General features: G+C 66.5%; 55 protein-coding genes and 2 tRNA genes (1 of these 57 cut by a window edge). 21 read left to right on the plus strand and 36 right to left on the minus strand.

All coding sequences use genetic code 11. From position 1 onward, the window contains the following. Positions 1-38: 38 nt before the first annotated feature. Positions 39-114, plus strand: a tRNA-Glu gene (locus tag AC1DIQ_RS00005). Positions 115-163: 49 nt separating this feature from the next. Here the strand turns inward: AC1DIQ_RS00005 and AC1DIQ_RS00010 are convergent. Continuing rightward, positions 164-580: a GNAT family N-acetyltransferase gene (locus AC1DIQ_RS00010; RefSeq protein ID WP_121037158.1), complete on the minus strand. Its 417-nt coding sequence runs from the start codon at positions 578-580 to the stop codon at positions 164-166. Positions 581-685: 105 nt separating this feature from the next. Here AC1DIQ_RS00010 and AC1DIQ_RS00015 point away from each other — a divergent pair, with 105 nt between their 5' ends. Beyond that, positions 686-1,642: an SOS response-associated peptidase family protein gene (locus AC1DIQ_RS00015; RefSeq protein ID WP_478049211.1), complete on the plus strand. Its 957-nt coding sequence runs from the start codon at positions 686-688 to the stop codon at positions 1,640-1,642. 7 nt (positions 1,643-1,649) lie between these two features. Here AC1DIQ_RS00015 and AC1DIQ_RS00020 read toward each other — a convergent pair whose 3' ends face one another. Next, on the minus strand, positions 1,650-2,030 hold the full coding sequence (locus AC1DIQ_RS00020) for a response regulator (protein ID WP_121037162.1): 381 nt from the start codon (positions 2,028-2,030) through the stop codon (positions 1,650-1,652). Positions 2,031-2,154: 124 nt separating this feature from the next. On the opposite strand from AC1DIQ_RS00020, the gene AC1DIQ_RS00025 reads away from it, so the two are divergent. Then, a tRNA-Leu gene (locus tag AC1DIQ_RS00025) sits at positions 2,155-2,241 on the plus strand. A 71-nt stretch (positions 2,242-2,312) separates the two neighbouring features. On the opposite strand, the gene AC1DIQ_RS00030 is transcribed toward AC1DIQ_RS00025, so the two are convergent. The 11 genes from AC1DIQ_RS00030 to AC1DIQ_RS00080 form a co-directional block, all read right to left on the minus strand. After that, entirely contained in the window at positions 2,313-2,723 is a 411-nt protein-coding gene (locus AC1DIQ_RS00030) for a DUF4189 domain-containing protein (RefSeq protein WP_226956585.1), read from the minus strand. Between the two features lie 96 nt (positions 2,724-2,819). After that, a complete protein-coding gene (locus AC1DIQ_RS00035) occupies positions 2,820-4,682 on the minus strand; it encodes a methyl-accepting chemotaxis protein (protein WP_478049212.1) in 1,863 nt (620 codons plus the stop codon). A 280-nt stretch (positions 4,683-4,962) separates the two neighbouring features. Further along, positions 4,963-7,161 carry a PAS domain S-box protein gene (locus AC1DIQ_RS00040; protein WP_478049213.1) on the minus strand — a complete coding sequence of 733 codons (2,199 nt, stop codon included), beginning with the start codon at positions 7,159-7,161 and terminating at the stop codon, positions 4,963-4,965. Positions 7,162-7,412: 251 nt separating this feature from the next. Then, entirely contained in the window at positions 7,413-9,788 is a 2,376-nt protein-coding gene (locus AC1DIQ_RS00045) for a Tex family protein (protein ID WP_152151247.1), read from the minus strand. Positions 9,789-9,995: 207 nt separating this feature from the next. After that, complete coding sequence (locus tag AC1DIQ_RS00050) at positions 9,996-10,211, minus strand: hypothetical protein (RefSeq protein ID WP_121037322.1); 216 nt, start codon at positions 10,209-10,211, stop codon at positions 9,996-9,998. A 159-nt stretch (positions 10,212-10,370) separates the two neighbouring features. Next, positions 10,371-10,829 carry a hypothetical protein gene (locus tag AC1DIQ_RS00055; protein ID WP_183073656.1) on the minus strand — a complete coding sequence of 153 codons (459 nt, stop codon included), beginning with the start codon at positions 10,827-10,829 and terminating at the stop codon, positions 10,371-10,373. Beyond that, a complete protein-coding gene (locus AC1DIQ_RS00060) occupies positions 10,826-11,029 on the minus strand; it encodes a PspC domain-containing protein (protein WP_350463229.1) in 204 nt (67 codons plus the stop codon). Before AC1DIQ_RS00060 ends, AC1DIQ_RS00055 begins: the two co-directional genes overlap by 4 nt. A 47-nt stretch (positions 11,030-11,076) precedes the next feature. Then, entirely contained in the window at positions 11,077-11,448 is a 372-nt protein-coding gene (locus AC1DIQ_RS00065) for a YfeK family protein (RefSeq protein ID WP_478049214.1), read from the minus strand. Continuing rightward, positions 11,445-12,515 carry a class III poly(R)-hydroxyalkanoic acid synthase subunit PhaC gene (gene phaC, locus AC1DIQ_RS00070; RefSeq protein WP_121037331.1) on the minus strand — a complete coding sequence of 357 codons (1,071 nt, stop codon included), beginning with the start codon at positions 12,513-12,515 and terminating at the stop codon, positions 11,445-11,447. The genes AC1DIQ_RS00065 and phaC overlap by 4 nt, the downstream gene beginning before the upstream one ends. Further along, positions 12,512-13,603 (minus strand): class III poly(R)-hydroxyalkanoic acid synthase subunit PhaE, encoded by a 1,092-nt coding sequence (phaE, locus tag AC1DIQ_RS00075; RefSeq protein ID WP_478049215.1) that lies wholly within the window; start codon positions 13,601-13,603, stop codon positions 12,512-12,514. Before phaE ends, phaC begins: the two co-directional genes overlap by 4 nt. 52 nt (positions 13,604-13,655) lie before the next feature. Next, positions 13,656-14,270: a CDP-alcohol phosphatidyltransferase family protein gene (locus AC1DIQ_RS00080; RefSeq protein ID WP_070474651.1), complete on the minus strand. Its 615-nt coding sequence runs from the start codon at positions 14,268-14,270 to the stop codon at positions 13,656-13,658. A 376-nt stretch (positions 14,271-14,646) separates the two neighbouring features. Here AC1DIQ_RS00080 and AC1DIQ_RS00085 point away from each other — a divergent pair, with 376 nt between their 5' ends. Further along, positions 14,647-15,297: a class I SAM-dependent methyltransferase gene (locus AC1DIQ_RS00085; protein WP_226956577.1), complete on the plus strand. Its 651-nt coding sequence runs from the start codon at positions 14,647-14,649 to the stop codon at positions 15,295-15,297. Between the two features lie 19 nt (positions 15,298-15,316). Here AC1DIQ_RS00085 and AC1DIQ_RS00090 read toward each other — a convergent pair whose 3' ends face one another. From AC1DIQ_RS00090 to ppsR, 3 genes are all read right to left on the minus strand, one after another. Then, positions 15,317-15,805 carry an NUDIX hydrolase gene (locus AC1DIQ_RS00090; protein ID WP_026069931.1) on the minus strand — a complete coding sequence of 163 codons (489 nt, stop codon included), beginning with the start codon at positions 15,803-15,805 and terminating at the stop codon, positions 15,317-15,319. A 57-nt stretch (positions 15,806-15,862) separates the two neighbouring features. Continuing rightward, complete coding sequence (locus AC1DIQ_RS00095) at positions 15,863-16,372, minus strand: DUF1249 domain-containing protein (protein ID WP_121037347.1); 510 nt, start codon at positions 16,370-16,372, stop codon at positions 15,863-15,865. A gap of 145 nt (positions 16,373-16,517) precedes the next feature. Beyond that, positions 16,518-17,339: a posphoenolpyruvate synthetase regulatory kinase/phosphorylase PpsR gene (ppsR, locus tag AC1DIQ_RS00100; protein WP_019184148.1), complete on the minus strand. Its 822-nt coding sequence runs from the start codon at positions 17,337-17,339 to the stop codon at positions 16,518-16,520. A gap of 143 nt (positions 17,340-17,482) precedes the next feature. On the opposite strand from ppsR, the gene ppsA reads away from it, so the two are divergent. After that, complete coding sequence (gene ppsA, locus AC1DIQ_RS00105; protein WP_478049216.1) at positions 17,483-19,861, plus strand: phosphoenolpyruvate synthase; 2,379 nt, start codon at positions 17,483-17,485, stop codon at positions 19,859-19,861. Positions 19,862-19,932: 71 nt separating this feature from the next. Here ppsA and AC1DIQ_RS00110 read toward each other — a convergent pair whose 3' ends face one another. The 5 genes from AC1DIQ_RS00110 to mntR all read right to left on the minus strand — a co-directional run bounded on the left by AC1DIQ_RS00110 (position 19,933) and on the right by mntR (position 23,793). Next, positions 19,933-21,054 (minus strand): alkene reductase, encoded by a 1,122-nt coding sequence (locus tag AC1DIQ_RS00110; protein ID WP_152151232.1) that lies wholly within the window; start codon positions 21,052-21,054, stop codon positions 19,933-19,935. Between the two features lie 118 nt (positions 21,055-21,172). Further along, a complete protein-coding gene (locus AC1DIQ_RS00115) occupies positions 21,173-22,033 on the minus strand; it encodes an EcsC family protein (RefSeq protein ID WP_121041096.1) in 861 nt (286 codons plus the stop codon). 114 nt (positions 22,034-22,147) lie between these two features. Further along, positions 22,148-22,717, minus strand: coding sequence for an oligoribonuclease (orn, locus tag AC1DIQ_RS00120; RefSeq protein ID WP_152151230.1), 570 nt, complete (start codon positions 22,715-22,717; stop codon positions 22,148-22,150). Positions 22,718-22,817: 100 nt separating this feature from the next. Continuing rightward, on the minus strand, positions 22,818-23,342 hold the full coding sequence (tadA, locus tag AC1DIQ_RS00125) for a tRNA adenosine(34) deaminase TadA (protein WP_088435395.1): 525 nt from the start codon (positions 23,340-23,342) through the stop codon (positions 22,818-22,820). Then, on the minus strand, positions 23,335-23,793 hold the full coding sequence (gene mntR, locus AC1DIQ_RS00130) for a manganese-binding transcriptional regulator MntR (protein ID WP_121037359.1): 459 nt from the start codon (positions 23,791-23,793) through the stop codon (positions 23,335-23,337). Before mntR ends, tadA begins: the two co-directional genes overlap by 8 nt. 241 nt (positions 23,794-24,034) lie before the next feature. Between mntR and AC1DIQ_RS00135 the strand changes: the two genes are divergently transcribed. From AC1DIQ_RS00135 to AC1DIQ_RS00150, 4 genes are all read left to right on the plus strand, one after another. Continuing rightward, positions 24,035-24,649, plus strand: a complete 615-nt coding sequence (locus AC1DIQ_RS00135) for a peroxiredoxin family protein (protein WP_193222740.1) — start codon at positions 24,035-24,037, stop codon at positions 24,647-24,649. A gap of 106 nt (positions 24,650-24,755) precedes the next feature. Further along, positions 24,756-24,950: a hypothetical protein gene (locus AC1DIQ_RS00140; RefSeq protein WP_121037365.1), complete on the plus strand. Its 195-nt coding sequence runs from the start codon at positions 24,756-24,758 to the stop codon at positions 24,948-24,950. 54 nt (positions 24,951-25,004) lie between these two features. Next, positions 25,005-25,184 carry a hypothetical protein gene (locus AC1DIQ_RS00145; protein WP_121037368.1) on the plus strand — a complete coding sequence of 60 codons (180 nt, stop codon included), beginning with the start codon at positions 25,005-25,007 and terminating at the stop codon, positions 25,182-25,184. A 57-nt stretch (positions 25,185-25,241) separates the two neighbouring features. Further along, positions 25,242-25,421, plus strand: a complete 180-nt coding sequence (locus AC1DIQ_RS00150) for a hypothetical protein (protein WP_121037371.1) — start codon at positions 25,242-25,244, stop codon at positions 25,419-25,421. 45 nt (positions 25,422-25,466) lie between these two features. On the opposite strand, the gene AC1DIQ_RS00155 is transcribed toward AC1DIQ_RS00150, so the two are convergent. Genes AC1DIQ_RS00155 through AC1DIQ_RS00170 form a run of 4 tightly spaced genes read right to left on the minus strand, consistent with a single transcriptional unit; the run spans position 25,467 to position 31,097 of the window. Continuing rightward, complete coding sequence (locus tag AC1DIQ_RS00155; protein ID WP_121037374.1) at positions 25,467-26,585, minus strand: hybrid sensor histidine kinase/response regulator; 1,119 nt, start codon at positions 26,583-26,585, stop codon at positions 25,467-25,469. Continuing rightward, entirely contained in the window at positions 26,582-27,166 is a 585-nt protein-coding gene (locus tag AC1DIQ_RS00160; protein WP_478049217.1) for a chemotaxis protein CheB, read from the minus strand. Before AC1DIQ_RS00160 ends, AC1DIQ_RS00155 begins: the two co-directional genes overlap by 4 nt. Beyond that, positions 27,166-28,014 carry a CheR family methyltransferase gene (locus AC1DIQ_RS00165; protein WP_183073658.1) on the minus strand — a complete coding sequence of 283 codons (849 nt, stop codon included), beginning with the start codon at positions 28,012-28,014 and terminating at the stop codon, positions 27,166-27,168. Before AC1DIQ_RS00165 ends, AC1DIQ_RS00160 begins: the two co-directional genes overlap by 1 nt. Further along, on the minus strand, positions 27,987-31,097 hold the full coding sequence (locus tag AC1DIQ_RS00170) for a response regulator (protein WP_478049218.1): 3,111 nt from the start codon (positions 31,095-31,097) through the stop codon (positions 27,987-27,989). Before AC1DIQ_RS00170 ends, AC1DIQ_RS00165 begins: the two co-directional genes overlap by 28 nt. Before the next feature lie 154 nt (positions 31,098-31,251). On the opposite strand from AC1DIQ_RS00170, the gene AC1DIQ_RS00175 reads away from it, so the two are divergent. From AC1DIQ_RS00175 to AC1DIQ_RS00190, 4 genes are all read left to right on the plus strand, one after another. Continuing rightward, positions 31,252-32,409 (plus strand): two-component system sensor histidine kinase NtrB, encoded by a 1,158-nt coding sequence (locus AC1DIQ_RS00175; RefSeq protein ID WP_478049219.1) that lies wholly within the window; start codon positions 31,252-31,254, stop codon positions 32,407-32,409. Next, positions 32,402-32,770: a response regulator gene (locus tag AC1DIQ_RS00180; RefSeq protein ID WP_121037386.1), complete on the plus strand. Its 369-nt coding sequence runs from the start codon at positions 32,402-32,404 to the stop codon at positions 32,768-32,770. The genes AC1DIQ_RS00175 and AC1DIQ_RS00180 overlap by 8 nt, the downstream gene beginning before the upstream one ends. Positions 32,771-32,910: 140 nt before the next feature. Beyond that, the gene (locus tag AC1DIQ_RS00185) at positions 32,911-34,665 is read left to right on the plus strand and encodes a putative bifunctional diguanylate cyclase/phosphodiesterase (protein WP_478049220.1); all 1,755 of its coding nucleotides are present in this window, start codon (positions 32,911-32,913) and stop codon (positions 34,663-34,665) included. A gap of 64 nt (positions 34,666-34,729) precedes the next feature. Then, positions 34,730-34,969, plus strand: coding sequence for a DUF1653 domain-containing protein (locus AC1DIQ_RS00190; protein WP_152151218.1), 240 nt, complete (start codon positions 34,730-34,732; stop codon positions 34,967-34,969). A gap of 29 nt (positions 34,970-34,998) precedes the next feature. On the opposite strand, the gene AC1DIQ_RS00195 is transcribed toward AC1DIQ_RS00190, so the two are convergent. Next, positions 34,999-35,994 carry a GAF domain-containing protein gene (locus tag AC1DIQ_RS00195; RefSeq protein ID WP_478049221.1) on the minus strand — a complete coding sequence of 332 codons (996 nt, stop codon included), beginning with the start codon at positions 35,992-35,994 and terminating at the stop codon, positions 34,999-35,001. Positions 35,995-36,063: 69 nt separating this feature from the next. Between AC1DIQ_RS00195 and AC1DIQ_RS00200 the strand changes: the two genes are divergently transcribed. From AC1DIQ_RS00200 to AC1DIQ_RS00210, 3 genes are all read left to right on the plus strand, one after another. Then, complete coding sequence (locus tag AC1DIQ_RS00200) at positions 36,064-36,348, plus strand: hypothetical protein (protein ID WP_121037392.1); 285 nt, start codon at positions 36,064-36,066, stop codon at positions 36,346-36,348. 153 nt (positions 36,349-36,501) lie between these two features. Beyond that, positions 36,502-37,716, plus strand: a complete 1,215-nt coding sequence (locus AC1DIQ_RS00205; RefSeq protein ID WP_121037395.1) for an MFS transporter — start codon at positions 36,502-36,504, stop codon at positions 37,714-37,716. 145 nt (positions 37,717-37,861) lie between these two features. Then, on the plus strand, positions 37,862-40,606 hold the full coding sequence (locus AC1DIQ_RS00210; RefSeq protein WP_478049222.1) for a UvrD-helicase domain-containing protein: 2,745 nt from the start codon (positions 37,862-37,864) through the stop codon (positions 40,604-40,606). An 8-nt stretch (positions 40,607-40,614) separates the two neighbouring features. On the opposite strand, the gene AC1DIQ_RS00215 is transcribed toward AC1DIQ_RS00210, so the two are convergent. Further along, positions 40,615-41,508, minus strand: a complete 894-nt coding sequence (locus AC1DIQ_RS00215) for a LysR family transcriptional regulator (protein ID WP_152151215.1) — start codon at positions 41,506-41,508, stop codon at positions 40,615-40,617. Positions 41,509-41,632: 124 nt separating this feature from the next. Between AC1DIQ_RS00215 and AC1DIQ_RS00220 the strand changes: the two genes are divergently transcribed. Continuing rightward, entirely contained in the window at positions 41,633-42,661 is a 1,029-nt protein-coding gene (locus tag AC1DIQ_RS00220; protein ID WP_478049223.1) for an alpha/beta hydrolase, read from the plus strand. A 20-nt stretch (positions 42,662-42,681) separates the two neighbouring features. Beyond that, the gene (locus AC1DIQ_RS00225; protein ID WP_461770006.1) at positions 42,682-43,872 is read left to right on the plus strand and encodes an MFS transporter; all 1,191 of its coding nucleotides are present in this window, start codon (positions 42,682-42,684) and stop codon (positions 43,870-43,872) included. 28 nt (positions 43,873-43,900) lie between these two features. Here the strand turns inward: AC1DIQ_RS00225 and AC1DIQ_RS00230 are convergent, their stop codons facing one another. The 9 genes from AC1DIQ_RS00230 to AC1DIQ_RS00270 form a co-directional block, all read right to left on the minus strand. Further along, positions 43,901-44,689: a CHAD domain-containing protein gene (locus tag AC1DIQ_RS00230; RefSeq protein WP_478049224.1), complete on the minus strand. Its 789-nt coding sequence runs from the start codon at positions 44,687-44,689 to the stop codon at positions 43,901-43,903. Between the two features lie 55 nt (positions 44,690-44,744). Further along, entirely contained in the window at positions 44,745-46,688 is a 1,944-nt protein-coding gene (locus tag AC1DIQ_RS00235; protein WP_461770010.1) for a response regulator, read from the minus strand. After that, complete coding sequence (locus tag AC1DIQ_RS00240; protein WP_461770012.1) at positions 46,675-47,535, minus strand: sensor histidine kinase; 861 nt, start codon at positions 47,533-47,535, stop codon at positions 46,675-46,677. The genes AC1DIQ_RS00235 and AC1DIQ_RS00240 overlap by 14 nt, the downstream gene beginning before the upstream one ends. Next, entirely contained in the window at positions 47,532-48,548 is a 1,017-nt protein-coding gene (locus AC1DIQ_RS00245) for an ATP-binding protein (protein WP_478049225.1), read from the minus strand. Before AC1DIQ_RS00245 ends, AC1DIQ_RS00240 begins: the two co-directional genes overlap by 4 nt. Next, positions 48,539-48,940 carry an anti-sigma regulatory factor gene (locus AC1DIQ_RS00250; protein WP_121037420.1) on the minus strand — a complete coding sequence of 134 codons (402 nt, stop codon included), beginning with the start codon at positions 48,938-48,940 and terminating at the stop codon, positions 48,539-48,541. Before AC1DIQ_RS00250 ends, AC1DIQ_RS00245 begins: the two co-directional genes overlap by 10 nt. After that, on the minus strand, positions 48,937-49,308 hold the full coding sequence (locus tag AC1DIQ_RS00255) for an STAS domain-containing protein (protein WP_019184175.1): 372 nt from the start codon (positions 49,306-49,308) through the stop codon (positions 48,937-48,939). Before AC1DIQ_RS00255 ends, AC1DIQ_RS00250 begins: the two co-directional genes overlap by 4 nt. 1 nt (position 49,309) lies before the next feature. Next, positions 49,310-50,170 carry an STAS domain-containing protein gene (locus AC1DIQ_RS00260; RefSeq protein WP_121037423.1) on the minus strand — a complete coding sequence of 287 codons (861 nt, stop codon included), beginning with the start codon at positions 50,168-50,170 and terminating at the stop codon, positions 49,310-49,312. 354 nt (positions 50,171-50,524) lie between these two features. Next, on the minus strand, positions 50,525-51,565 hold the full coding sequence (locus AC1DIQ_RS00265) for a hypothetical protein (RefSeq protein WP_121037426.1): 1,041 nt from the start codon (positions 51,563-51,565) through the stop codon (positions 50,525-50,527). A 115-nt stretch (positions 51,566-51,680) separates the two neighbouring features. Further along, positions 51,681-52,289, minus strand: coding sequence for a hypothetical protein (locus AC1DIQ_RS00270; RefSeq protein ID WP_461770014.1), 609 nt, complete (start codon positions 52,287-52,289; stop codon positions 51,681-51,683). A 309-nt stretch (positions 52,290-52,598) separates the two neighbouring features. Here AC1DIQ_RS00270 and AC1DIQ_RS00275 point away from each other — a divergent pair, with 309 nt between their 5' ends. The 3 genes from AC1DIQ_RS00275 to AC1DIQ_RS00285 form a co-directional block, all read left to right on the plus strand. Then, the gene (locus AC1DIQ_RS00275) at positions 52,599-53,942 is read left to right on the plus strand and encodes a peroxiredoxin family protein (protein WP_478049226.1); all 1,344 of its coding nucleotides are present in this window, start codon (positions 52,599-52,601) and stop codon (positions 53,940-53,942) included. Positions 53,943-54,058: 116 nt separating this feature from the next. Next, on the plus strand, positions 54,059-54,640 hold the full coding sequence (locus AC1DIQ_RS00280; protein WP_121037434.1) for a YceI family protein: 582 nt from the start codon (positions 54,059-54,061) through the stop codon (positions 54,638-54,640). Beyond that, on the plus strand, positions 54,637-54,988 hold the 5' portion of the coding sequence (locus tag AC1DIQ_RS00285; protein ID WP_478049227.1) for a protein-disulfide reductase DsbD domain-containing protein. It continues 98 nt past the right edge of the window; the window shows 352 of its 450 coding nt (coding positions 1-352); it begins with the start codon at positions 54,637-54,639; the stop codon falls past the right edge of the window. The genes AC1DIQ_RS00280 and AC1DIQ_RS00285 overlap by 4 nt, the downstream gene beginning before the upstream one ends.

Consider the following 54,988-nt stretch of genomic DNA (forward strand, 5'->3'; position numbering starts at 1 on the left):
ACAGGCCGTCCGATAGAAGCCAAAATTCGGTTTAACGCGTCCCCATCGTCTAGAGGCCTAGGACATCACCCTTTCACGGTGGCGACCGGGGTTCGAATCCCCGTGGGGACGCCAGCTTCAAACAGACAGCCCTGACCTCGGTCGGGGCTGTTTGTTTATGGGCCTACGCCACCACCTTCGCCATGCCCACCGAGCGCGGCGCGGTCACGCTGAAACCGAACTGCGCATACAGCCGGTGCGCCTGGCCATCGGCGATCAGGCTCACATAGGCACCTTGGGCATTGGCGTGCAGCCAGGCATCGAGCTCGGCCATCACCGCCTTGCCCAGGCCCTGACCCTGGCGGTCCGGGACCACGGCGATATCCACCACCTGCAGGAAGCAGCCGCCGTCGCCGATGAGCCGCCCCATCGCCAGCAACCGGTCGCCCTCGCGCAGGCTCACACCGAAGACCGTGTTGGGCAGGCCACGCGCCGCCGCATCGGCCGTTTTCGGACTCAGGCCGGCCAGCACCCGCAGCGCGCGGTATTCCTCCACGCTCGGCGCCAGGGGAATGCAATGAACACCAGCAGGCAGCAACATGAGACCGGTCCGGCAATGAATGGACGCTCAGCATGCCCGAACGTATTCGCAGCATGTGCGACCCACCGGCCTATCCTGTCCCCCTACCCACCCTGTTACGCCGCCATGTGCTATTCCGCCCAGATCCGCGCCGATTACACCAAGCTGGTCCGTGAGTACGGTGCCATGCTGTCCCTGGACGAGTTCGCCCAGCTGTATGCCCATGACGCCGGCAAGCAACGCCCGAAAACCCCCAAGGCGATGGACGATGGCTTCGCCGGCGCGCGCACCGCGCAGGGCCAGGAGATCGTGGCGCGGATACAGCAATGGCATGCCGAGGAGATGCAGGCGCTGGATGAGGAGGTGCGCCTGCAGAGCGCCCGGCTGAAGGCGGCCGAAGAACACCTGGCCGCCCGTCCCACGCAGAAGGCGCGCAATGAACTGCGCGTGGCTGGCAACCGGATTGAACGTGCGCAGACGCGCCTGTCCGATCTGCAGCGTGCCGGCCTGGTACCGCGCGACAGCCGCATTTTCCCCGGCGTCTACGCGCCGGTGATCGTGTCCGAGCAGGGCCAGCGCGTGATCAAGCCAATGCGCTACCAATGCCGGCTGCCGGACAAGCCCGTGCGCAACGACGTGCTGTATCCGGGCACCTACAACGCGCGCCGCGACAGCCTGGAGGCGTACTGGAAATCCGCGTTCGGCCACCAGCATGGCGTGGTGGTGGTGCAATCGTTCTACGAGCACGTGCCGCGGCATGCCCTGGAACAGCGGCGGCTGTCGCCGGGCGAGAAAGCCGAGAACGTGGTGCTGGAATTCAGCCCGCAGCCACCGCGCGATCTGTTGATCGCCTGCCTGTGGTCGGCGTGGGAAGGACCGGAAGGCCGCCTGCTGTCGTTTGCCGCGATCACCGACGCGCCACCGGCCGATGTGGCACGCACCGGCCACGACCGTTGCATCGTGCCGATCCGGCGCGAACATCTGGATGCCTGGTTGAACCCGGACCCCCGCGACCTCGCTGCGCTGTACCGGATCCTGGACGATCGCGAGCCGGTAACACTGGCGCACGCCGAAGCGGCGTGAGCGCTGCTCAGCCGGCGACCGAATCGCCTATCCGTGCCCGCCCCAGCGCGGCATTCAACTCGGCCGTCAGGTAGGGCTTGGTCAGGATGATGCCTGCCCGGAAGGCCTCGGGCAGATGCTCGGTCGCCATGCCGGTGGCCAGCACGAAGGGAATCTGGCGCGCGGCCAACGCCGCAGCAACCGCTTCACTGGTTTCATTGTTGGCCAGGCGGTAATCCAGCAGCACCACGTGTGGCTGGGTCTCGCCGAGCAGCCGCAGCGCCTCGGATACCGACGCCGCCAGCCCCACCACCACCGCGCCAGACTGCACCAACTGCATCTGCAGCAGGGCGGCACTCATTTCGTCGTTCTCCACCACCAGCACCCGAAGATCCTGCAGCGCGCTCATGACGACTCCCTGTATGGTTCAGCGCGATGAGTATAGCGTCCTGCGTAGGTGAAACCCTGACAGGAACTTAAGCATTCAGGTCTGCACAAATGCCGACATCTTGTATACACTACGCGGCCAGCCAGCCGAAGTGGCGGAATCGGTAGACGCAGCGGACTCAAAATCCGCCGCCCTTAAAAGCGTGTGGGTTCGAGTCCCACCTTCGGCACCATGGAAAACCAGAACGCCCCGGATCGACGGATCCGGGGCGTTTTTTCATTCTGCTCGGCAGCGCCGCGACCGTTACCCGGCCGGCTCGATCGGAGGCAGGGTATGTGGCGGGATCGGGGGAACCGGCGGCACGGACGGGGCCACCGTTTCTTCGCGCCACAGCAGCGCCAGCCGGCAGTCCCCTGCTTTTCGCCGGCACATCGCCTCGGCCTTGCGCTGAGCAGCGGCATCATCCTGTGCGGACAGGGCAACACCCATGGCACCCGTGCCCGTATACAGCGCCGAGTAACCGCCTTCCGACGTGCTGGCCACAGTGCTGCAGTTGGGTGAGCGCTGCGCGCAATACCCCAGCGCCTGTTGCATGGCCGTGCTGACGCTGCGGTTGTTCATCGAATAGCCGTAGGCACCGGTGTCGGCGTCGTAAAACACCGCCGACGCCGCGCCCGCAGTGCAAGGCAGGGCCATCCCCATGACCAGCAGCATGCTCAACCGTGGTGCAATCCGCATTGTGATACTCCGACCTGTCCTTGGAAGATCGAGTATCCCAAAGCCGCGCGCCGTATGCATCCCGCACGGCAGTCAGACCAGACGCAATGCGGGCTGGCCAGTAGTGGGATTGAGGTGCACCGAGCGATGCGTGCCCGCCCCCGCCACCCGGAACGCCGCCACCGTCTGCAGCAACTGGGTGGACTGCTCTTCCATGCTGCGGGCCGCCGCGGAGGCCTCTTCGACCAGCGCGGCATTCTGCTGGGTGCTCTCGTCGATGTGCTCGACCACCTGGTTGATCTGCTCGATGCCCTCGCTCTGCTGCTGGGCCGCCGCGCTGATGTCGGCCATGAGATCGCTCACGCGTTTCACGCTGACCACGATCTCGTCCATGGTGCGGCCCGCGCTTTCGACCTGGCGCGTGCCCGCCCCGACCTTCTCCACCGAGTCGCCGATCAGCTGCTTGATCTCCTTGGCGGCTTCGGCAGAACGCTGCGACAGCGAGCGGATTTCCGAGGCGACCACCGCAAAGCCGCGGCCATGCTCGCCGGCACGGGCCGCTTCGACGGCGGCATTGAGGGCCAGGATATTGGTCTGGAACGCGATACCGTCGATCACGCCGATGATGTCGACGATGCGCCGCGAGGAGTCATTGATCAGCGACATGGTGGAGACCACCTCCTGCACCACGTGGCCACCCTGCGCCGCCACCTCGACCGCGCCACCGGCCAGCTCATTGGCCTGGCGGGCGTTGTCCGCGGTGCGCCGCACGGTTGCGGTCAGCCCCTTCATCGAGACGGCGGTCTCCTCCAGCGAGGCCGCCTGCTGCTCGGTGCGCACGGACAGGTCGCTGTTGCCTTCGGCGATCTCGCTGGCACCCACGGCGATGGTGTCGGCCGCCAGCTTGATCTGGGTGATGATGCCGGCCATCGCTTCGACCAGCGCATTGATGCCCTCGCACAACTCGGCGATCGGGCCGGTCTTGTCCTGGGTGGCGATATGGCCGGTCAGATCGCCACCCTGCGCGGCCGCCACCACTTCACGCGTCTGCGCGACGGCCTGCTGCAGCGCCAGGGAGTCACGCACCTGGGCCGTGATGTCGGTAGCGTACTTGACCACCTTGAACGGCCGTCCGTTCATATCGTAGATCGGGTTGTACGAAGCTTGGATCCAGACCTCGCGCCCGCCCTTTCCCATGCGCTTGTACTGGCCGGCATCGTACTCGCCGCGGCCGAGCTTTGCCCAGAACGCACGGTATTGCGCGCTCTCGCGATACGCCGGTTCGGCAAACATCGCATGGTGCTGCCCGCGCACCTCCTCCAGTGCATAGCCCATGGCAGCGAGGAAGTTCTCGTTGGCGGCCAGGATGCGGCCCTCGAGGTCGAACTCGATCACGGCCTGCGATGTGTTGATCGCGGCGAGCTGGCCGGCAAAGTCGGCCGCCTGCAATTTCTGCGCGGTGATGTCGGTCGCGAACTTGACGACCTTGTACGGTCGTCCGTTGCTGTCGAACACCGGGTTGTAGGACGCCTGGATCCAGATCTCGCGTCCACCCTTGCCGATCCGCCGGTACTGGCCGGCGTCGAACTCACCGCGGCCCAGGTTGGCCCAGAAGTCCCGGTACTCCCCGCTCTTCGCATACTCGGCATCCACGAACATGGCGTGGTGCCTGCCCTGGATCTCCTCCAGCGTGTAGCCCAGTGTCTGCAGGAAATTGTCGTTGGCATGCACGATGGTGCCATCGAGGTGGAACTCGATGACGGCCTGGACTCTATGCAGCGCCTTGATCTGCTCTTCGAGCTCGGCCTGCCGTTGCAGCGCGGCCGATGCCGCGCTGCCATGGGCCGCGCGACGGGAAACGAACCATGCCGTGAGCGTTCGCCACAACGACCCGGCGTCGGCGTCGGCGTCGCTGGCGCGACCTGGCACATGCGTGTGCAAGCCTGAAGTAATCATCGTTAGACCTCGGTGTCCGGTTAGCGAATAGGTCAGCGCCGGGCGGTGGCCCGGTGGCGGTATTCCGTTGGCTGGGACTCACGAAGATCGTCAGTGGGGATGACGCAACTTCGATGGGCTTCAAACACCGGGCGGGCCGGCGAACATGAACCATTTAAAAAAGGTGTACGGCCAGATATCCACGTGAGCAGACGGGCAGCAACTGCGAGTCATATAACGGCGGAGATTCTGAAACCTTTAGGGCGACCATCGGGCCGGCGCCGCGCAGGGCCGGCCGTGCTCATTCGCCACTTTCGCTCGCATCCAGGGCGTCGAGGGGATCCACGGCCCCGAGCGCGTCGGCCTCCACCTGGACGTTGTCGCGTCCCATCGCTTTGGCCCGGTAGCACTGTGCATCGGCCGCGGCGACCGCGTCATCCACGCTCATGCCCCCGAACAATGGCGCGATGCCGATGCTGGCACCCACACTCAACCGCCGCTGGTCCCAGGGGATCGACAACCCCCGCATCGCCTCGAGCAGATCGCTGGCGATGCGGCGGGCACGCTTGAGCGAACAGCCGGCCAGGATCACCGCGAACTCGTCGCCCCCCAAGCGCGCCACGATGTCCGAATCGCGCACGCCGTGCCGCAGCACGCTGGCCACCGCCCACAGCACGGCATCGCCGGCCAGATGGCCATGGGTATCGTTGACCGGCTTGAAGTGGTCCAGGTCGATATACATCAACGAGGCCGACTGCCCGGTCCGCGCGACCCGGGTGATGGCCTGCTGCAGGTGCGCTTCGAAGCCGCGCCGGTTGCTCAGCTCGGTCAGCGGATCGATTTCGGCCAGATGCCGGGCTTCACGCTGGCGCGCACGCTGCTGGGTGACGTCACGGATCACCCAGACCGCGCCGGTGGTCTGGCCGTTTTCATCGCGCAGCCAGGCGCGGGTCAGGTCGACCGGCAGCAGATGCGCCCCCACTGACAACAGCAGGTCCGAATGCAGGTCGACCGCATTGCTGTCCGGGTCGAGCAGCACGGCCACATCCAGCGGGGAGCGCGGCGCGTATTCGGTCGTGAGCTCCATCACCTCCTGCAGCTGGCTGCCCGCCAGGGCCCCAGCGCCCTCCCCGGCCAGCGCGCGGGTGGCCGCGGCGTTGGCGTACTGGATGCCGCCGTGCAGGTCCAGGGTCAGCACCATGTCGGCCACCGCATCCAACGTGACGCGGGTGCGCTGCTCGGATTCGCGAAGTTGCTGGCCGCTGAGCCGCTGGGCGGTCACGTCCTGGATCTGCGAAACGAAATGCAGCGGCTCGCCATTTTCCGTGCGCACCAGCGACACCGACAGCCGCCCCCAGACCAGGTTGCCGGCCTTGCCCAGGTAACGCTTCTCCATGTGGTAATGCTCGCGGCGCCCGGCCAGCAGGTCGCCGAGCAGGGCCAGATCGGTATGCAGATCGTCCGGATGCGTCAGCGTCTGGAAATCGATCTGCAGCAGTTCGGCACGGGTGTAGCCGAGGATGCCGCACAGCGAATCGTTGACGTCCAGCCAGCGCCCTTCCAGCGATACCAGGGCCATGCCCAGCGCCGCCGAGGAGAACGCGCCGGCGAACTTCTCCGCCGCGACGAAGGCCTGCTCGCGCACCTGCAGCAGGGGCGTAAGGTCAACCGCCATGCCGACGTAGCCGATCCGGTTGCCGCCGGCGCAGTCCAGCGGGCTGATCGACAGGCGCACCTGGCGCCGCTCGCCGTCCTTGCGCAGGAAGGTCCACTGGTGCGACCAGGTGCCCTGCGCGGCGCGCGCGGTCAGCGCTTCGAAAATGGTCGGCATGCGCCCATCCGCATCGAGCTGCGGCTGCAGGTAGGCGCGCATCTCATCCGGATCGTGGAACAGCCCCGGGTTGACCCGGCCGATCACTTCATCGGGGCGGTAACCGAGCAGCTTCTGCGCACCGGTGTTGAACAGATTGACCACCCCATCGACATCGGTGGCGATCACCGCCACCTCATCAGACGCATCCACCACCGCCTGCAGGCGCTGGCGCATGTTGGCCGCCTCCTGGCGGGCCTGCTGCAGTTCGGTGACGTCGGCGTGGGCACCGGCCATCCACAGCGGGCGGCCCTGCGCATCGCGCTCGTAGACGCGGCCACGGTCCTGCACCCAGATCCAGTGGCCCTGTTTGTGGCGCATCCGGCACAGGCTGTCGTAATGCGGCGAGCGACCTTCCAGATGATCCTCCAGCAGCGCATTGGACTGGGCCAGATCGTCGGGATGCACCAGCTTGAAGAATGTCTCCGGCGTGATCGGCGCAAGTTCCTCGCGCGTATAGCCGACGATCTCCGCCCAGCGCTCGTTGACCCGCATCTGATTGCCCGGGATGTCCCAGTCCCAGGTGCCCGCCGCGGTGCCTTCGATGATCATTTCCAGCCGATGCCGCTGCTCGGCCATGTCGCGCAGCGCGGCGGCCGCATCAAGGGGGGCGTCCGGTTGCCGGCTCATGCGTGCGCTCCGGTCCGACACGCCGCGCACAGCCCTGCGCCAGCGCGGTGATCGGCGCTGCGGCCCGCCCGGTTGCCCGGTCCTGCCTGGTCGTCTGTCATCTGGGCTCCCCGCCGTCCACCCACCCTACGGGCATTCAAGGGGAAGTGTGCGTAAACGCGCGTCAAACCAGAAGTGCCCCCGGCCACCGGGACCCCGGGAAACGCCAAAAGCCGCCCGAAGGCGGCCCCTGGCAGGCACCAACAGCGCTGTCAGCCGCCGCGCTTGGCCCGGGCGAAGGCGTCTGCCAGCGCGTTGTTGGCCGGCGGTGCGGCGCTGCCCGGGCGCGGCCCGGGCGGGTTGCCACGACCGCCACCGCGCGGACCATTGCCCGCCCCGCCGTCACGGCGGCCACCCCCGGCCGGGCGCGCATCGCGCTCACCGGGAGCCTTGGCCGGGGCGGGAGTGTCATCCAGGCGGCGGGTCAGCGCGATGCGCTTGCGCGCCACGTCCACCTCCAGCACCTTCACCTTGACGATGTCACCGGCCTTGACCACGTCACGCGGGTCCTTGACGTAGGTATCGGACAGCGCGGAGATGTGGATCAGTCCATCCTGGTGCACCCCGATATCCACGAAGGCACCGAACGCGGCCACGTTGCTGACCACGCCTTCCAGGATCATGCCGACCTTGAGGTCTTTCAGCTCCTCGACCCCGTCGGCGAAACGGGCCGCCTTGAACTCCGGGCGGGGATCGCGGCCGGGTTTTTCCAGCTCCTTGAGGATGTCGCGCACGGTCGGCACACCGAAGGTGGCGTCGGTGAACTGCTCCGCCTTGAGCCCGCGCAGGAAGCTGCCGTCGCCAATCAGTGCCTTGATCGGGCGTGCGGTGGCGGCCACGATGCGCTCCACCACGGGGTAGGCTTCCGGGTGCACCGAGGAGGCATCCAGCGGCTGGTCGCCATCGGCGATGCGCAGGAAGCCGGCGCACTGCTCGAAGGTTTTCTCGCCCAGGCGCGGCACCTTGAGCAGGTCCTTGCGGCGCTTGAACGGGCCGTTGTCGTCGCGATGCCGCACGATGTTCTCGGCCACGGTGGACGACAGCCCCGACACGCGCGACAGCAGCGCCGCCGAGGCGGTGTTGACGTGCACGCCGACCGCGTTGACGCAGTCCTCCACGCGCGCATCCAGCGCACGCGCCAGCCGGTACTGGTCCACGTCGTGCTGGTACTGGCCCACACCGATCGCCTTGGGCTCGATCTTGACCAGCTCGGCCAGCGGATCCTGCAGGCGGCGCGCGATCGATACCGCACCGCGGATCGACACGTCCAGGTTCGGGAACTCCTTGGCCGCGAATTCCGACGCCGAGTAGACGGATGCGCCGGCTTCGCTGACCACGATCTTCTGCAGCTTGGTGTCGCCCAGCGCCTTGATCACGTCACCGGCCAGCTTGTCGGTCTCGCGGCTGGCGGTGCCATTGCCGATCGCGATCAGTTCCACGTTGTGCTGCACGCACAGCTGCTTGATCGTGTGCAGCGACTGGTCCCACTGGCGGCGCGGCTCGTGCGGGTAGATGGTGTCGGTGGCGACCAGCTTGCCGGTGGCATCGACCACCGCGATCTTGCAGCCGGTGCGGATCCCCGGGTCCAGGCCGAGCACAGCCTTGGGGCCGGCCGGGGCCGACAGCAGCAGATCCTTGAGGTTGTCGCCGAAGACCGAGATGGCTTCGGCCTCGGCCTTTTCGCGCGCCTGGTTGAACAGGTCCAGCAGCAGGTGCATGTGCAGCTTGGCGCGCCAGGTCAGGCGGCAGGCGTCCAGCAGCCAGCGATCACCGGGGCGGCCGGCATCACGGATCCCCGCGTTGTGCGCGACACGGCCTTCGGCATACAGATTGCCGGCCTCGGCATCGCTGCCCGGGTCCAGTTCCAGGAACAGGATTTCCTCGCGGCGCGCGCGGAACAGTGCCAGCAAGCGGTGGGACGGAATCTTCGCCAGCGACTCGGCGTGTTCAAAGTAATCGCGGTACTTGGCGCCCTGCTCTTCCTTGCCCTCGGCGACACGTGCGCGGATCACGCCGTTCTCGCCCAGCCAGGTGCGCAGCTCGCCGACCAGCGCGGCATCTTCGCCCCAACGCTCCATCAGGATCGCGCGCGCACCTTCCAGGGCCGCCTTGACGTCGGCCACGCCCTTGTCGCTATCGACGAAGGTCGCGCCAAACACCTGCGGGTCCAGGCCCGGATCGGCCAGCAGGCCATCGGCGAGCGGCTCCAGGCCGGCTTCGCGCGCGATCTGGGCACGGGTGCGGCGCTTGGGCTTGTACGGCAGGTACAGATCTTCCAGGCGCGACTTGGTGTCCGCGCCGAGGATCTCGTTACGCAGTTCGTCGCTGAGCTTGCCCTGTTCGTCGATGCTGGACAGCACCGCGGCGCGGCGGTCTTCCAGCTCACGCAGGTAGGTCAGGCGCGTTTCGAGGTTGCGCAGCTGGGTATCGTCCAGGCCGCCGGTGACTTCCTTGCGGTAGCGGGCGATGAACGGAACGCTGGCGCCTTCGTCCAACAGGGCGATGGCGGCGAGGGCCTGGGCGGTCTGGGCACCGATCTCATCGGCGATGGTCTGGGCGATCTGCTGCGCGAGCTTGATGTCAGGCATTGCTTCCGGCCGGAGCCGCTTTTGCGGAAAGAACCCATTCTGGCGATGCGCGGCGGCGGGGGAAAGCCGTTGACAGGCCGGGCCGAACCTGTCGCCCCGCGGCGATGACCCTACGAGGGGTCCTGCGTTCACGCCGGCATCCTGCGTGGGGCTGGGATGCCGGCGCGGGCGCCCGTGACAACCGGGCACCTCTGCGGTGTGACTGGCTTACCGGTAATGCACGGCCGCGCGTTGGTGGACGATCTCGTCCTGCATCGACTCCAACGCCATCACCCGCACCTTGCCCACACCCTGCAGTTCCATGAACCGCTCGGTGTAGATCTCCGGACCCAGTTCGGTATCGGCCTGGGACTTGCTGAAACCATGGGGCACCAGGCCCTTGTCGCCATCCTTGCTACCACCGACATAAAGAACGATTGCCATGTGATGTATTCCTCCAGAAAAACGTTTGCTCATACAGCGCTGCAAGCTTACCCCGGTAAACCTGACTGGTTCGTCATGCAGGCTAATAACGTTTTTTTGCATGCAGATGACGTCGCGTTGTCGACGTTTTTCTTACATGGATTTAACGCTGAGATAACGTCACTGCGGATCACGAATGGATGGCCACCAGCCCCGCCCCTGCAGCGCATAGACATCGGCCGCGCGCTCGAACGGATTGCGCGCGCTCACCCCACCGCACAGCAGGTACACGGGCAGATAGAGCGGCCCCAACACCAGATACTGGTAGACGTGCGCCCGCTCATGGTCGTGCAGGCCGATCACCGGTTCGGTGGCGTGGCCGGCCTGATGCGCATACGTCCGGCACGGCACATCCAGCACCGGCCCGGTGTGCAGGATGACGTTGCCCAGTGTGATCGCTCCGCCCGGGCCCCACGGAAATTCGCGGAACACGATCGCGCAGTCGCGCCCGTTCCATGACGGGCGCGCACCGGCCAGCATGCCGGCGGTGCCGGCGGCCAGGCCGATCAGGGTGTTGGGTGAGGTCCACAGCGCCCCGAGCACCTGCAGCGCGCGCAGCAGCACCGGTGACAGGCTCAATCGGCCTCGTTGGGGATCAACAGCCACAGGATCAGATAGATCAGAATGCCCGGGAAGGCCGCCGAGCCGATCGAGATCAGCACGAACAGCACCCGTACCAGGGTGACGTTCCAGCCGTAGCGATGCGCGATACCGCCCATCACCCCGGCGATCATGCGGTCGTTGAGCGAACGGGACAGCGGGCGCGTCGGTGTGTTCATGCACGGGGTCTCGAGCCGGTAGGTGCCGACTCTAGCGCGAACCGTGTCTACGGGGCGCGTTGGCGCAGGGCCTTCAGGCGCGCGCCGAACCACACCGCTGCGGTCTGTTCGGGCTGGCCCGGGCAGGCGATCCGGTAGGGCTTGCCGCTCATGCTGCTCTGGCTGGCGGCACGTTCGATGAACTGCTCGGCCGTGTCGACCTTGTCCTTCTTGAGCAGGTAGTCGTACTTGCGCTGCAGATGGGCCCGCGCCTCGGCCGCATCGTGCCAGCTGCCATTGCGCTGGAAGCGGCAACTGGAGCCATCCAGCGCGCCGATCAGGCCGGCGATCTCGCGGCGCGCGGTGTCGGTCGGGGCGGCCAGCGCCACGCTGGGGGCGATGAGGGCCAGTGCGAGCAGGGCTCGGGTGCGATGGGTCATGCGGAACGTTCCTTCAACCAATCGTTGATTGTACCGGGGACCTCGCGCTGGGCCCGCCCGGAGACATAGATACCGATGTGGCCACCGCGGAAACTGCTCTCGGTGTAATCCGTGCTGCCGATCCGGCTGCGCAACGCACGTGACGCATCCGGCGGGACCAGATGGTCCTGCTCGGCATAGATGTTCAACACCGGCAACGTGACCTGCTGGAGGTCGACGGTGTCCTCGCCGATGCGCACGCCGTCGTGCATCAGGCCATTGCCCTGGTAGAACTGCTTGATGAAGTCACGGAAGGCTTCGCCGGCGAGATCGGGCGAGTCGAAGATCCACTTCTCCATGCGCAGGAAATCCTCCAGCGCATCCTTGTCGTCCAGGATGTCCAGCAAACCCACGTATTTCTGCACGTTGAGGCGGAACGGCTTGAGCATCAGGTAGCTGGCGTTCATCAAGTCGGCCGGGATGTTGCCCAGCGTGTCCACCAGCAGGTCCACGTCCACCTGGCGCGCCCAGTGCGAGAGCATGTTGTCCGGCGTATGGAAATCGACCGGGGTGACCATCGTGATCAGGTTGGCCAGCTTGGCCTGGCGCAGCGCCGCATAGCACAGCGCGAACACGCCGCCCTGGCAGATGCCGAGCATGTTGATCGGCTCGCCGCCGTTGTGCGCCTGCAGGTGATCCACCGCGCCATCCACGAAGCGCAGCAGGTAATCCTCCAGCGTCTGATAGCGCTCGGAGCGGTCCGGGTAGCCCCAGTCCAGCACGTAGACATCGTGACCCAGTGCCAGCAGTTTCTGCACCAGCGAGCGGTCGGTCTGCAGATCCACCATGTACGGCCGGTTGACCAGCGCATAGACGATCAGCAGTGGTGTGGCATGCAGCGGCGGCTCGCTGCCGACGAAGCGGTACAGCGTGACCTTGCCGTCGCGCCAGACCTCCTCGCGGGTGGTCGCGCCGTAATCGACATCGTCCACCGAGGGCAGCAGCTTCAGCCCGTCCATCAGCTTGCGCTGCATGGCCAGGGTTTCCTGCAGAAGATCTTCGGCGTTGAAGCCCAGGGGGCCCTTCATACGCTGCGCTTCCTTGGCTTGGTCGGCTTGGTCGGCTTGGTCGGCGTGGTGGCGGGCTTGGTGACCTTGGTGACCTTGGTGACCTTGGAGGGCTTGGCGGTGGCCTTGGCCGGCCTGGAAGCGCGGGTTGTGCGCTGGCTCGCGGCGGCGGGTTTCACTGCGGGCTTGCGCGCCTTGGCCGCACTGGCAGGTGCCGCACCCGCGCCGGCGGCCATGCGCCGCACCAGCCGCTCCAGCTCGGCGATCCGCCGATGCGCCGCGTCCATTTCGGTGCGTGTCGGCAGCCCGAAGCTCTCGGTCAACCGTTCGATTTCCTGCTGGGTGGCCGCGCGCAGCCGCATCTGGGCGTTGCCCAGCGCGGCGTAGACCGCCTGGAACGGCTCGGACAGCGCGACCTTCGCGTACGCCTCTTCGGCCGCGTCGATCCACAGATCGAACATCGCCCGCGCACTGGTCAGCTGGTTGCCGGGCTGTTCGTGTTCGGCCAGGCGCTGCTCGAACAGGGTGAACGCATCGTCCAGCGCCTGCTTGATCTGATCCACGTAGTCGCGCGAGTGCGCCTGGTAGTCCTGCTGGGCCCGCAGCAGCGCCTGCCAGCGCGCCTGGTGCTCGCGGCCGGGACCAAACGCCGGGCTCTGCAGCCACGGGCCAAGCTGGCGCTGCAGGGTTTCCAGCAGCTGCAGCAGATCCGGCCCCTCGGCATGGGTGTGCCCACGCGCGCCTTGCAGCATCCACTGCAGCAGCCCGTCGCCCTGGCCCAGCACTGCCGTACGCCACGCCTGCGCGACTTCCGCACTGGTGGTGTCGCGGCCGGCGAACTGCGCAGCCACCTGCTGCATGGTGCCGTACCAGCCACCGGCCTGCTCACGGAAACGGTGCACGGCTTCATCGGCCGGGCCGCTGGCGGCGTTGGGCATCATCTGCGCCCACCAGTCGATCGCCTGCTGCCAGTTGCCCTGCCCCTCGGGGCCGGCGGTATGGCCGGGCGGTGCCGCAGCATGCCGCAGGGCATCGCCCCAGGCACTGAAATACTGCCGCGCCAGGGCCTCTACATCGCCTGCGCCGCTGCCGCTGCCCGCCGTGGTCATGACCGTCCTCCCGTCTCGGGAAACGATGATAGCAATGCCGCGCTGCCCTGCCTCACGGCTTGGGGATGCGCAGGGTCTTGCTGATCATCAGCGAGCCGGACAGCGCGAACAGCAGCACCAGCGGGTGCAGCTGCCACGGGCCCAGCTGCCACTGGCCCAGCCACAGGTCCGCGCCGGTCGCCCCGACGCTGGCCGCCACGGCCAGCACCACCACCAGCGCCAGGCTGGTCGGGATCGGGGTGCCCTCGAAGTACGGCACCTTGTCGCCCTCGCCGGCCAGTGCTTCGGCGGTCACGTTGTAGCGGGCCAGGCGGCTGACGCCGCAGCAGACGAAGTAGCTCAGCACGAGCCAGTCCCAGCCGCCCTGCATGCCGCAGGCGTAGGCCAGCGCGGCCGGGGCGACACCGAAGGAAATGATGTCCGACAGCGAATCCAGCTCACGGCCCAGCGTGGAGCTGGACTTGCGCCAGCGCGCGATGCGCCCGTCCAGCGCATCGAAAATGAAGGCCAAGGGGATCAGGGCCATGCCGAACAGCAGATAGCTGCGCTCGCCATCCTGCAGATACCGCATGGCGGCAAAGACCGCCCCGGTGCCACAGAACGCGTTGGCCAAGGTGAACCAGTCAGCCAGGTGGAACTCGCGCAACATCGAGAAGTGACGTTTCATGAAGGATCAGGTGGCGGCAATCGCAAGAGAGTACCGCGAGCGGCCCGCGCCGGGACAGCGTTCCCTACGCCACCGTACTTCCGCTTGCCGCGCCGTTCACGCCAGCACGACCTGCGGTGAATTTTTGGCCACCCATCTTGACAGCGAGTACCGGCGGGGGCCGGCGGGGCTTATCCACAAACTTGCCCACGAGTCATCCACACCCCCTGTGGACAACTCGATCTCAATAGACGCGACGCTGGTGATTTCTTGATCACCGATCCTCATTGCCGCGGCGCGATCCCGCTTCACACGCGCGCCCATCGGTGCCATCCGTGGGCTAAGCTGGTGGATGGACTCCGCCGCCGCCAGGTCCTGCCGCCCACCGACAGGAGTCTTGCGCGTGCTTTCCCCCGACCATCTGGCCGCCCAGCTGCGCCACCCGCACGGTGAGCACGCGCTCGTCGTGGCCGAATCGATGAACCGCAGCAACGGCGACCTCAACCGGGCCGCCATCGCCCTACTGTCAGTGACCCCGGGCGAGCAGGTCCTGGAGATCGGCCCGGGCAATGCAGCCTTCGCACCCGATCTGTTGCGTACACCGCACAGCCGCTATGTGGGCGTCGATGTTTCAGCGGCGATGGTCGAGGCGGGCACTGCGGTGCTGGCCATGCATGGGCTGCAGGATCGTGCCGAGGTCCACCTGGGCGATGCCCACGCCCTGCCCCTGGATTCGGCCTGCATCGATGCGGCGCTGGCAGTGAACACGCTGTACTTCTGGGACGAACTGAAATTCCCGTTCGCCGAGCTGGCCCGCGTGCTGCGGCCCGGCGGCCGGCTCTGCCTGGCCTTTGGCGACGCCGCTTTCATGCGCACGCTGCCGTTCACTGCGCATGGGTTCCACCTGCACGAGCTGGCCGAGGTCGAGCAGGCCCTGCGCAGCGCTGGGTTGACCGTACAAGGCTGGCGCGCCCATCACGAAACCGGGCACAGCAACGATGGGCGCGAGCTGACCAAGCACTTCCATCTGCTGCTGGCCCGCCGGTAGTAGCGGCCGTTGGCCGGCCCTACAGCCGGGTGTAACTCCAGGACTGCATGGCGCCATCGCGGTAGGGCATCACGCCATGGAAGGCGCGCGGTTCGTCGTCGAAGACCAGCGGCAGGAAGCTGCGGTCGCCTTCCCACAGCGGCAGGCTGTCGATCTTGTCCACGTCCACCCACTCCAGCGTACCCTCCGGATTGGAGGTCAGCGGCGTGCCGGTGAAGTCATCGATGACGAACACGAAGCCGAACCAGTCCTCGCCGTTCCTGCCGAAACCCGGCCAGCTGATCGTGCCGCGCAGGCGCATGGTGCCGCACTCGATGCCGGCCTCTTCGCGGATCTCGCGGCGCATGCAGGCGGCGGCGTCTTCATCGCGCTCCATCTTGCCGCCCAGGCCGTTGTACTTGCCCAGGTGCAGGTCACCGGGCCGGGCGTTGCGGTGGATCATCAGCACTTGCTTGCCGTCGGCGGACAGCACGTAGCCAAGGGTGGCCACGATGGGGGTATAGGGCATTTCGCACAGGCTCTGGAACACAGACCCCCGATTATGCGCGATCCGCCCGCGGCCGGCTCAGGGCACCACGCTGGTGCGGCGCGCGTCGGCCGGTGCCGCCACCGCGCCATCGCGGTGCAGCGTGGCCACGCCGTGGCCGCGCTCGGCCAGGTATTCCAGCCATTTGCCGAGGAAGGTGTTCATCCGCATGCGGTGGCTGATCAGTTCGGCCGGCGGCGGGTACATGCCCATCACGTCCTGCCAGCGGCGACCGACGTAGCAATGCGTGGTCTCGGCCTGGCGGGCGTCACGGTACAGGCGCACATAGGCCGAAGGATCCGGCTGCCCGGTGACCGGGTCGGCGAAGTCGTAGGTCAGGCGCAGCTCGACCGTATAGCGGTGGCACTCGATCACGTCCAGGCGCACATCGAGCCCATCGCCGATCGAGGAGACGTAGCTGCCGGGCATCAGCTCGGACGGTGCGAACAGGCGCACCAGGTGCTGGTAATTCTCGGCGTACAGGCCCATCAGCCAGCTCAGGCGGCTGAGCCGGGGGATGCGTTCGATACGGGGCGATGCCTGGGCCATGGGTCGATCCTACACGTTGATCTCCCAACGTGGGGGCGGCACCGGCCCGGCCAAAGGGGCGGCCCGCAGCCGGTTCACGGACGCAGGGTAGTCCCGGCCCCGGACGAAGGAAGAGCCCCCTTGTTGTTCAAGGGGGCGCGCCGGATCAGTACATCTCGCGCTGCAGCCCCAGCGTGCCCAGCACCTTGCTCGAGATTTCCTCGATCGAGGTATGGGTGGTGCTCAACGTCGGGATCCGCTCCATCCGGAACATGGTCTCGGCGGCGGCGACCTCGCGGCGGCAGGTCTCCAGATTCGCGTAGCGCGAGTTCGGGCGGCGCTCCTGACGGATCTGTTGCAGGCGGTCCGGGTCGATGGTCAGACCAAACAGCTTTTTGCGGTACGGGCGCAGGCGCGGCGGCAGGCGGTCCTGCTCCAGATCCTCATCCGTCAGCGGGTAATTGGCCGCGCGGACCCCGTAATGCAGGGCCAGGTAGATGCAGGTCGGGGTCTTGCCAGCCCGGGACACGGCGACCAGGATCACGTCGGCATCGTCGTAATTGATGGCGATGCCATCGTCATGGGTCAGCGCGAAGTTCATCGCGTTGATGCGGCGGTGGTAGGTCTCGAAGTCGACCATGCCGTGGGCCTGGCCGACCCGGGAGTGGCGGTTGACCGCCAGTTCGCGCTCCAGCGGCTCGATGAAGGGGGCGAACACGTCCAGCATCAACCCGCCACTTTCGGCCAGGATGATGCTCAGCCCGCTGTCCACGCAGGAACTGACCACAATGGGCCGAACCTGGTATCGCTCACCCGCTGCACGGATCCTTTCACAGGCTTCCCGCGCTTTTTCCGGATCATCGATGAACGACATCCGGTCGGTGATGAAGCTGAACCCGGAGAACTGGGTCAGGAGGCTATGCCCAATGGTTTCAGCGGTGATACCGGTTCCATCGGACACGTAGAACACCGGACGGATCGTCGACATACGGCTTTTACCCCCTCCGAAGCTTAAAAAGGCCGTCGATACAAGCTTGTGCCGACAGCGGTCTGCCCGGCATCATATCGGCTTCTTCCTACGGACGTGGCCATCCAGCCCGCCTCGGGCGATGGCCAAACGGAGCATCGCGCTTGAACGAGAACATCCTGTGGTTGCACGAACTGCGCCTGGCCGACCTGGCCCGCGTAGGCGGCAAGAATTCGTCGCTTGGCGAAATGATCGGCAATCTTGCCGGTCTGGGGGTGTCTGTCCCCGGCGGTTACGCAACCACCTCTGAAGCCTTCAAGGACTTCATCGCCCACAACGATCTGTCCAAGCGCATCTTCGACAAGCTGGCCACGCTGGACGTGGAAGATGTCGGTGCCCTGACCGTGGCCGGCAAGGAGATCCGCGGCTGGGTGATCGATGCCCCGCTGCATCCGGCACTGGACCAGGACATCCGCACTGCCTATGCCAAGCTCTGCAGCGAAAACGGCGGCGGTGACGTGGCCGTTGCGGTGCGCTCTTCGGCCACCGCCGAAGATCTGCCCGATGCGTCCTTCGCCGGCCAGCAGGAGACCTTCCTCAACGTGACCGGCGCCGACGATGTCGTGCTCAAGGTCAAGGAAGTGTTCGCCTCGCTGTACAACGACCGCGCGATTGCCTACCGCGTCCACCACGGCTTCAAGCACGAGGACGTGTTCCTGTCGGCGGGCGTGCAGCTGATGGTGCGCTCGGGCGTGGGGTCCTCCGGCGTGCTGTTCACCCTGGACACCGAGTCCGGCTTCCGCGACGTGGTGTTCGTCACCTCCTCGTTCGGCCTGGGCGAAATGGTCGTGCAGGGTGCGGTCAACCCCGACGAGTTCTACGTCTACAAGCCCACCCTGAGCGCGGGCAAGCCGGCGATCCTGCGCCGCTCGCTCGGCAGCAAGGCGATCCGCATGGTGTATTCGGATGTCCCCGGTGAGCGCGTGCGCATCGAAGACACCCCGGCCGAGCTGCGCAACACCTTCTCCATCAGCGACGAGGACGTGCAGGAACTGTCCAAGCAGGCGCTGGTGATCGAAAAGCATTACGGCCGCCCGATGGATATCGAGTGGGCCAAGGACGGTGTCAGCGGCAAGCTGTTCATCGTGCAGGCGCGTCCGGAGACCGTGAAGTCGCGTGGCCATGCCACCCAGATCGAACGCTTCGCACTGAATCAGAAGGACGGCAAGGTGCTGGCCGAAGGCCGCGCCGTCGGTGCCAAGATCGGTGCCGGTACCGCCCGCGTGGTGCGCACCCTGGAGGACATGGCCCGCGTGCAGCCCGGCGACGTGCTGATCGCCGACATGACCGATCCCGATTGGGAGCCGGTGATGAAGCGCGCCTCGGCCATCGTGACCAACCGTGGCGGCCGTACCTGCCACGCGGCGATCATCGCGCGTGAGCTGGGCGTGCCGGCCGTGGTCGGCTCGGGCAACGCCACCCAGCTGATCCAGGATGGCCAGGAAGTGACCGTCAGCTGCGCCGAGGGTGACACCGGCTTCATCTACGACGGGATCCTGGAGTTCGAGCGCACCACCACGGATCTGGGCAACATGCCGCCGGCGCCGCTGAAGATCATGATGAACGTGGCCAACCCGGAACGTGCCTTCGATTTCGGCCAGCTGCCGAACGCCGGCATCGGCCTGGCCCGTCTGGAAATGATCATCGCCAGCCACATCGGCATCCACCCCAACGCGCTGCTGGAGTACGACCGCCAGGACGCGGCGACCAAGAAGAAGATCGACGAGAAGATCGCCGGTTACGCGGATCCGGTCAGCTTCTACGTCGGTCGTCTGGCCGAAGGCATCGCCACGTTGACCGCCTCGGTCGCCCCGAACCCGGTGATCGTGCGCCTGTCGGACTTCAAGTCCAACGAGTACGCCAACCTGATCGGCGGTACGAACTACGAGCCGCACGAAGAGAACCCGATGATCGGCTTCCGCGGCGCCAGCCGTTACGTCGATCCGAGCTTCTCGGCCGCCTTCGCCCTGGAATGCCAGGCCGTGCTGCGCGTGCGCAACGAGATGGGCCTGGACAACCTGTGGGTCATGATCCCGTTCGTGCGCACTCTGGAAGAAGGCCGCAAGGTCGTCGAAGTGCTCGAACAGAACGGCCTCAAGCAGGGCGAAAACGGCCTGAAGATCATCATGATGTGCGAAGTGCCGTCCAACGCACTGCTCGCCGATGAGTTCCTGGAGATCTTCGACGGCTTCTCGATCGGCTCCAACGACCTGACCCAGCTGACCCTGGGCCTGGACCGCGATTCCTCGATCGTCGCGCACCTGTTCGACGAGCGGAACCCGGCGGTGAAGAAGCTGCTGTCGATGGCGATCAAGTCCGCGCGCGCCAAGGGCAAGTACGTCGGCATCTGCGGCCAGGGCCCGTCCGATCACCCGGACCTGGCCGAATGGCTGATGCAGGAAGGGATCGAGTCGGTATCGCTGAACCCGGATACCGTGGTGGATACCTGGCTGCGTCTGGCCAAGCTCAAAGCCAAGGGGTGATCCTTTTGGCAATGTGATGAACAACAGAACCCCGCTCAGGCGGGGTTTTGTTGTTCAGCGTGGCACTACCGTCAGGCTTCAGCGGGCTCGACCACCTCGGCCGCCGGGTAGTCGGTGAATCCTTCCGCCCCACCCCCGAAGAACGTCGCTTTGTCCGACGGGTTCAACGGCAGGCCCTGCTGCAGCCGCTCCGGCAGGTCCGGGTTGGCGATGAACGGACGGCCGAAGGCGATCAGGTCGGCCCAGCCCTTCGCCAGGGCCTCTTCCGCGCGTTCCACCGTGTACTTGCCGGCGTAGATCAGCGTGCCGCGGTAGATCATGCGCAGCGCTTCCTTGAAGGCCACCGGCATCACCGGGGCGTCTTCCCAGTCGGCTTCGGCGATATGCAGGTAGCCCACCCCGATCGCATCGAGCAGATGCGCAGCGGCCAGGTAGGTCGCCTGCGGCGTGTCGTCCACCGCGCCCTGCAGCGTGGTCAGCGGCGCCAGACGCACGCCGACGCGCTCGGCACCGATCTCCTCGGCCACCGCCTCGGTCACCTCGCGCAGGAAGCGCAGGCGGTTCTGCAGCGAGCCACCGTAGGCATCGGTGCGCTGATTGGCCTGGGAATCGATGAACTGGTTGATCAGATACCCGTTGGCACCGTGCAGTTCGATGCCATCGAAGCCTGCCGCGATCGCATTGCGCGCGGCGGCCGCGTAGTCGCGCACGATCCCGGCGATCTCGTCGATGGCCAGTGCCCGCGGCATCGAGTGCTGCACCATCTCGCCGACGCCGCTCAGCGGGCCACGGCCCTCGGGATCGACGAACACCTTGACGCCGTCGGCCAGCAGCGCTGACGAGGATACCGGGGCGGCGCCGCCCGGCTGCAGGGCCACATGCGAAACGCGGCCGACGTGCCAGAGCTGGGCGACGATGCGCCCACCGGCAGCGTGCACGGCATCGGTGACGCCGCGCCAGCCGGCCACCTGGGCCTCGTCGTGGATGCCCGGTGTCCAGGCGTAGCCCTGGCCCTGCTGGCTGATCTGGGTGCCTTCGCTGACGATCAGGCCGGCCGAGGCCCGCTGGGCGTAGTACTCGGCCATCAGCGGCGTCGCCACGTTGCCCTCCCCGGCCCGCGAGCGGGTCATCGGCGGCATCACGATACGGTTGGGCAGCGCCAGGGCGCCGCGGGTATAGGGGGAGAACAGCATGGGAAATCCTTGATCGGGAGAACCGCCGCAGCGGTGATGCCGACAAGGATGGGGACAGTGCAGACCGGTCAACAGAGCTGCGGCGGCAAAACAGTTGTGCCGCCAGTGCAACGATCGCTCAGCTGCGCTCGGCCGCCAGCATCGAGTAGGCCGCCCGCACGGTCTCATACCCGTAGGTTCGCTCCAGGCGGCGCACGATGAAATGGCCGCGTGCCACGTCCTGGTAGTAGTCGGTGAACATGGTGTTGAGCGTCGCGCCGGCCACCGCCCCCACGATCGGCACCGCCTGCGCGGCGAACTTCTCGGTGACCACCACGCCGAAACGCGCGGCGACCTTCTCCACGAGCTTGGCCAGCCACTTGCCGGCTTCCTTCGGGGTCAGCCCGATCATCACCGGGCTGCCGCCGACCGCGCGGCCGGCCAACTCGGCCGACAGGTGACGCATCACCTCGGCAGTGAAGCCACGCGTGATGTAGTAGCCGGTCTCGCTGGCATCGTCCTTGCCGGAGTTGCCACCGAGCGCAAACACCTCCAGGCAGGCATGCCGGGTGCTCATCTCGCGCAGGTCGAAGCCTTCGCTGCGTGCCACGTCAGCTACCGAGCGCATCATGATCGTGGTGGACACCGGCAGTTCGATGAACAGCGTGGTGAAACCGAAGGCGCCGCCGACTGCACCGGAGGTGGCCGCGGCCAGCTTGTGCCAGCGGGTGGACGCCGCTTTGCCCGGCGTATTGTCCATCGTCCACAACGCCGCCTGGGCGGATTTGAACAGCGCCGCTTCGACCGCGCCGTGGATGCGGCGGGACACCGAATCCGGCAGGCGTTTGACCGCGAACTCCAGCGGCGAACCGATCAGGTTGGCCATCTTGGCGGTCAGCGTGGGCGATTCCAGCAGGTCCACCGCACGCTGCAGGTCGCGCCAGTCCTGCGAGGTGGGCAGGATCGAGGACTCCAACGGCGGCGGTTGTGGCGAGGTCATGGCGTTCATGGCCGCGATCATAGCGCCGCCGATGTATACCGCTCGTTGCCTCGCCTGCCAGTGGCTGAACGCCCGCGTACAGGCCGCGTTGCCGGGCGACGCCCGGCATTCGGGTCAGGCCGGCAGGCCCGACAGCGCGCCCATGAACTGACGGTAATGGCGCAACTCTTCGATGGAATCATGCACATCGCTCAGCGCGGTATGGCTGGCGGTCTTGCCCACGCCGGCGGCCACGCCCGGGGCCCAGCGCCTGGCCAGTTCCTTGATCGTGGAAACGTCCAGGTTCCGGTAATGGAAGTACTTTTCCAGGCGCGGCATTTCACGGTGCAGGAAGCGACGATCCTGGCAGATCGAGTTGCCGCACATCGGCGAGGCGCCCGCCTTGATCCACTGCTGCAGGAAGGCGATCGTCTGCGCTTCGGCCTGCCCGAGCGTGACGGTGCTCTCGACCACGCGCTGCCACAGGCCGGAACGACGATGCTGGTTACGGTTCCACTCGTCCATCGCTTCCAGCCGCTCGACCGGATGATGGATCGCGAATTCCGGGCCTTCGGCCAGCACCTTCAACTGCGCATCGGTCACCACGGTGGCGATCTCGATGATCGCATCGTTGTCGGTGTCCAGACCGGTCATTTCCAGATCGATCCAGATCAGTCGCTCGCCTTCTGCGCCGTTGTCCGCCATGTGTTCGCCTTGTGCTGGGCCGCCGCTTGCGCCGCGACCTGGAATGGATAAGGCGCCCATGATACCGCCAACCCGTCACGACCCTGTCGCCGTGGAGGCCTTATTCCAGCAGCAGCGGCGGCTTGCCGCGCTTGGCGCGGAAGTAGTTGGTCAGCCGGGTGCTGGCGTCCTTGGCGAGCACGCCACCGTGGATCTCCACGCGGTGGTTGTGGCGCGGATCGCCGATCAGGTCGAACACGCTGCCGCAAGCACCGGTCTTGGGGTCTGTGGCGGCATACACCAGCCGCGCCACGCGTGCGTGCACGATGGCCATGGCACACATCGCACACGGCTCCAGGGTGACGTACAGCGTGCTGCCGATCAGCCGGTGGTTGGTGATCGCCCTGCCCGCCTGCCGCATCGCCACGATCTCGGCATGCGCGCTGGGGTCATGGTCGGCGATGTTGAGGTTCCAGCCTTCGCCGAGCACGGTGCCATCGGCACCGACCAGCACCGCGCCGACCGGAATTTCATTGAATTCACGTTCGGCACGCTCCGCCAGGCCCAACGCGTGGCGCATCCAATGCTCATCCTGGTCGTGCACCGGCACGCCCAATGGTGGTGGCGGGGCGAGGCGCTCAACCATGGCCGTTGGCCGTGCGCACATAGGCCTCGAATGCGGCCAGGGTGGCCTCGCTGACGTGGTGCTCGATCCCTTCCGCGTCGCGGCGCGCCGAATCGGCGTCCACGCCCAGTGCCAGCAGGAACTGCTCCACCGTCTGGTGGCGGGCGCGCATCTCCACCGCCAGCTGCTCGCCGGCCGGGGTCAGGAACACGCCGCGATATGGCCGCTGGATCGCCCAACCCTCCTTGACCAGCCGCTTGAGCGCCTTGGCCACCGTGGGCTGCGCAACCCCGAGCCGGGTGGCGATATCCACCTGGCGGGCTTCGCGGCCATCGGCGATCAGGTCCGCGATCAGCTCCACGTAATCCTCGACCAGCTCGGACCGGCGCGCCTCACGCACCTGCACGAAGCCCTCGACATGCACCTGGGCATCGATCAGGGGCGAGGTGGCTTTACGGGTCGAGGACGGCATGGTGGCTCCAGCAATAGGCCGGTGGCGAAGGGCTGCGGCGCCCGCACAGTTTACCTCACGGGGGTTTGCGACTGATCCGGGCCGGTCTGGGGCGGCCGGGGCGCCCCGGCCAGCGATAGATGGAGAGCAGAATCAAACCGACGTCTCATTCACAGGATCTTTTGTTTGACAAATAATTTTTGGTGCCGGATATATACCCCACCTACTCAGCCATGGACCCGGCCGAAGGCCAAGGAGCAGCATGGACGCATCCGCGCTACGGAAGTACGGCAGCCTCGCGCTGATCATCGTGTTGGCCGCGCTGATGACGGCGCTGGCCGTGCAGAACCGGCAGCTCCGCCAGCAGCAGGCCCTGCTGGTGAGCAAGGTCGAACAGATCTCCAAGGCCGCTCACGGCCTTCCGGAAGGCGCCCAGCCTGAAGCACTCCAGAGCACCGCACTGGACGGCCAGGCGGTCACCCTCGCCGGCCCGGCCAGCGGCCGCCAGGTCCTGTATTTCTTCTCTCCCGCCTGCAAGTTCTGCCTGGCCTCCGTGCCGCAGATCCAGGCGCTGGACGCCGCCGGACGGAACAACGGGAACCGCGCCTTCGAGATGCTCGGCGTCAGCCTGCCGCCCCATGAAAGCGCTGCGGACTACGCGCGCCAGCATGGCTTTGCGTTTCCCGTAGTGAACGATACCGATGACCGGATCCGGCAGCGCTACACCGCGACCATGGTGCCGATGGTAGTGGTGATCCAGGACGGCAAGGTGATCTATCGCCACGTCGGCCAACTCAAGGACAGCTCTGTCAATGCCATCACCGGCGCCTTCGTGGTGAACGCTGCGCGCAGTGCGGTGCCCGTCCCGGCAGGCTGAGTCCCTCTGACGCCGCTCCCGGCGGCGTACCCAAGGTCTGTCCGCACCGGCTCATGGAGCGGATCGACAGTTCGTCGATTTTCCTTCCCATCCGAGGAGTTGAACGATGACGTCGAAACACACGCTGTCCCTGCTTGGCGGCCTCGCCGTCGCCGGCATGCTCGCCTTTGCTTCGGCCCAGGCCTTCGCCACCGCTGCCACGCCCGCCGCGTTGTCCGGCTGCAAGGCGGCACCGCACTGCGACTATGGCGCCAATCCGGACGGCACGTGCTGCCCGCTGACGGATCCACCGGCCCGGTAAACCGCATCGCGCACCACCCGTTGCATCCGCATGATCCACAACAGGAGAAACACCATGAAGTCCAAGAAAGTCGTCTCGGTCTTTGGCGGTATCGCTGTTGTCTGCGCCTTGGCATTTGCTTCGAGCCAGGCGGTGGCAACCTCCAGCCAGCCCAAACAGCTGGAAGGTTGCCCCTACAAGCCCGGCTGCACCTATGGCGGGCACAGCGAGATCCGTTGCTGCCAGCCGGTGTAACACCCCAGCTGCAGCCACACGATCCGCCCGCATCATCCTTGCAAGGAGAGAGTGACCATGATGTCCAGGAAACTGTTGTCGGCCTTCGGTGGCATGACGCTGATCTGCGCACTGGCTTTTGCCTCCGGCCAGGCGCTGGCGACCTCCAGCCAGCCCACGCCACTGGCGGGCTGCGAAGATCAGCCCGGCTGCACCTACGGCGGCCACGGCCTGTATCTGTGCTGCGAGCCGCTGTAAGCACCACGACCATCCCGGCGCCATGCCGGGATGGTTCTATCGGCGTCAGCGTGGTCGACGCTGAAGCGCAGTCTCAAACAGCACGGTGCCTTCGCGATTCTGCGCCACCAGTGTGCCGCCATGCGCACGCGCGAACTCGCTGGCGATGAACAGGCCCAGCCCCAGCCCGCGGCTATCGTGGAAACTGGCCTTGAACGGTTCGAACAACCGCGGCAGCAACGCCTCGGGAATCTGCCCGGCATTGCGCACCTGCAACCGCAGCGGCGCGCTGCGCTCGCCCTCCAGGCGCACCACCACCGGTGCATCACCACCATGCAGCACCGCGTTGCCGATCAGGTTGGACAGCAGCTGCGCCAGGCGATCTGGATCGCCCTGCAAGTGGGCATCACCCTGGACCTGCAGCTCGATGGTCGCCTGCGGATGCGCACGCCCGATCTCGGCCACGACCGATGCGGCCACGTCCGCCAGATCGCATTCGGTGCTGTGCAGGCGCAGGCCACCGGTGCGGATCTTCGAGAAATCCAGCAGCTGATCCACCATCCGCGCCATCCGCTGCGCACTGTTCTCAAGGTGGCCAAGCGTGCGCTGCACCGCGCCATCGTCGGGCAGGTCCAGCGACAACTTATCGGCGCACAGCAGGATCGATGCCAGCGGCGTGCGCAGATCGTGCGTCAACACGGCCATCATCGTCTCGTTGAGCTTGAGCGCATGCTCCAGCGCCTCGTTGCGCGTCTTCAGCAGCTGCTTCTGCTGGTAGAGCTCGATGAACACATTGACCTTGCTCATGATCACCTGCGGCTCGATCGGCTTGTGCAGGAAATCCACGGCGCCGGATTCGTAGCCCTTGAAGGCACGCACGGGGTCGTTCGGTGAGGCGGTCAGGAAGATGATGGGTACATCGCGACTGCGCTGCGAGCCACGCATCAGCTCGGCCAACGAGAACCCGTCGATCTCCGGCATGTGCACATCCAGCAGCGCGAGCGCGACCTCATGCTCCAGCAGCAGCTCGAGCGCCTCGGCGCCGGACAGCGCGCACAGGATCTCCAGGCCGGGGCGGCGCAGCAGCGCCTCCATCGCGACCAGGTTCTGCGGGATGTCATCGACAATCAGCAGCTTCACGCAATCGGTGGTGGCAGTCGACCCGGCGGGTTCGATCAGGTTCATCGGGTAAGACCTTTCATACGCGTGCAGATGGAGGTGAGCGGGAGCACGGCATCGGCACCGGCGTGCGCCAGGGCGGATGCGGGCATCATCGAGGAATATGCCTCCTCAGGGCATTGGATCCAGGCTTCGCCGCCGGCCTGGCGGATAGCGGCGACGCCATCACTGCCATCCGCGCTGGCGCCGGTCAGCAGGATCGCCAGCACGCCATCGCCGAACACATCGGCGGCGCTTTCAAACAGCGGATCGATGGCCGGACGCGAGAACAGCACCGGCGGGTCCACCGACAGCGCCAGCGTGGCACGGTCCTCGACCAGCAGATGGTAGTCCGGCGGCGCGAAGGTGACCGTACCCGGCTGCAGGGGCTGCTTGTCCTCGGCCTCGCGCACCGGCAGCGGGCAGCCGGCGTCGAGCAGGCCGGCAATGCGGCTCGGCCGATCACGTGGCAGATGCAGCACCACCAGCACGGGCAGCGCCAGTGTGGTCGGCAGCGATGACAGCAGCGCCTGCAGCGCGCTGACCCCACCGGCCGACGCGCCGATGACCACCAGATCGAACCGGCTGCGTTGCGACGCGCCGCTCATCAGGCCAGCTTCCGATACAGGCGCTGGTCGCGCGCGCAGGCCTCGAACAGGTCGGCATGCGCGCCGAACTGCAGCGATTCCTTGCTGCCCAGCCCGAGGAAGCCGCGATGGACCAGCGCCTCATGGAACAGGCCGATGGCACGGTCCTGCAGGGGCCGCTGGAAATAGATCAGCACGTTGCGGCAGGACACCAGGTGGACTTCGGAGAACACGGTATCGGTGGCCAGACTATGGTCGGCGAACACGATGTTGCGCTTCAGGCGGCGATCGAACACCACGCTGCCGTAGCCGCTGCTGTAGTAATCGGAGAGCGAGCCGGTGCCGCCGGCGGCCAGATAGTTGCGGCTGAACTGCGCCAGCCGGTCCAGCGCGAACGCCCCGGATTCGGCCGCCTGCAGTGCTTCGGGGTTGATGTCGGTGGCGTAGATGATCGCGCGGTCCAGCAGGCCTTCCTCATGCAGCAGGATCGCCAGCGACCACACCTCTTCGCCGGTACTGCACCCGGCGATCCACAGCTTGATCGACGGATAGGTACGCAGCACCGGCACGGCGTGCTCACGCAGCACCCGGAAATACGGCGGGTCGCGGAACATCTCCGAGACCTGCACGGTGAAGTACTGCATCGCCTGGGCGAAGGTCTCCGGCTCGTGCAGCAGCCGGTGCTGCAGCGCCCCCATGGTCGGGCAGTCGAAGCGCGCCATGGCATGGCGCATGCGCCGCCGCAGCGATGCCAGCGCATAGTCACGGAAGTCGTAGTGGTAGCGCTGGTAGACCGCCTCCAGCAACAGCTTCAACTCCAGGTCGAACAGCTCCGTTTCATTCATCGGCGCGAGCACCACACCCGGCACAGCGAGACCAGCTTGTCCACGTCGATCGGCTTGGCGATGTAGTCGTTGGCACCGGCCTGCAGGCAGTGCTCGCGGTCGTCCGGCATCGCCTTGGCGGTCAGCGCGATGATCGGCAGGTCGCGCCAGCGGTTGTCGGCACGGATCTCGCGCATGGCGGTCAGCCCGTCCATCTCCGGCATCATGATGTCCATCAGCACCAGGTCGATCTCGGGGCGCAGCTTCTCCAGCGCCTCGCGGCCGTTGCGGGCGATATCCAGGGTCACGCCCAGCGGCTCGAGCACGCTGGACAGCGCGAAGATGTTGCGCACGTCGTCCTCGGCCAGCAGCACGGTGCGGCCATCCAGCACCGCATCGCGGCGGCGGGCCTCGCGCAGCAGGCGCTGCTGGTCGGTCGGCAGCGAGGCCTCGACACTGTGCAGGAACAGGGTCACCTCATCGAGCAGGCGCTCGGGCGAGCGCGCGCCCTTGATGATGATGCTCTTGGAATAGCGGCGCAGGCGCTGCTCTTCATCGCGGGTCAGCGCGCGGCCGGTATAGACGATCACCGGCGGGAACGCGACGGCGTCATTGCCGGCCATGCGTTCGAGCAGGTCGTAGCCGGTGCCGTCAGGCAGCGCCAGGTCGGTGACCATGCAATCGAAGGTGGAGCCGGCCAGTTCGGCCATCGCTTCGGTGATGGTGCCGACCGCGGTGATCTCGAGCTGGTCGCGGCCGAGCAGCAGTTGCAGGTTGGAGCGCAGCTCGCTGTCGTCCTCGACGATCAGCAGGCGGCGCATGTCGCGCTGGCTGGTGGCCTCCAGCTGCTGGATCGCGCCGAGCAGGCGCTCGCGCGTGGCCGGCTTGATCACATAGCCGATCGCACCCAGCTCCATCGCCACCTGCGAACGTTCCAGCCCGGACACCACGTGCACCGGGATGTGGCGCGTGGCCGGGTCGCGCTTGAGGCGCTCCAGCACGCTCAGCCCGGAGACATCGGGCAGGCCGATATCGAGCAGGATGCCGTTGGGGCGCAACTCGGCAGCCAGACTCAGCGCTTCCTCGGCGGTGCCGGCGACCACGCAATCAAAGTCCAGTTCATGCGCCATCGAGACCAGCGCGCTGGCGAACGCCGTATCGTCCTCGACCACCAGGATCATGCGGCCCGCGCGGCTGCGGCGGCCCCGGTCATCCATCACCTTGGCCGCGGGTGCGGGTGCGGGGGTGGATTCGGCGTGGGCACGGCCCAGCGAAGCAGCGGCAGGCACGGCCGGTGCTGCCACGGCGGCGGGACGTACGTCGTGCACGACGTTGTGGGCGCTGCCGGTACCGCCACCGGCCAGCAGCGGCAGCTCCAGCGTGAAGCAACTGCCCCGGCCCGGCTCGCTGGAGACAGCGATGCTGCCGCCCATCCGGGCAGCCAGATCGCGCGAGATCGACAGCCCCAGCCCGGTACCCCCATAACGGCGGCGGGTGCTGCCATCAGCCTGGCGGAAGGCTTCGAAGATGACCGCGGTCTGTTCGTCGGGAATGCCGATGCCGGTATCGGACACGGCGAACTGGATCCGCCCTGCCCCGGCACTGCGCACCTTCAACGACACGCTGCCGTGTTCGGTGAACTTGACCGCATTGGCCAGCAGATTCTTCAGGATCTGCTGCAGGCGCTGGCTGTCGGCCAGCAATTGGGCCGGCGCATCCGGCGCGGCGCTGATCTCCAGGCTCAGGCCCTTCTGCACGGCCATCGGCTCGAAGGTTTCCTTCAGGCGCTGCAATACGCTGGACACCGCGAGGTTTTCTTCGACCAGCTCGACATGGCCAGCCTCGATCCGCGACAGGTCCAGAATGTCGTTGATCAGCGCCAGCAGGTCGTTGTTGGAGGAATGGATCGCCTGGGCGTACTTGACCTGCTCGGCGGTCAGCGTGCCGTCCTTGTTGTCGGCCAGCAGCTTGGCCAGGATCAGCGAGCTGTTGAGCGGGGTGCGCAGCTCGTGGGACATGTTGGCCAGGAATTCGGATTTGTAGCGCGAACTGGCCTCCAGTTCGGCGCTGTTCTGGACCAGCTGCGCCTGGGCCAGCAGCAGGGCCTGCTGGCGCGACTCCAGCTCATGGGTGCGCTCTTCGAGCTGCACATTGGTCTGTTCAAGCTCGGCCTGCTGCTGCTCCAGGTTGGCCTGGGAATGCAGCAGGCTGCGGCTCTGCTCTTCCAGCTCCTCATTGGCCACGCGCAGTTCTTCCTGCTGGGTCTGCAGCTCTTCGCTCTGGCGCTGGGTTTCCTCCAGCAGTTCCACCAGCTGCGCATTGAGCAGCGCCGCGCGCAGCGCGATGCCGATCGGCTCGGCGCACTGCAGCAGCAGCGCCATCTCCAGGCCACGCGCAGGCGAGACACCGGCCCGGCCCAGCTCGATCACGCCGATCACCACGCCATCGGCGGTGATCGGCCCCAGCAGGCGCTGGTGCACGGTAGTGCGGCCCAGGAGGGTATCGATATCCAGCGGGCTGTCACTGTCCTCCAGCCGGCGCGCGCGGCCTTCGCGGATGATCTCGCCCCATTGCCCGGTATGCGCCGGCAGCGTCTCCGGCAGCTGCGAAGGCAGCGCGGCACCACCGACCAGCACCAGCCGCTCGCCCTGCAGGCGATACATGGCGCCGACATCGGCATTGAGCTGCGCGCACAGCGCGCGCATGGCCGCATCGGCCAGTTCACGCGGGGTGGGATCGCCCTGCAGGCTGGTGCCCACCACGTTCTCGCCGGCCTGCAGCCACAGCGCATCGGCCGCTTCACGGCGCGCACTGATGGCCTTCATCACGGTCAGCGCCATCATCAGGAAAGCAACGCCGCCGATGGTGCGGTTGACGAAGGAGAACGCCGAGTTGCTGCTGGACGGGGCCACGTTGTAGCCCACCGCAAGCAGGATGCAGGACCCGATCGCCACCAGCAGAGGCACTTCCATCCGGCGCTGGAACAGCGTGATGCCGACCGCCATGAAGTAGGTCAACCAGACCGCGTAGCCCAGCGGCACCACCATCTCCGTGCCCAGCGTGGCGGCCATCAAGGCGGCCGACGCCAGCCAGATCCAACGGTCACGGGCGGTAGGCGCAAAATTCATACCGTGTTCCAGCTCAAAAGGGGCCTGATGGTACCCGAAGCGGTAAACGGGTGTTAAGCGCCAGAAGTCAGCGTGTTTGACGCACGTTCTTGACACTTTCTTCACATGGACGCCCCTACGGTTCGGTCCCTTATCGGGGGAGTCGATAACCGTCGTGGTCCAGGCCGTATCCAGCGTTGCACCGCTCGCCGACGAAAGCCGGCAGCTGAAGCTGTTGATCGACAACGTGAGCGATCACGCGATCTATCTGCTCGATACGCAGGGGAGTATCTGCAGCTGGAACCGTGGCTGCGAACGGGTCAAGGGCTATGCCGCCGAGGCCGTCATCGGCAGGCACGTCAGCCTGTTCTATACCCCCGAAGACCAGCAGCTGGGCGTCCCGGAGCAGGCGCTGGCGTACGCGCGGGACCATGGCCGCTTCGTCGGTGAAGGCTGGCGGGTGCGCTGCAACGGCGAGCGGTTCCGCGCCGGCGAGGTGATCGAACCTGTCCGCGAAGACGGCTGCCTGCTCGGTTTCGTCAAGGTCACCCAGGATGTCACCGAACGCTACCAGGCCCAGCGCCTGCTGCAGGATGCGCAGCGCGCGCACGTGCAGCAGCGCCAACTGGACAATGTGGGCCGGCTGACCCGCGGCCTGGCCCATGAATTCAACAACCTGCTGACCACCATCGGCAACGCCCTGGATCTGATCGCCCTGCGCCCCGGCGCCGACGGGCGTACCCAGGAGCTGGTGGACCTGGCCCATGCCGCCGCCGACCGCGGCTCGCTGCTGACCCGCCAACTCTTGGCCTTCTCCGCTGATCAGACGCTGGTGCGCGAGCCGATCGTGGTGCAGGACTTCCTGCTCGATGCCCTGCCCGTACTGCGCCGCGCCTGCCCGACGGGCATCGAGGTGCAGCTGGATCTGACCTCGGATCTGCCCCCGATCGTCACCGATGGCGTACAGTTGCACAGCGCCGTGTTGAATCTGGTGCTCAATAGCGGCGAAGCGATGCCCCAGGGCGGCACGGTCACGATCACGGCCGAGGTCGAACAGCGGCTGGCGCCGGATCTGTCCCAGCCCATGCGCCGCCGCTATGTCGCCATCGCGGTGACCGATCAGGGCAATGGCATGCCCCCGGACATCGCGGAGCGCGCCAGCGAGCCGTTCTTCACCACCAAGGAAATCGGCAAAGGCAGCGGACTGGGGCTGAGCCAGGTGTTCGGCTTCGTTTCCCAGTGCGACGGCTTCGTCGACGTACAAACCGCCCCCGGACGCGGGACCACCGTCCGTCTGTTGTTACCTGTCATTGAGGAAGTCGAGCATGTCTGAGCCCCTACGCGTATTGATGGTCGAAGACCAGCAGGACCTGCGTGAACTGATCGGCCAGGCGCTGCAGGACTTCGGTATCGAAATCCACACCGCCGACGACGGCCCGGCCGCGCTGCGGCTGATGCAGGACCCGGGCGGGTTCGATGTGGTGTTCAGCGATATCAGCATGCCCAACGGCATGAGTGGTGTTGAGTTGAGCGAGCATGTGGCCGATGTACTGCCCAATGCGCGCATCATCCTGGCCTCCGGTTACGCCCGCTCGCAGCTGCCGCCGCTGCCCGAGCATGTCGAATTCCTGCCCAAACCGTATCGTCTTCGCCAGCTGGTGACGTTGCTGCAGTCACCGGTCGCGCCCTGCTGAGCGAGCGCAATGCCGCCAGCGTGAACGCTTCATCCGCGCCGCTCATGCTTCACATCGGTTCTGCATTCCACTGGGGATAGTCGTGGTGTAGTCGGAACAGGGCGCGGTAGATGCTGGACAGAAGTGATGATGTAGATCGGATGGCGCTGATCGAAGCGCTCAACGTGATGGACCCTGCGTTGGGTACTGCGCTGGACCCGATCACCGAACTGGCGGCGTTTACCTTCGGCGTTCCGATCGCGCTGGTGTCCATCTTCGATGCCGAGCACCAGCACATCATCTCGCGCGTCGGGCTGACGCTCACCCGCAACGAACGGCACGCATCGATCTGTGCCTGGGCGTTGGGCTCCAGCGACGTGCTGCAGGTGACGGACCTGCGCCTGGATGCGCGTTTTGCCGACAATGCCCTGGTGACCGGCCCGCAGCAGCTGCGCTTCTACGCCGGCGCCCCGCTGGTCACCAAGGCCGGCATCGCACTCGGCACACTGTGCATCATGGGCCGTGAGCCCCGTCAGTTGTCGGCCGAAGAACAGCTGCAGCTGCAGACGCTGTCACGGGTGGTGGTCGCGCAGATGGAGCTGAAGATGTCGCTGGGCCGGCGCGAGCAGATCAGCGGCCTGCCCAACCGGCAGCAGTTCCAGGCTGACCTCAATGCCCTGTCCCGCCGTGGCCAGGCGCATGCATTCACCGCCGTGCTGCTGGATGTATTCGATCTGCAAAGTGCCAACGAGGCCGGCCAGGCGCTGGGCATGAAGCCGGTGGAAACCTTGCTGCGCCAAGCGGCGCTGCGGGTGCAGGACGTGCTGCGCGATATCGCACAGGTCTATCACGTGGGGGTGACCCGCTTCGCCTTCCTGCTGCCGGACCACTCGCATCACCAGACCGAGGCACTGCTTGACCGCCTGCGCGTCCGCATGCGCCGGCCGCTGATGGCTGGCCGCATTCCGATGTCGCCGCAGTTCCATGCCGGTGTATGCGACTTCCTCCCCGTACCGGGCCAGACCGCGGATCTGGTCCGCAAATGCCTGGTCGCCATGCACCACGCCATCCAGACCGATGCCTGCCTGTGCTGGTACTCGCAGGAACGCGACGATGCCCTGCGCCGGCGTTACCGCTTGGCCTCCGACGCCGGGCGCGGGCTGGCCCAGCACCAGTTCAGCCTGGTGTACCAGCCACGCTTCGATCTGCTCGACGGGCTGCCGGTATCGGCCGAGGCGCTGCTGCGCTGGACCCACCCGATGCTCGGCCCGATCAGCCCCGGCGAATTCATCCCGGTGCTCGAGCGCACCGCGCTGATGCCCGCGATCAGCCGCTGGGTCATCGATCACGCCCTGGCCCAGGCCGCGCAATGGCAGGAGCGCGTGCCCGGCTTCAGCCTCTCCATCAATCTTTCCCCGCGCGACTTCGATGATCAGTGTGTATGGAGCGTGCTGTCCGAGCGACTGCACGCCTACGGGCTCGCCCCCGGCCTGATCGAGATCGAGATCACCGAAGGCCAATGGCTCAATCACCACCCCGCGGCGTTGCCGCAACTGCGCGACATGGCGGCGGCCGGCGTGCCCATCGCGATTGACGACTTCGGCAGCGGCTACAGCAATTTCGGCTACCTCAGCGAGGTGCCGATCAGCCACATCAAGATCGACCAGACGCTGGTCACCGGGCTGGCGCGCTCACGCACCGCGCGGCTGAAAGTGGAGGCCATCATCAAGCTCGCGCGGCAGCTCGGGTATCGCACGGTGGCCGAAGGCGTGGAGAACGAAGCCGAACTCTCGCTGCTGCGGCTGTGGGGCTGCGACGAAGCACAGGGCTATCACCTCGCGCGCCCCATGCACCCTGACGCGGTGCTGCAGCTGGTCAGTGGCTGCCGCGCGGGTCCCTTGCCGGATGCCGGCTGAGACCCCGCGACGCGATCGGCAGCCCGGGCAATAATGGCCAGCCCGCCTGCCTCGCTGCCAGACCATGACCGATCTCACCCCGCTGCCCACCCTGCCGCTCGGCCATTACCGCCATTTCAAAGGCGGCAACTACGAGGTCATCGGTATCGTCCGCCATAGCGAAACGCTGGCGCCGATGGTGCTCTACCGGCCGCTGGATTCGCAGGTCGGCCTGTGGGTGCGCCCGTATGAGATGTTCGTGGCACAGGTGGAGGTGGAGGGGCAGTGGCGTGCGCGTTTCGCGCGGGTTGAAGCAAAGGACTGAAAGGCGACCGGTTCGCCCATTCCGTGCGATCAGCTCAACGCGGCCCCACGCCCATCCACCAGTTCACGCAACCGCGCCGTCACCGCGCGGAACTGCGCCGGCAGCGTCGCGGCATCCAGTGCATCGACCTGGCGCGACAGCAGCGACAGCGCCTCGGCCATGCTGACCACCGCCTGCCCTGCCTCACCCTGCGCCTCCGGGACATCCAGGTGCGCGCCGATCACACCGGCCAGCACCTCGAAGGCTTTCACCGTAGCGCCATCGAGCCTGGAGGGATTCGGATCGAGCGCGCACAGGGTGCCGTGAAAACCGCCGTCGCGGCGGAACATCGGCACCGAAATGTAGCTTTCGAACCCGTACAGCGCCGGCGTGGGATGGCTCGAGAACACCGGGTGGGTGCTGGCCTGATCGAACTGCACCAGATGGCGATGTTCGCGGATCTCATCGCAGATGGTGGTTTCCAGCACGAGGTCATCGCCGGGTCGCAAGCCAAAATCAAGACGATCCTGCACGGCGCAGGCGGTCCAGCGGTCTGCAGTGACGCGCGCCACCGCGACGAAGCGCATGCCGGTCATCGCACTGGCCAGTTCCAGCATGCCCGGCACCGCCGGCATGGCCATCAAAGCGGCCACGTCATCCAGGCGCGGATCCGTGGAATGGGCAAGCGATGCCGCCGGCGCCATGCCGGGACCATCATCGTCCAACGGGTTGTCCAGCGCGGCAAGCCGACGGTTGAGCACCTTCGCGTTGACCTCGTTGAACAGGCCGCGCACGGCGGCCGACAACGCCCTGGCATCGGCAATGGCACCGACGAAATGGATACCCTCCCCGACCAGGCGGATCTGCTCCACGCCGTGATCCACCCGCAGCAATGGCCAGGCCAGACGGTGCAGCATGCGCATCCAGTCATTGCGTGGGGTGTCATCCAGCAGCGCGGTCACAATCACGCGCTGCGGCGCCGTGCCCGCTTGCGGACCGGGCAGATCAAAACCGATGAGGGCGGGAAAGCCCGGACGGGTGGACATCGCAACAACCTCTCTGGCGGCACCGCGCAGCCATCGAAGGGGTGGCTTTGGAGCGAAATTGTCGCATGAATGGGCGAGACCGGCCGTGATCGGCTGCCGATCCGGCCCGGAGGCGGACCGCTGACGCTCTCATCCAACGGACGCCCCCTCCAACCACAAGGACGTTTCGATAGGGGCCTGCTTGGGGTGTTGTGGATCGTCGTTCCGTTCGCCATCTTCGGGATCAAGGGGCTGCTGCGGCAGCTCGTGGCGGAGCAGCGACGGACCAATGAGATTCTCAGCCGCGTCCACGGCGACCGTATTCCGCCACCCGCGCCCGAACCGCAACCGTTCAGGGTCGCGCCGTATCCGTGAATGGGAGCGATAAGCAGCGTCCGCCCGGGATACACGGGGGCATCGGCGGTGCGACCAGCGGGGGTGCGAATCCAGCGTTCCATGCGCCCCACTGATTAATGTTGCGCCGCAGCAGTACAATGCCGCGCTTCCCCGATCGACGCCGCCGCCTGCATGAGCTCCTCCTCCGTCCCTCTGGCCGCCCGGCTCTCGCCGCGCGAGCGCACTCTGATCCTGCTGGCCTTGTCGCTGGGCGGCTTCGCCATCGGCACCAGCGAGTTCGCCAGCATGGGGCTGATGCTGGAAATCAGCCGCGGACTGTCCATCAGCGAGACCCAGGTGGGCCACCTGATCAGTGCCTACGCCGTCGGCGTGGTGGTCGGCGCACCGGTGCTGGCCTTCGCCGGTGCCGGCTTCGCCCGCCGCAACCTGCTGCTGGCACTGATGGGGTTCTATGCCATCGGCAACCTGGCCAGCGCGCTGGCGCCGAACTACGGCACGATGCTGCTGGCCCGCTTCGTCGCCGGTCTGCCGCATGGCGCGTATTTCGGCGTAGCAATGCTGGTGGCTGCGGCGATCAGTCCCCCGGCCCAACGCGGCGCGGCGGTATCGAAGGTGCTGCTCGGCCTGTCCGTTGCCATCCTGGTCGGCAACCCACTGACCACGTGGCTCGGCCAGCAGCTCAGCTGGCGCACTGCGTTCGCGGTGGTCAGCGTGCTGGCGATCGCCACCGTGGTGATGATCGCGCGCTTCCTGCTGCCCGATCCGGATGAAGTCCGCACCTCGCCGATGCGCGAACTGCGCGCCTTCAACCGCACCCAGGTGTGGCTGGCGCTGGCGATCGGTTCGGTCGGTTTTGCCGGCATGTTCTGCGTGTTCACTTACCTCGCCCCGACCCTGGTGCAGGTCACCGGCCTGGCCGAATCGTGGATGCCGCTGGCCGTGGGCATCTTCGGTATCGGCGCGATCATCGGCAACGTAGCCGGTGGCTGGCTGGTGGACCGCTTCCAGTTCCGCGCTGCGGCGGTAGTGCTGGTGTGGTCGATCCTGGTGCTGCTCGCCTTCCCGCTGGCCGCGCAGTCGGTGTGGAGCGTGTTCCCGATGATCATCGCCGTCGGCACCATGGGCGCCCTGGCGGCCGTACTGCAGACCCGCCTGATGGATGTGGCCGGCGAAGCGCAGACGCTGGCGGCCGCCTCCAACCACGCGGCGTTCAACACCGCCAACGCACTGGGCCCGTGGTTCGGCGGCATGGCGATCGGCGCCGGCTTCAGCCCGGCGGTGACCGGTTACGTCGGCGCCGCCACCGCGCTGGGCGGCCTGCTGCTATGGGGCGTGGCGATGCTGGTGGACCGCCGCTCGCGCAGCGTGCCGGTGCTGCAGCAGTAAGCGCACCGCCAGCCCCGTCGGCCAATTCGAATCCCTGCCCAGGCAGGGATTTTTTATATTTCCCCTATCATGGGCATCCGATCAAACCGCGCCACCCGTGCTGTTCCGGCCACGGCCGCAACGATGGCCGCACCTGGATACACCGATGACGTACGAATGGGCCCCGAGCGACTGGGGTCAACGCCTCACGCGATCACCGCACTGGCACCTGCGCCTGGAAGACGACCAGCTGGTCCTGACCGTTGACGGTCGCCCCTGCCCCGCGCCGCTGGAGGCACTGCAGGTGCACCCGCGCCTGCCCTGGGCACGGCTTACCCTGCACCGCGACGGGCATGCCCCGCTGACGCTTGGCGGCTTGAACACGGCCGCGGCTCGACAGTTGGCCTCCACCTTGGCCGAGCTGCGCGGTGAACAGCGCCAGCGCGACCATGTCGCTCTGTTCCAGCAGGCCCACGCCGCGATCCAGCGCTGGCTTGGCCAGGTGCAGACCGCCACCGAACGGGCCGACGAGGGAGCGCTGTGGCTGACCCACGAGCAGCAGCAGGCGCTGCTGCAGGCGCGCCCCACCCTGCCACTCGAGGAAGAGGCGCTGTGGGCGGTGTTCGACAACGCCGCACTGCGCAGCCAACTCGACGGTGATCCCGCTGTGATCGAAGCAACCTTGATGCGGTGGCTGGCCGACTGGCCAGCGACGTGGGCGCGCCGCAATGAGGCGCATCAGGTGCGCGAGCGGATGGCCAGCCGTGCGCTGCTGGATCACGTGGAAAGCCGCCCGCTCACCGATGAGCAGGCCCGCGCGGTGATCTGCTTCGACAACCGCGTCCAGGTGGTGGCCGCAGCGGGTTCGGGCAAGACCTCGACGATGGTGGCCAAGGCGGCGTACGCGATCGAACGCGGGCTGGTGGCGCCCGAGCGCATCGTCATGCTCGCCTTCAACAAGGAGGCCGCCACGGAACTGCAGGCACGCGCCGATCGCGCGTTCCATCGCCTCGGCCTGGGCGAGGTCCGGGTGGAGGCGCGTACGTTCCACGCGCTGGGCCGGCACATCATCGCCCAGGCCACGGGGCGGATGCCGCAGGTGCCGGAGTGGGCCGTGGATGCCACGCAGGGCTTCCACCGGCTGGCCGAGATCATCGACCAGCTCAAGGATCGCTCCCTCCATTTCCGTACCCAGTGGGACCTGTTCCGGCTGGTGTTCGGCCGTGATCTGCCCGTTGCCGGAGGGCCGCTGGAGGCAGAGGAATGGGACAAGGATGGGCAGGTCTACGTGCGTACGCTTCAGGGCGAGCGCGTGCGCAGCATCGAAGAATGCGTGATCGCGGACTGGCTGTTCTACAACGGCGTGGATTACGCCTATGCCCGGCGGCACGCCTTCGATGCCGGCACGGACGAATACCGCCAGTACCGGCCGGATTTCTGCTACCCCGGCATTGCGCTGAACCACGACCACCTCGCCCGGGAGGGACACGGCCAGTCGCCGGCGCCTCCAGCTGGCCATCAGCGCTCCCACGGCACCGACCGGATCGAGACCACCTCGCACGAACTGCGCACGGGCGAACTGTTCCTGCGGCTGGGCGATGCGCTGTCGCAGCGCGGTCTCGAGCTCGACCCGAATCCCGACCGCGAACTGCCCGAGGGCGGCGCGACACCGATGCCGGATACCGACCTGATCGGCCTGGTCCGGACCTTCATCAGCCACGCCAAGAGCAACGGCCTGCACGTGCAGGACATGGTCGAGCGGCTGCGTCGGCTGCCCGAGGATCACTTCAAGCACCGTTACCGCCTGTTTCTCGAGCTGATCATTCCGATCCTGGACGGCTGGGACGATGCGCTGGTCGCCGAGGGCGGCATCGACTTCGAGGACATGCTCAACCAGGCTGCCGAGCACCTGGAACAGGGCCGCTATGTCGCCCCGTTCGATCTGGTGATGGCCGACGAATTCCAGGATGCCTCGCGCGCCCGGGCCCGTCTGTGCCGCGCGCTGGTGCAGGCGCCTGGCAAGCATCTGTTCGCGGTCGGCGACGACTGGCAGTCGATCAACCGGTTTGCCGGCGCGGACGTCTCGGTGATGACCGGCTTCCTGGACTGGTTCGGCCCGGGCCAGGTGCTCAAGCTTGAACAGACGTTCCGCTGCCCGCAGGCGCTGTGCGATGTTTCCAGTGCGTTCGTGTCACGCAATCCAGCGCAGATACCCAAGCAGGTCCACTCGCTCACCCCGGCGTATGGCGCGGTGCTGCAGGCCTTCCAGGTGGCCTCGCGCGACCGGCTGGCCGGCGCGGTCGAGCAGTATCTGGCCCAGTTGCACCAGCAGTTGCTGACAGGTCAGGTGCCACCAGGCCATGACGGCAAGGTCACGGTATTCGTCCTCGGCCGTTACAACGCAGACCGCGCGATGCTGCCGACCACATGGCGGGCACGCCATGGGCAGCACATAGAGGTGAGCTTCCTCACCGTACACCGGTCCAAGGGCATGGAGGCGGACTACGTGATCCTGCCCGGCATGCTGGATCGCCGCTTCCCCAATGCCCGCGCGGATGACCCCGTACTGGCGCTGGCGATGCCGGACGGCGATGCGTACCCGCTGGGTGAGGAACGCCGATTGTTTTACGTCGCGCTGACGCGCGCGCGCCGTTCGGTGGCGATGTTCACCGTGCAGGGCAAACGCTCGGCGTTCCTGACCGAACTGGTCAACGACGGCGCGGTACGCGTGACATCCATGGCCGGTGAAGCGATCCACGAACAGGCCTGCCCTGCCTGCAAGGTGGGCGTGATCGTGCCGCGCACCGGGCCGTATGGCGCGTTCCAGTCCTGCTCGGCGTATCCACGCTGCGAATACAAGCCGCCGAAGACAGGGGGCCATGCCGGCTTGCGTACGGTCGCGGGGGCCTGAGCGATGCGCTACCGCTGCATGCGCAGCGCCTCGACCACCAGCGCGAAGGCGGGAGAATGCTGGCGGCGGCTGGGGTAATACAGGTGGTAGCCCGGGAACGGCGGGCACCAGTCCTCCAGCACGCGCACCAGGCGCCCCTGCGCCAGGTGGGGGGCGAACTCGTCTTCCGGCAGGAAGGCGATGCCCAGGCCGTCCAGCGCGGCCAGCACCATGTGCGGCGAGGTGTTGAAGGTCAGCTGTCCATCCACACGCACGTTGACCGCACGCCCCCGGCGTTCGAATTCCCAGGCATACAGCCCGCCACGGGTCGGGAACCGCATGTTGATGCAGCGGTGCGCCGTCAGTTCGGCCGGCACCGTGGGCACGGGCCGGGAGGCGAAATAGGCTGGAGAGGCCGCCGCCGCCATCCGCAGCGGCGGGCCGATCGGTACGGCGATCATGTCTTTGTCGATGCTCTCGCCCAGGCGCACGCCGGCATCGAAACGGTCGGCAACGATATCCCGGAGCCCATAGCTGACATCGAACTCGATGCCGATGTCCGGGTAGTCCTGCAGCAGCGGCGTCAGCCTCGGCAGCAGAAGGGTCTTCAACGGAAAATCGCCACTGGTCAGCCGCACCAGGCCCGCGGGTTTGTCGCGCAGCTCGGTCAGGGCATCCAGCTCAGCCTCGATCTCATCGAACCGGTTGCCGATCGCCGCCAGCAATCGCTCCCCGGCGGCGGTGGCTGACACGCTGCGCGTGGTGCGGGTGAGCAGGCGTATCTCAAGCCGTTCTTCCAGGGCCTTGAGGGCTTGGCTCAGTGCCGAGGGAGTCACCCCGAGCACACTGGCCGCCCGCGTGAAACTGCCCTCCCGGGCGACCGTGACGAAGGCGAGCAGATCATTGAGGTTGCGGCGTGCCATGGGCGCAGTCTGCCACGGCGGATTGATTAGTAAAGCTGCATACCCCCTTCTTCATTCGTTATCTAATCAACGCCCTGCCGCCCCGGCAGACTGGTCCGGCCTCCCCACCTCTCTCTGGACGCCGATGAACAAGACCCTGGCGCTGTTGGCGCTGCTGATCCTTCCCTTGCTTGCCTCAGGAGCCGACATGTCCCACGGCGCAGACAACTTCTACACCAGTGACCAGGTGACCGTGCAGAAGGTCACGTTCAAAAACCAGTACCGCATGCAGGTCGCCGGCAATCTGTTCGTGCCCAAGGCACTGGACCGTTCCACCCGGCACGCCGCGATTGTCGTCGGTCACCCGATGGGTGCGGTAAAGGAACAGAGCGCCAACCTCTATGCCACCCGCATGGCCGAGCAGGGCTTCATTACCTTGTCGCTGGATCTGTCGTTCTGGGGCGAAAGCGAAGGTGAACCGCGCAATGCAGTGTCGCCCGACATCTATGCCGAAGACTTCAGCGCCGCCGTCGATTTCCTGCGCGCGCAATCGTTCGTGGACAAAGACCGCATCGGTGCCATCGGCATCTGTGGCAGCGGCAGCTTTGTGATCAGTGCCGCCAAGATCGACCCGCGGATCCAGGCCATCGCCACGATCAGCATGTATGACATGGGCGGCGCCAACCGCAATGGATTGGGCCATGCCGTCACCGTGGAACAGCGCAAAGCCGCCATCGCCGCTGCCGTCGCCCATGGCGATGCCGAATTCGCCGGCCAGCCGCCCCGTTACACCAGCGGCTCGGTGCATCGGATCGATGCGGATTCCTCGCCGATCGAACGCGAGTTCTACGATTTCTACCGCACGCCGCGGGGTGAGTACACGCCGGCCGGTTCGTCGCCCGAGCTGACCACGCACCCTACCCTGACCAGCAACCTGAAATTCCTGAACTTCCATCCGTTCGCAGATATCGAGACGATCTCGCCGCGCCCGATGCTGTTCGTCACCGGTGAGACCGCCCATTCGCGGGAGTTCAGTGAAGAGGCCTTCCGCCTGGCCGGGCAGCCCAAGCAGCTTGTCGTGGTGCCGGGCGCCGGCCATGTGGACCTGTACGACCGGGTGGACCTGATCCCGTTCGATACGTTGACGCAGTTCTTCCGCGCCAACCTGCATTGAACCGGCATCAGGACGTGCTCGTGCCCTCACCGCCGGTGAATGCCACCGCCCGCCAATGGGGCGGCGTGCTGGCGATGTCCCTCGGTGCGTTTGCCCTCGTGGCCGCCGAGTTCATGCCGGTGAGCCTGCTCACTCCGCTGGCGCGCGATCTGCACGTCAGCGAGGGGCAGGCCGGTCAGGCCATCGCCGTCTCCGGCGCCTTCGCACTGGTCACCAGCCTGATCATCGCGCCTCTCGCCGGCGGGGTCGATCGCAAGCGGCTGCTGCTCGCGCTTACCGTGACCATGATGCTGTCGGCGACGCTCGCCGCATTGGCCCCGGACTTCACCACCTTCATGGTCGGGCGCGCGTTGATCGGCATCGCGATCGGTGGCTTCTGGTCGATGTCGGCGGCCACTGCCATGCGCCTGGTACCACCACACCAGGTGCCGCGCGCGCTGGCGCTGGTCAATGGCGGCAATGCCCTGGCCATGGTGGTGGCGGCACCGCTGGGAAGCTACTTCGGTGCCGTGGTCGGCTGGCGCGGCGCGTTCTTCCTGCTGGTGCCCGTGGCCTTTGCCGCCCTGCTGTGGAAGATGGCGACGCTGCCGCGCATGCAGGCAACCGGTGCGCCCGCCTCATGGAACGTGCTCGGGCTGCTCCGGCACCGCGTTGTGGCGCTGGGCATGCTCGCCACCTGTCTGTTCTTCATGGGGCAGTTCGCACTGTTCACCTACCTGCGGCCCTATCTGGAGACAGTGGGCGGCATCACCGTCTCGACGCTGTCGCTGATCCTGCTGATGATCGGCGGTGCCGGGGTGATCGGCACCGTGTTGATCGAGCCGTTCGTGAGGAACTGGCTGTATGCCACCTTGATTGTGCTTCCGTTGCTGATGGCGGCGTTGGCCCTGGCCCTGGCATTGGCGGACCCGGCACTGCCGCTGACGGCGATACTGCTTGGCCTGTGGGGTCTGTTCGGCACCTCGGCACCGGTTGCGTGGTGGACCTGGCTGGCCAGGACGCTGCCACGCGATGGAGAAGCCGCCGGTGGGCTGATGGTGGCCGTTGTACAGATGGCGATCGCGCTGGGCGCCACCCTGGGCGGCGTGCTGTTTGACGGGCTCGGCTATCGCGCCACGTTCATCGCCAGCGCCGGGATATTGATGGCTTCGATGTGGGTCGCGGTGCTTTCCCGGCGCGCCAGTCACCGCGGTGCCGCACTGGCGACATGATCCTTGTCGTGGCGCCGGCGGCCACCGCTCAGCCGCGCGCAGCGGCCAGTGCAGCATCGATCTGCGCAAGCAACCCACGCCGTTCCGGCACGCCCGGCATCACCCGCACCAGGTTGCGGACCATCCGCAGGTCCTGTTGCCTGCCAAGCTGATCACCCAGCGCATGCAGCGCGCGCGCCTGGTGGCCCGGTCCTGTCCGTTTGACCGAGGCCGCGAGCGCACTGTCCAGTGCGGGCATCGCCTCCAGCTGCATCCGCAGGCGACGCACTCTGCGCCGCCAGCGATGCAGGTCCTGCGGATCTGCGGTGCGGGCGGCGCGCTTCTCCGCCTTGGCAGTACGGCGTTCGCTGCGGGCCAGACCCTTGCGGAGATCGCGCGCACTCAGCGCGTCCCATGGCTGCGCCTGGAGTTCACCGGCGATACGCAGCAGCGCCGCGTGACGACGTGCAAACGCCGGGTCGCGCGCCAGCGCCCGGGCGAGCAATACGTCGCGCCGCGCCATCAACCGCCTGCACACCTCTGACCACGGCGGGGCGGGCTGCTGCGCGGCGAGGTGCTGGCAGGTCTCCACCACCACATGGGCATCGCGCAAGGCCGACAACCCGTGGCCGAGCCGGCGCAGGGCCGCGTCGGTCCGGGCGGTCTCAAGGTCGCTGCTCTCCAGCACGGCGAGCAGCGCGCGAAGGCGGCGTATCGTCTTGCGCGCCCGATGCACGGCATCGTGGACATCGGGCTGGAGCGCCAGCGCAGCGGCGATGGCCCTGCACTCACGCGCCGCCAGTGCGCGGGCGGCAGGGCCGATGGCGGGTGGCGACATGGCGGTTTCCCCCGGAGGCGTCGGGGGATTGTACCCATGCCGGCGGTCCGCCAGCTCAGCCCGGGTTGAACATCTGCCGCACGCCCCGAAGCAGCTCGTTCACGCTGAACGGCTTGGGCAGCAACGACATGCCCTGCCCCAGGAACTCATTGCGGACGGCCGCACTCTCTGTGTAACCGGTGACGAACAGCACCGGCAAATGCGGGCGCAATACCCGTGCTGCGTCGGCAAGCTCACGGCCGTTCATGCCCGGCAGCCCCACATCGGACAGCAGCAGGTCCAGCTCGCGGTCCGAATGCAGTTCCAACAGGGCCTGCTGTGCGTTGATGGCCTCAACGACCTGATAACCGGCCTCCACCAGCATCTCCCGGACCATCATGCGTACCGAATCGGTATCGTCCACCAGCAGAATCCGCTCGGCACTGCCACGGGTCAGCTGTGCGGGTGCCAATGTGTCGTGGGCCGCAGACTGGAGCTGCCCCTCGGGCAGCAGCAGCTCGATCTCGGTGCCCTCGCCCCGTTCGCTGGCAATGCGCGCACTGCCGCCGGATTGGCGCGCGAACCCATAGGTCATCGACAGCCCCAGCCCGGTCCCCTCGCCCTGCGGCTTGGTGGTGAAGAAGGGCTCGAATACCTTGGTCAACAGCTCCGCGGGTATGCCGACGCCATTGTCGAGCACGGTGACGGTGATGTAGTGGCCAGGCGCAAGCTCATGGTCGCGCTCGATCTGGGCACGTCCGGCGCGGATGCGGATCAGCCCCTGGCCCGCCAGTGCATCGCGGGCGTTGATGACCAGGTTGAGGATCACGTTCTCGAACTGGTTCGGGTCGGCGACCGCGATCAGCGGTTCAACGCCCAGTTCCAGCTCGAGTTCGATGTTCTCACCGATCGATCGCTGCAGCATGTCTTCCAGCGAGCGCACCCGCGCCACGACATCGAAGGTCTGCGGATCGAGCGGCTGTTTGCGGGCAAACGCCAGCATGCGCTGGGTCAGCGCGGCGGCACGGTGTGCCGAGCCCGTCGCGATCTCGACATAGCGCGAAGCCTTGTCCCATTTACCGCTGGAGGCGGCGATCTCGATCATGTCCAGCCCGGAGATGATCGTGGTCAGCAGGTTGTTGAAATCGTGCGCGATGCCGCCGGTGAGCTGGCCCAGCGCGTCCATCTTCTGCGCCTGCATCAACTCGATCTCGGTGCGCTCGCGCTCGGCGATCTGGAAGGCAAGCTCAGAGGTTGCGCTCTCCAGTTCCTGGCGCTGCTCGTTGGCGCGCGCATGGTGTTCGGTGGTGTCTTCGATCAGCACCAGGCCCTGCCCTGCGGCCTGGTACGGGGTCACCCGCCACTCGGTCATGCGCACGGCACCGCCGACCCGAAGGCTGAAGGTTCCCTGCCACCGTTCGCCTTCGGCCAGCGCGACTTTCAACGCACTGAGCGGGACGACCTGATCCTGCAGCAGCTGATCGAGTTGACCTGGCCCTGCCTGCTGGCCCAGCAGACGGGTGAACGCATCGTTGGCATCGTGTGCGTTCAGTGACGCATCCAGTACCGCGATCGGGGCATTGATATGGCGGAAAATCTCGCGGAACCGCGCCTCGGTCTCGCGCAGCGCCTCTTCGGCCCGGCGGGCGCGAAGCAGGCTGCGCAGCGTGGCCAACAACACATCCGGATCGACCGGATGGATTAGATAGGCATCGGCGCCGGCGTTCAGGCCGGTGATCATGTCACCGGTGGCGATGGATGCGGCCGAGACGTGCACCACCGGAAGCAACTGCAGCCGCGCGTCCTCACGCAGCTGGCGCACCACATCGAAGCCGCTCATGTCCGGCAGGTTCACATCCAGCACCAGCGCGCCGAAATCATGTTCGGCCAGGCGTGTGAGTCCCTCACCGCCGGTGCCCGCTTCCTCGACATGGAACCCGTGGTGCTCAAGTACGCGGCGCACCGCGTAACGGGTCGCCACATTGTCATCCACCACCAGGATGCGATCAGGACTGGGCATGCGTGGCCTCCGTGGCCAGTGTCAGCGGCAGTACGACATAGAAGTCCGAGCCTTTGCCGATGTCACTCTCAACCCCGACGTGCCCACCCAGCAGCTCGGCAAATCGCTTGCACAGAGACAAACCAAGGCCGGTTCCGCGCAGGCGTTTCTGCAGCGGTGTATCCACCTGCACGAAATCCTCGAACAGGGTCGACTGGAGTTCGGCGGGGATACCGATGCCGGTATCACGCACGCTGAAGCGCACGGCGTTCTCACCTTCCAGCCGGGTGGATACCACCACCTGGCCATTGGGCGTAAACTTCAATGCGTTGGAAATGAAGTTGCGCAGGATCTGCGCCAGCTTCTTGTCGTCGGTATAGAGCAGCGGCATGACCGGCGGGTCTTCGAATACCAGGTCCACCTGATTGCCCTCCACCAGCGGGCGGAACATGCCACGCAGCGCGGAGAACAGGTCCATCAGGTCGAACCAGGCCGGCGAAATGGTGATCCGCCCCGCCTCGATCTTGGCCAGATCCAGCAGGTCGTCCACCATCTCGCGCAGTTCACTGGTCGAGGCGCTGATGAAGCGCACCTGCCGACGCTGCTCCTCGGTCAGCGGGCCATCCATGCCGTCCTCCAACAGGCGCGTCATGCTCAGGATCGAGCCCAGTGGCGTGCGGAACTCATGGCTCATGTACGACAGGAACCGGCTCTTCAGCTCGGACACCTCGCGCAGCTGCTCGGCCTGCTCGTCCAGCTCGGCATACAAGGCGAGCACCCCCTGATTGGTTTCATCCAACTCAGCGCGCAGCGCATCGGCTTCCAGGCGCAGCCGTTGCAGCTCCTGATCATCGGGTGAAGCGCTCAATGCAGATCTCCAAGACGCAGGGCAACAATGCCGGCGTCATCCCGGCCACGATCGAAATCACGCTGCAGCACCGCCACGATCAATGCCGGGTGGCGGTGCAGCAGACCGGGATAGTCACGCAGGCTCCAGCGCGCCTGCAGGCCATCACTATGCATGACCAGCAGCGTGCCTGCCGCCGCGTGAAAATGGAATGGTTGTGCCTTGCGGTACTGCACGCCCACGATACCCGGGTGTGAGGCCAACCCACGCGAACCGGTGGGCTCGCACAGGCTCGCGGCGATATTGCCGATACCGGCAAACTCCACCTGCAGGGTGGCCACGTCCACGCAGGCAACGGCCGCTGCACCGCCCCGGGTGCCGGACATGCCCGCGTGCAGGACGCCGATCAACGCCGCTGCGCCGCCCGCGGCCGTGTGCGCGACCGCCTCCACGCCGGCCCGCGACGCATCGGCGGCGGGCAGTCCATGGCCGAGGCCATCGATCACGGTCACCGCGACGGTCTGTCCGTCGGCGCGGATATGCCATGCATCGCCGCACGCCAGCTCTTGCCGCATCGGAATGCGCAGCGCGCCGTAGGCCACATCGATATCGCGTGGCGCGCGGCTGGCGTAGATCCGCGCCACCACCACCGCGCCCTTGGCATCGGACCAGGCATCCAGCACGGTGGCCTGGCGCTGGATCGCACCGAGCCCCAGCCCTTGGGTGCCCCCGGTCGAGTAGCCGTCTGGAAGACACTCGGCCAGGGAAAAGCCCGGACCGGTGTCCACGGTGCACAGCTCCACACCGTTGCCGCCGCGGCCACAGACCACGGACAGATACATGCGTCCGCCGCGCCCATGCTTGAGCACGTTGGTCGCCATCTCCGTGGCCACCAACGCCGCGCGGCCGGCGTCCATTTCGTCCAGGCCGACATGATCGGCCAGCGCCAGCGCTTCGCGCCGGGCCTGTCCGACCTGGGAGGTTTCTTCGACCAGCACGACCCGCGTTACCTGCCCGGCGAAGTTCAGCTCCATTTGGTGATCGTGATGCGGGTGCCCTGCCCCGGCGCACTCTCCAGTTCGAATTCATCCACCAGGCGGCGCGAACCGGACAGCCCCAGGCCCATGCCCGAGCCGGATGACCAGCCATCGGTAAGGGCCTGCGCGACATCAGGGATGCCGGGCCCGTTGTCGGCGAAGACCAGCCGGACGCCTTTGCGCAGGCCTTTCTCCACGACCTCCCAATCCATGGTTCCGCCGCCGCCGTAGATCACGGCGTTGCGGGCCAGCTCGCTGGCGGCCGTGACCAGCTTGGTCTGGTCGATCAGACGCAGCTTGCAGGCCACGCAGATCTGGCGCGCGGCCTGGCGGGCCAGTACGACATCCTGCTCGATGCGGATCGGCAGCGAACCACTGGACGCACTCATGAGGCAGCTTCGTCTTCGTCGGTACGCTGCAGCAGCTTCATGCCCCGCTCCACATTGAGCGCGGTGCGCACGCCACTGAGGGTAAGGCCCAGCTCCACCAGCGTGATCGCCACGGCCGGCTGCATGCCCACCACGACCGTGGTGGCATCCATGATCCGGGCCAGCGACGAAATGGTGGCGATCATGCGGCCGATGAACGAATCGACGATATCCAGTGCGGAAATGTCGATCAGCACACCGCGCGCGGAGGTGCTGCGGATCTTCTCGGTGAGGTCGTCCTGCAGCGTCAGCGCGAGCTGATCATGCATGTCCACCTGGATCGTCACCAGCAGCAGATCGCCCATCTGCAGGATCGGGATGCGCTCCATTTCAGCGGGCGGTCCGGGTGACGGTCTGGCCGGTGCGCTTGAGCGCCAGCGCCAGTGCGTCGGCCAGATTGGCCTTGGTCACGATGCCCTGCAGGTCCAGCCCGAGGTGCACGATGGTCTGGGCGATCTGCGGTCGCACGCCGCTGATGATCGCATCGGCGCCCATCAGGCGGATGGCGGTGACGGTCTTCAGCAGATGCTGGGCCACCAGCGTATCCACGGTCGGCACGCCGGTGATATCGATGATGGCGATTTCAGAACCGGTATCCACGATGCGCTGCAGCAGCGACTCCATCACCACCTGGGTGCGCTGCGAATCCAGCGTGCCGATCATCGGCAGCGCCAGCACACCGTCCCACAGCTTCACCACGGGCGTGGACAGCTCGAGCATTTCTTCCTGCTGGCGCTGGATCACGTCTTCGCGGGTTTTCTGGAACACGCTGACCGTGTGCAGCCCCAGCTGATCGATCAGCTCGGAGATCGCCCACAGCTGGTCGCCCAGCTGCGCCGGGTCATTGGCATACCCCTGCTGGATCACGTCGAACAGCGGTCGCTTGAGCGAGAAGATGAAGCTCGCGGTCTCCGACGAGTTGAATCCCTTCAGCACGCGCTCGCGGGAAAGTTCTTCCAGGAAGCGGCGGATGTCCTGCCACTCCACGCGTGCGATCGAGCTGACGTCGGTGGCCGACACCGCATCGAGGAACAGGCGCCAGAATTCGCGGACCTGGCTGTCCAGCTCGCGGGACGACAGCCGGCCGTCCTGCGCCTGGCTGGAACCGGCCAGATTGCCGGCCCATGCGGCCAGCAGGGGCTCCTGATGGCTGCGGATGAGATCGATCGTGCGCTGCTGCAAAGCCGCCATGGAAAGGGTCCTGAAAGAAGGGATACACCGGGTGGGCTGGCGACCCATCACCGATATGAATGGGGGTCGCAATCTTCAAAGCTTAAATGAATTCAGGAAGATTGGGCATGACGGCAGATGCCGATGGCGTGAAGGTTCCGTGCACCTCCCTGACTCATTCAGATTGTTGCGATAGGCGGTGCGCGTACCGCCCCTCCATGGGCAGCCCGCCATAACGCATCAGGCCGCCCTAAGGCGGCCTGATGGTGGAGCGGTCAGCGCAGCAGCGCGAACAGGAGCAGCAGCGGAATCGGAATGCCGAGCATCCACAGCAGAATGTACTTCATGGTGTTTCCTCCCTTGGGATGATCAGGTTCACAGGTCGCGGCGACGGCCGCCCCAGGTAGCACTCAGGCTGGCAATGAAGGCACCGATGAGCAGCGTGATGAACAGCCACAGCGCAGCGTAAGCGGTGGCCTTGCGGGCATCGTCCGCCGCCTGCTTGGCCTGCTGCTTGGCGTTGTCCAGGGCCGCACGCAGGCGGGTCTGCACATCGGTCACGCGGGCCTGCGCTTCGGCCTGACTCATGCCCGTCTGTGCCGCCACCAGCTGACCCAGGTACTGCGTATCGGCGGGGTCCATGGTGTCGGACTTGAGGCTGTTGACGATGATGCGGTTGACCTCGGTACGCACCTCACGGCTGTCCGGGCGACGGTCTGCACCCGGCATCGGGCGCGGCGGCGGCGGTGCGCCATTGACTGGCGGTGCCGACAGTGCCGCTGCATCGGCCGGGCCGGCCGGCGGCGCGGGCTGCGCCGCGGTCGGGTTGGCGCGGAACAGCGAATCCACCCAGTACTGCACGTCCCCCTGGTCACTGCCCATCGCGGCCGAGCCCGCACCCGCGGCGGCGATACCACCCGCAGTGGAGGCTGCGGCACCTGCGGTAGCACCAGCCACCTTGGCACCGGCACCGAGAATGCCGCCGATCGCAGAGGTCAGCAGCGCGGCCGTCAGCAGCGTGGCCACGGCCCACGACACGAAACCATGCGCGGTATCGCGGAAGTAGGTTTCATCGCCGTGTAGGTTGCTCCACTTCGTGCGCAGGCGACCGGCCAGATAGCCACCCAGACCGGAGGCTGCGATGGCGGTGAAGGTCAACCAGGCAATGCTCGACCAGCCAAACGTTTCGGCCGTCACGCCTTCAAACGACCACGGCGAGACTGACGACAGGCCCAGGCCCACGCCGAGAATCACCAGGATCAACGAAAGCGCGGCCGCCGCAATCGCACCGGCCAGGATCGCACCCCATGACACGGCGCTGTCGCGCGGAAGATCCACCACCGGCGGTGGGGTGACCACGGCCACGGTCGCCGCAGCGACGGGCTCGGGGTGGGCGTAATCGCCTCGGGTATTCATAGCGTCTGGCACTCCTTTTCATGCGCTGCGGACGCAGCTCGCATCGGCAGGCTGCGCTTCAGCTCGTGAAATATGCGAGACGCTGAAAACAAGACGGTGTGGACACCAGGCCTGATCAGACCCGCCGACCGAGCAGCATGATCACACCGACCAGCCCACCCAGCGCACCGACAGCCGCCAGTTCGATGGACGGCTCACGCAGCCGCAATGCCATCACCATGCACAGCGCGCCCAATCCGATGATCACCGCGCCGATGGCGGCCGCACGCGCGGAGCCATAGAAGTGCGTGCGGCGGATCGGCTCGCTGACCGCTGGCTGCTGGCGTTGCCAGGTCGCCAGCGCCTGGTCGAATTCGCGCAGCAAGCGATCACGGCTCTGCAGATCGGCCGCACTCACCATCAGTGTCGCCCGGCCCGGCCGCACCAGTTTCAGATAGTCATCGGTGCCCCAGCTGGACAGCTCATCGAAGGGCACCGCATCGCGCCGCGAGAACATCAAACCGTCGGGCAGGACCATCACTTCGTTGCGCGTCGGGAACCCCTGGAAGGCCAGCAGCGGCGGCAGCACCAGGCATAGCATCGCCACCAGGATGGCGACGCCCACCGGGCCGCGATTGAGCACGATGAACATGAAACTGCCCGCCGCCAACGCGAATGCGAGCGGCACTGCCAGCTGGTGCCAGCGGGTGTAGACCGAGACTTGGATACCTTCCCTTGGCGTCACGATGACCTCCCTCCTTTATCGGCCCGCGGCCGAACAGCTCAGGCCACCATGGTCTTCGATGTCGTGCACAGCGGCAAATCCGCTGATATCAAAACGGTTATCAGCCTGCCATCGTCGCGCCTGTGAATATGCTGATGAACATGCGTACCAAGCGGCGATGAACTTTTACGACATTCACGTGGCAATAATCCCATTACGCCAGGGATGGCACGTGACCGGCCAGGGATGGCCTTTCAGCGGATGCAGTGGAACGGGGGCTGCATCGCCGGCGACTTGGCGCGTCCAAGGGGATTATCTGGAAGCACTCTCATGACACTGGCATTATCCGGTCGCGTTGTCGCGACCCTGTTCCTGGCCTCAAGCCTGTCCTTCGCCGCATCGGCGGCGACCAAGGCACCCTTTCCTGCCGAAGGCGTCTGGCGCGGCGAATTCACCATCGATGGCGACCCCATCCCCTTCAATTTCGAAGTAAAGGGCAAGCGCGCGCAGGACGCGACCTTCACCCTGCTCAACGGCACGCGCACGGACAAATTCAAGGTCACCCCGCGCGATGACGGGACGTTCTCGGTGCGGATGAACACCTACGACGCCGTCCTGGAAGGCAAGGTCTCCGAGGATGGCAAACACCTCGTTGGCCAGTACAAGGACCTGGTGCCCAGCCGCAACGGGGCGCGCAACCTTGCCTTCACCGCCGAACAGGGCGCGGCATGGCGCTTCGTCAAGCCAGGCCAGGACGAGGCGCCGGCAGCGGACCTCAGCGGCAAGTGGGCCGTGCAGACCATCGACAAGGCCGCCCGCCAGGACAAGCGCAACCAGGTGGCCCTGCTCAAGCAGGAGGGCAATCGCCTCTCGGGCGTGTTCATGACCGTCGTCGGCGATACCCGCGAGCTGGAAGGCACCGTACAGGGCAACCGCTTCTATCTGTCCGGCTTCAGCGGGCCGAGCCCGTTGCTGATCCGCGGCACGATCGATGAAGACGGCAACATCCAGGGCGCGTTCGGCAGCGGCATCTACAACGTGGTGAAGTTCGAGGCCGAGAAGAGCGACAAGGTGGAGCTGCCCGATCCGTACAAGCTCACCTTCCTCAAGGATGGCCAGGACCGCATTGATTTCAGCTTCCCCGATCTGCAGGGCAAGCAGGTCTCGCTGCAGGACGACAAGTACCGCGGCAAGGTGGTGATTGTTGAAGTGATCGGCACCTGGTGCCCCAACTGCACCGACCAGACCTACTTCCTGGCGCCGTGGTTCAAGCAGAACCATCACCGTGGGGTGGAAGCGGTGGCCGTTGCCTTCGAGCAGGAAGACAACTTCGATTATTTCCATAAGACCCTGACCACCTTCAAGGATTATTTCGACATCCGTTACGACATCGTGTTCGGTGGTATCGCCGACAAGAAAGTCGCCACCGAAAAACTGAAGGGGCTCAATTACATGGCCGCCTTCCCGACCACGATCATCATCGGCCGCGACGGCAAGGTCCGCGAGATCTATACCGGCTACACCGGCACGGTCACCGGTGAGTATCACCGGGATTACGTGACCCGCTTCAACAGCCTGCTTGACGGACTGATCGCCGAACCGGATCCGTACGCGGCCAGCGCCGCTGCTCCCGCCGCCCCGGCGACGACCGCATCACTGGCGGTCGCCCCGTAACCCGCTGCAGCGGCCAGCGCGTCTGGCCGTTGCTCACCCGCTCCTGCGCTGCCTGCCCGGCACGGCCTCTTCGTGATGCCGCGGGCGACTGCGCGCCACTGCCCAGAGAACTTCACATGCGTACTCCCCTGATACTCGCACTGCTTGCCCTTTCCAGCGCACCCGCCGTGGCGACCGCCGCGCCGGTGACCTATCAGCTCGACCCCACCCACACCGATGTGCTGTTCACCTGGAACCACAACGGTTTCTCCTTCCCGACCGGCCGCGCGGCGATCAGCAGCGGCACGCTCATCTACGATGCGGCCAAGCCCGCTGCGTCGCAGGTGCAGGTGGAGCTGCCACTGGCCGAGCTGGCCACCCACGTCCCGAAACTGGACGAGATCGTCAAGGGCGACAAGCTGTTCGATGTGGCCAAGCACCCGCAGGCCAGCTTCCGCAGTACCTCGGTGGTGTCGCAAGGCACCGGCCGCCTGAAAATCACCGGTGAGCTGACGCTGCATGGGGTGACCCGCCCGGTCGTGCTTGAGGCCACGCTCAACAAAGTGGGCGAACACCCGAGCCGCAAGGTGCCCACGATCGGCTTCAACGCCACGGCCGTCATCCGCCGCAGTGAGTTCGGCCTGACCGGGTTCCTGCCCAACATCGCCGACGAGGTGCAGCTGCGCATCACCACCGAGGGCCAGGGGGCGAAGGAGTGAGTCGCAGCCTTGCCCCGTGGGTTGCCGCGTTGCTGCTCATCCCGTTCGGCGCGGCCGCCGCCGATACCCCGAAGGTCGCACTCGATCCGCGCTTGGAAGCGCGCACCGACGGCACCCGTGAGCTGGTGATCGACGCCCGCATCGAACCCGGCTGGATTCTGTATGCCTCGGATTTCGAGCAACCGCAGATCGGCCCACGGGCAGCGCGGGTGACCCTGGCCGTTGGCGAACAGGCGCAGGGACCGCTGCACTCGGTCGCGCCGCGCGAAGGGCACGGCCGCAGTTTCGCCGGCGAGTATCGCTATACCTACTTCAGCGAACGCGGTCAGCTGCGCCTGCCGGTCGCCG

This window comes from Stenotrophomonas sp. 05L413 (genome assembly GCF_056397945.1).

What these genes read in the sequence shown, in the direction of transcription:
- AC1DIQ_RS00010 (WP_121037158.1), bottom strand. Translation starts at nt 580, where the DNA reads ATGTTGCTGCCTGCTGGTGTTCATTGCATTCCCCTGGCGCCGAGCGTG.
- AC1DIQ_RS00015 (WP_478049211.1), top strand. Translation starts at nt 686, where the DNA reads ATGTGCTATTCCGCCCAGATCCGCGCCGATTACACCAAGCTGGTCCGT.
- AC1DIQ_RS00020 (WP_121037162.1), bottom strand. Translation starts at nt 2,030, where the DNA reads ATGAGCGCGCTGCAGGATCTTCGGGTGCTGGTGGTGGAGAACGACGAA.
- AC1DIQ_RS00030 (WP_226956585.1), bottom strand. Translation starts at nt 2,723, where the DNA reads ATGCTGCTGGTCATGGGGATGGCCCTGCCTTGCACTGCGGGCGCGGCG.
- AC1DIQ_RS00035 (WP_478049212.1), bottom strand. Translation starts at nt 4,682, where the DNA reads ATGATTACTTCAGGCTTGCACACGCATGTGCCAGGTCGCGCCAGCGAC.
- AC1DIQ_RS00040 (WP_478049213.1), bottom strand. Translation starts at nt 7,161, where the DNA reads ATGAGCCGGCAACCGGACGCCCCCCTTGATGCGGCCGCCGCGCTGCGC.
- AC1DIQ_RS00045 (WP_152151247.1), bottom strand. Translation starts at nt 9,788, where the DNA reads ATGCCTGACATCAAGCTCGCGCAGCAGATCGCCCAGACCATCGCCGAT.
- AC1DIQ_RS00050 (WP_121037322.1), bottom strand. Translation starts at nt 10,211, where the DNA reads ATGGCAATCGTTCTTTATGTCGGTGGTAGCAAGGATGGCGACAAGGGC.
- AC1DIQ_RS00060 (WP_350463229.1), bottom strand. Translation starts at nt 11,029, where the DNA reads ATGAACACACCGACGCGCCCGCTGTCCCGTTCGCTCAACGACCGCATG.
- AC1DIQ_RS00065 (WP_478049214.1), bottom strand. Translation starts at nt 11,448, where the DNA reads ATGACCCATCGCACCCGAGCCCTGCTCGCACTGGCCCTCATCGCCCCC.
- phaC (WP_121037331.1), bottom strand. Translation starts at nt 12,515, where the DNA reads ATGAAGGGCCCCCTGGGCTTCAACGCCGAAGATCTTCTGCAGGAAACC.
- phaE (WP_478049215.1), bottom strand. Translation starts at nt 13,603, where the DNA reads ATGACCACGGCGGGCAGCGGCAGCGGCGCAGGCGATGTAGAGGCCCTG.
- AC1DIQ_RS00080 (WP_070474651.1), bottom strand. Translation starts at nt 14,270, where the DNA reads ATGAAACGTCACTTCTCGATGTTGCGCGAGTTCCACCTGGCTGACTGG.
- AC1DIQ_RS00090 (WP_026069931.1), bottom strand. Translation starts at nt 15,805, where the DNA reads ATGCCCTATACCCCCATCGTGGCCACCCTTGGCTACGTGCTGTCCGCC.
- AC1DIQ_RS00095 (WP_121037347.1), bottom strand. Translation starts at nt 16,372, where the DNA reads ATGGCCCAGGCATCGCCCCGTATCGAACGCATCCCCCGGCTCAGCCGC.
- ppsR (WP_019184148.1), bottom strand. Translation starts at nt 17,339, where the DNA reads ATGTCGACGATCCGTCCGGTGTTCTACGTGTCCGATGGAACCGGTATC.
- AC1DIQ_RS00110 (WP_152151232.1), bottom strand. Translation starts at nt 21,054, where the DNA reads ATGCTGTTCTCCCCCTATACCCGCGGCGCCCTGGCGCTGCCCAACCGT.
- AC1DIQ_RS00115 (WP_121041096.1), bottom strand. Translation starts at nt 22,033, where the DNA reads ATGACCTCGCCACAACCGCCGCCGTTGGAGTCCTCGATCCTGCCCACC.
- orn (WP_152151230.1), bottom strand. Translation starts at nt 22,717, where the DNA reads ATGGCGGACAACGGCGCAGAAGGCGAGCGACTGATCTGGATCGATCTG.
- tadA (WP_088435395.1), bottom strand. Translation starts at nt 23,342, where the DNA reads ATGGTTGAGCGCCTCGCCCCGCCACCACCATTGGGCGTGCCGGTGCAC.
- mntR (WP_121037359.1), bottom strand. Translation starts at nt 23,793, where the DNA reads ATGCCGTCCTCGACCCGTAAAGCCACCTCGCCCCTGATCGATGCCCAG.
- AC1DIQ_RS00135 (WP_193222740.1), top strand. Translation starts at nt 24,035, where the DNA reads ATGGACGCATCCGCGCTACGGAAGTACGGCAGCCTCGCGCTGATCATC.
- AC1DIQ_RS00140 (WP_121037365.1), top strand. Translation starts at nt 24,756, where the DNA reads ATGACGTCGAAACACACGCTGTCCCTGCTTGGCGGCCTCGCCGTCGCC.
- AC1DIQ_RS00145 (WP_121037368.1), top strand. Translation starts at nt 25,005, where the DNA reads ATGAAGTCCAAGAAAGTCGTCTCGGTCTTTGGCGGTATCGCTGTTGTC.
- AC1DIQ_RS00150 (WP_121037371.1), top strand. Translation starts at nt 25,242, where the DNA reads ATGATGTCCAGGAAACTGTTGTCGGCCTTCGGTGGCATGACGCTGATC.
- AC1DIQ_RS00155 (WP_121037374.1), bottom strand. Translation starts at nt 26,585, where the DNA reads ATGAACCTGATCGAACCCGCCGGGTCGACTGCCACCACCGATTGCGTG.
- AC1DIQ_RS00160 (WP_478049217.1), bottom strand. Translation starts at nt 27,166, where the DNA reads ATGAGCGGCGCGTCGCAACGCAGCCGGTTCGATCTGGTGGTCATCGGC.
- AC1DIQ_RS00170 (WP_478049218.1), bottom strand. Translation starts at nt 31,097, where the DNA reads ATGAATTTTGCGCCTACCGCCCGTGACCGTTGGATCTGGCTGGCGTCG.
- AC1DIQ_RS00180 (WP_121037386.1), top strand. Translation starts at nt 32,402, where the DNA reads ATGTCTGAGCCCCTACGCGTATTGATGGTCGAAGACCAGCAGGACCTG.
- AC1DIQ_RS00185 (WP_478049220.1), top strand. Translation starts at nt 32,911, where the DNA reads ATGGCGCTGATCGAAGCGCTCAACGTGATGGACCCTGCGTTGGGTACT.
- AC1DIQ_RS00190 (WP_152151218.1), top strand. Translation starts at nt 34,730, where the DNA reads ATGACCGATCTCACCCCGCTGCCCACCCTGCCGCTCGGCCATTACCGC.
- AC1DIQ_RS00195 (WP_478049221.1), bottom strand. Translation starts at nt 35,994, where the DNA reads ATGTCCACCCGTCCGGGCTTTCCCGCCCTCATCGGTTTTGATCTGCCC.
- AC1DIQ_RS00200 (WP_121037392.1), top strand. Translation starts at nt 36,064, where the DNA reads ATGGGCGAGACCGGCCGTGATCGGCTGCCGATCCGGCCCGGAGGCGGA.
- AC1DIQ_RS00205 (WP_121037395.1), top strand. Translation starts at nt 36,502, where the DNA reads ATGAGCTCCTCCTCCGTCCCTCTGGCCGCCCGGCTCTCGCCGCGCGAG.
- AC1DIQ_RS00210 (WP_478049222.1), top strand. Translation starts at nt 37,862, where the DNA reads ATGACGTACGAATGGGCCCCGAGCGACTGGGGTCAACGCCTCACGCGA.
- AC1DIQ_RS00215 (WP_152151215.1), bottom strand. Translation starts at nt 41,508, where the DNA reads ATGGCACGCCGCAACCTCAATGATCTGCTCGCCTTCGTCACGGTCGCC.
- AC1DIQ_RS00220 (WP_478049223.1), top strand. Translation starts at nt 41,633, where the DNA reads ATGAACAAGACCCTGGCGCTGTTGGCGCTGCTGATCCTTCCCTTGCTT.
- AC1DIQ_RS00230 (WP_478049224.1), bottom strand. Translation starts at nt 44,689, where the DNA reads ATGTCGCCACCCGCCATCGGCCCTGCCGCCCGCGCACTGGCGGCGCGT.
- AC1DIQ_RS00235 (WP_461770010.1), bottom strand. Translation starts at nt 46,688, where the DNA reads ATGCCCAGTCCTGATCGCATCCTGGTGGTGGATGACAATGTGGCGACC.
- AC1DIQ_RS00245 (WP_478049225.1), bottom strand. Translation starts at nt 48,548, where the DNA reads ATGGAGCTGAACTTCGCCGGGCAGGTAACGCGGGTCGTGCTGGTCGAA.
- AC1DIQ_RS00250 (WP_121037420.1), bottom strand. Translation starts at nt 48,940, where the DNA reads ATGAGTGCGTCCAGTGGTTCGCTGCCGATCCGCATCGAGCAGGATGTC.
- AC1DIQ_RS00255 (WP_019184175.1), bottom strand. Translation starts at nt 49,308, where the DNA reads ATGGAGCGCATCCCGATCCTGCAGATGGGCGATCTGCTGCTGGTGACG.
- AC1DIQ_RS00260 (WP_121037423.1), bottom strand. Translation starts at nt 50,170, where the DNA reads ATGGCGGCTTTGCAGCAGCGCACGATCGATCTCATCCGCAGCCATCAG.
- AC1DIQ_RS00265 (WP_121037426.1), bottom strand. Translation starts at nt 51,565, where the DNA reads ATGAATACCCGAGGCGATTACGCCCACCCCGAGCCCGTCGCTGCGGCG.
- AC1DIQ_RS00275 (WP_478049226.1), top strand. Translation starts at nt 52,599, where the DNA reads ATGACACTGGCATTATCCGGTCGCGTTGTCGCGACCCTGTTCCTGGCC.
- AC1DIQ_RS00280 (WP_121037434.1), top strand. Translation starts at nt 54,059, where the DNA reads ATGCGTACTCCCCTGATACTCGCACTGCTTGCCCTTTCCAGCGCACCC.